The organism is Leucobacter alluvii (assembly GCF_039530485.1).
Taxonomy (GTDB): Bacteria; Actinomycetota; Actinomycetes; order Actinomycetales; family Microbacteriaceae; genus Leucobacter; species Leucobacter alluvii.
In genome coordinates this window covers 54,702-110,875 of the sequence record NZ_BAAAOP010000007.1, presented here as the reverse complement: position 1 = coordinate 110,875, position 56,174 = coordinate 54,702, and the positions used below count along the sequence as shown (strand labels likewise).

Genomic DNA, 56,174 nt, shown 5'->3' with positions numbered 1-56,174 from the left:
ACAATGCCGGCGAGCGCGCTCCAAAGGGCCCAGACCCAGCGGCGGTTCTTCGACTTGGTCGTTGGTGCGGTCGATTTCGCCATCGTCGTCGCCTCTCGATCGGCAGATCATTTTTGCCCTGCACAGTGTGTTCGTCGCCGAGCACGCAACGGATGGAATTTCCGCCGCGCACGTTGTTCCAAGAACGCACCGACCAGGCGAGAGGGGACGCTGCGCGGTACACCCTCGCCGTGACGGCACGTTCTCAGCGTCGGATGTCGCTCGGACTCCAGATGCTGCTCACGAGCCGATACCCGCGCGTACCCAACGACGTCGACCATCTGATGCCCTCTTCGTGAGCATCCCAGACCACTTTTTCGATGCCTTGGACGCCGCCATCGCGGAGTAGTCCCTGAAGCGAGAATCCCCCCGACCGGAACTCGGTCGGGGGGATTCACTGGTGGCGGAGGGTAGGGGATTTGAACCCCTGACTGGGGGTTACCCAGTGCTTGTTTTCAAGACAAGTTCCTTCGGCCGCTCGGACAACCCTCCGCGAACGAGCTTAGCAAACGGGGCGCGGCCCGAATGACGGCGAAGCGCGCCGCGAGCTACCGGATCACGGGGAAGCGATCGCGCAGCGCGGTGAGCAGACCGACCTCGTCGATCGTGCCGGTGACGCGACTGGCGACTGCCCGCACATCGTCGACGGCCTGGCCCATGGCGACCGCGTCACCGCGCTTCGCCGCCCACTGCAGCATCTCGATGTCGTTGCGCCCGTCACCCGCCGCGAAGACGCGCGATCCGTCGATCCCCAGGTGCGAGGCGACGACCTCGAGCGCGCTCGCCTTGGTGACCCCGTGGGGGGCGATGTCGAGCCACGACGTGCTGCCGACCGCGTACGACACGTGTGTCAGCCCGAGCGTGTTCACCACGTCGAGGAACTCCTCGAGCCGATGGTCGGGCGAGACGACGACGACGCGCGACGCCTGCACGCCGAGCAGCTGCTCGAACGGCACCCGCCGCTGTCGCGACGGCAGCGTGCCCGTGGGGATGTCGTCGGTGTACAGGAATCCGCCGTCTGCGAGTTCCACCGCGAAACGCGCCGTCACGAGCTGCGTGCGGATCTTCCGCAGGGCATCGCTCGGGTCGAAGGCTTCGACGAACTCGCGTCGGTACGCCCGGTGGGCGAGCGGGTCGCGACGCAGCGTCACCGCGCCGTTCGCCGAGACCACCCACTCGGGGCGGATCCCGAGCCGCTCCACGATGGGCAGCGTCGCGTCGACCGAGCGCCCGGTCGCGATGACGACCTCATGCCCTATCTCATGGAGGGCGAGGATCGCGTCGGCCAGGTCGGGGTCGATGTGGCCGCCGGCGGAATCGTCCCCAGCGCCCGCGCCGAACCCGTGGTTGAGCACGGTCCCGTCGATGTCGAGCGCGATGAGGTGCCGTTCATCGGCGGAGATGCGAGGCGCGGCACTCATCGGCTCACACCCCCGCGATCGGTGTGAGCACGTCGAGTCCGCCGAGGTACGGGCGGAGCGCCTCCGGCACGATGACGCTGCCGTCGGCCTGCTGGTGCGTTTCGAGGATCGCGACGATCCATCGCGTGGTGGCGAGCGTGCCGTTCAGCGTCGCCACCGCAGCGGTCTTGCCGCTTTCCGTGCGGTAGCGGGTCGACAGCCGGCGCGACTGGTACGTGGTGCAGTTGCTCGTCGAGGTGAGCTCCCGGTACGCGTCTTGCGTCGGCACCCAGGCCTCGATGTCGAACTTGCGCGCAGCGCTCGAGCCGAGATCACCTGCGGCGACGTCGATCACGCGGTAGTGCAGGCCGAGTGCCTGGAGGATCTCCTCCTGCCAGCCCACGAGCCGATCATGCTCAGCTTCCGCCTCTGCGGGGTCGGCGTAGACGAACATCTCCAGCTTGTTGAACTGATGCACGCGCAGGATCCCGCGCGTATCCTTGCCGTGCGAACCGGCCTCACTGCGGTAGCACGTCGACCACCCGGCGTAGCGGATCGGGCTGGCAGAGACGTCGATGATCTCGTCGGAGTGGTAGCCGGCCAGTGCAACCTCGCTGGTGCCGGTGAGGTACAGATCCTGCGCGGGAAGGTGGTACACCTCGTCCGCGTGCTCCCCCAGGAATCCGGTGCCCTGCATGATCTCGGGCTTGACCAGCGTCGGGGTGATGAGCGGCGTGAATCCGTGCTGCAGGGCGCGATCGAGGGCCATGTTCATGAGCGCCAGTTCGAGCCGTGCGCCGACGCCGCGCAAGAAGTAGAAGCGCGCGCCCGACACCTTGGCGCCGCGCTCCATGTCGATCGCCCCGAGCATCTCGCCCAGTTCGAGGTGGTCGCGCGGTGCGAAGTCGAAGGTCGGCTGCTCGCCCACCTCGCGCAGCGTGACGAAGTTCTCCTCGCCGCCCGCCGGCACGCCGTCGATGACCAGGTTCTCGATGCGCAGCGAGATCGCGTCGAATTCGGCTTCCGCCGCCTTCGCGCGGGCGTCGGCCGCCTTGACCGAAGCGGCGAGCTGCTGGGCCTGCTGAATCAGTGCTGGCTTCTCGTCTTTCGAGGCCGCCTTCACGCGCTTGCCGAACTCGTTCTGCTCGGCGCGCAGCGTCTCGAACTCTCCGAGCGCGGCTCGGCGACTCGCGTCGGCGGCGAGCGCCTCATCTACCACCGCCTCGTCGTTTCCTCGAGCGCGCTGCGAGCGCTTCACGGCTTCGGGATCGTTGCGGAGGAGGACTGGATCGATCACGCGCTCCAGCTTACCCGCGCCCAGCATCAGAACTGCTGCCCGCCGTTACGCTGGACGCATGCCAGATACCCGCTCGCACCACCTTCCGTGGGCGGCGGTCGTGTATCAGCCGTTCAAGACCGACCTCTCGGCACTGCGAGCGGCCGTCGCGCAGCAGGAGCAGGCCTCCGGGTGGGGTGCAGCCCGGTGGTACGAGACCAGCGCGGAGGATGCGGGCGTCTCGGCGGCTCGCCGCGCGGTCGACGACGGCGCGAATGTCGTGCTCGCGAGCGGCGGCGACGGAACGATTCGGGCAGTGGCCGAGGCGCTCAGGGGCAGCGGGGTTCCGGTCGCCGTCGTCCCGCAGGGCACGGGCAACCTGCTCGCGAGGAATCTCGGCGCCCCGCTGAATCGCCTCGACGATGTCGTGCGTGCCGCGTTCACCGGGCGCAACCGACCGATCGACCTCGGCATCGTGCGCATCGTGCGAGAGGACGAGTCGGAGAGCGAGCACGTCTTCCTGGTGCTCGCCGGGATGGGCCTCGACGCGCGGGCCATCTCGGCGACGAAGTCAACGTTGAAGAAGCGGCTCGGGTGGCTGGCCTACGTCGACGCCGGCGTGCGCACCATGATCTCCGACCGACCGCTGCAGATCCACTACTCCATCGACCGTTCGCCGGTGCGGCCGTTGTCGGTCTACACGGTGATGATCGGCAACTGCGGGTTGATGCCGGGAGGCGTGCTGCTGATCCCCGACGCCCAGCTCGACGACGGCAAGCTCGACGTCGTCGCCCTCCACCCGCTCGGCGCGTTCTCGTGGTTGCGCATCTGGCGCAAGATCGGATGGGAGAACGGGGTGCTGCGCCGCTCGCGCACGGGGCGGAAGATCATCGATCTCGTGCGCGACACGCGGAGCGTCTCGTACATGCGCGCCGAACGCTATGCGCTCGCGGTGGCGGAGCCGGAGCCCGTGCAGCTCGACGGCGACGATTTCGGGTTCGCGCTCACCGTGAGCGGAGAGGTGGACCCGGGATCGCTCATCGTGCGCGTGCTTCCCGAGTGGCAGGCGCGCGCGTAGGCGTCACGCCTCGCCGTCGCGCGTGCCCTCGATCACTCCGCGCAGCCAATCCCGCGCATCCCGGAACGTGTCGTCGTCGTGCAGGTCGCGGATGGTCGCCGCTACCCGGTCGGCGCGCGGGTACGAACCCAAGAACGAGACCTTCGGGCTGAAGCGCTTCACGCCGAGCAGCGCGTCGGCGACGCGCTCATCCTTGACGTGCCCTTCAGCGTCGATCACGAAGCGGTACCGGCCCATGCGATCCCCGATCGGACGCGATGCGAGCAGCGTGAGGTTCACGCCGCGCGCTGCGAACTGCTCGAGCAGATCGAGCAGAGCGCCCGGCCGATCCTCCGGCAGTTCCACCATGAGCGACGTCTTGTCGGCTCCGGTGGGCTCCCCCACCGGCACGCTGCGGCTCACGAGTACGAAGCGCGTCACCGCGTCGGGGTTCTCGGCGATGCCCTCCGCGAGCACCTCGACGTCGTAGTGCGCCTCGATGCCGGGCGGCGCGATCGCGGCGTCGACGCCCTTCGTCGGGTCGAAGAGGTCGGCGGCGGCCTGCACGTTCGACGTCGCCACCAGGTGGCGATGCGTGGGCGCCGCTCCGTCGAGCCATGCGCGGCACTGCCCGTACGCGACCGGGTGCCCGGCGACGACGCTGACATCGGAGAGCGCGGTTCCCGGCCTCGCCACGAGCACGAAGCGCACCGGCACGAGGTATTCGCCGATGATGCGGAGGCCGGGGATCGTGGCGAGCGCATCCTGCGCGACGGTGACTCCGCCGTCGATCGAGTTCTCGATGGCGATCATCGCCGCGTCGCTGGCGCCCGTGACGACATCGTTCAGCGCCTCGCCGAGGTTGTCGACCGGGTTCCAGACCTGCCCCTCGGCCTCCGGCACCTGCCGCAGCGCCGCCTCGGTGAACGTTCCAGCCGGCCCCAGGTAGGAGTACCGGCGGGGGGCTGCTGAGGCGTGCGACATGCCTCTTAGCGTACCGGCGTCAGTCGGAGAGCACGCGCCCGACCAGCGCCTGCGCGGCTGCCTGCACCTCCGCGAGATGCTCGGCGCCGCGGAAGGACTCCGCGTAGATCTTCATGACGTCCTCGGTGCCGGAGGGTCGGGCGGCGAACCACGCGTGCTCCGTCTGCACTTTGAGCCCCCCGATCGGCGCACCGTTGCCGGGAGCCTCGGTGAGGATCGCCGTGATGCGATCCCCCGCGAGCTCGGTGTCGGTGACGTCGTCGGGCGATAGCGCACCGAGCCGGGCCTTCTGCTCGGGAGTCGCCGCCGCGTCGACGCGCGCGTATGCCGGTTCGCCGAACTGCGCAGTGAGTTCTCGGTAGCGCTCTGACGGGGACTGCCCCGTCACCGCCTGGATCTCGGCGGCGAGCAGTGCGAGCAGGATGCCGTCTTTGTCGGTGCTCCACGCGCTGCCGTCGAAGCAGAGGAATGAGGCGCCAGCACTCTCCTCGCCGCCGAAGACGACGCTCCCGTCGGCGAGCCCCGGCACGAACCATTTGAAGCCGACCGGAACCTCGAGCAGGTCGCGGCCCTGGGCGGCGACGACGCGATCGATGATGCCGGAGGAGACGAGCGTCTTGCCGATGCCCGCCTCGGCAGACCAGCCGGGGCGGTGCCCGAGCAGGTAGTCGATGGCGACGGCGAGGTAGTGGTTGGGGTTCATCAAGCCGTCGCTCGTGACGATGCCGTGACGGTCGGCATCCGCATCGTTGCCCGCGATGATGGCGAACGGGCCGCGGTGCTCGTCGACCGTCGACATGACGTGGGCCGACGACGGATCCATGCGGATCTTGCCGTCCCAGTCGAGATGCATGAAGCCCCACTGCTGGTCGACGCCCGGGCCGAGCACGGTGAGCTCGATGCCGAGTCGATCGCGGATCGCCGCCCAGTAGGCCACGCTCGCCCCGCCCAGCGGGTGCACGGCGAGCGGCACCTTCGCGGCGCGGATCGCGTCGAGGTCGATCGCCTCGCCGAGGGTGTCGACGTAGGCGTTCACGAAGTCGTACCGCTCGACGGCGGCGACCGCTCCCGCGTCCGCGCGCGCGATGTCGGCGCCGGCCTCGAGCAACTCGTTCGCCCGAGCTGCGATCCAACCGGTCGCGTCGCTGTCCGCCGGGCCGCCGTGGGGCGGGTTGTACTTGAACCCGCCGTCGCTCGGCGGGTTGTGGCTGGGGGTGACCACGATGCCGTCGGCTCGGCCGGCGTCATCGGCGTCGCGACCGCGGTTGTGGCGCAGGATCGCATGGCTCAGCGCTGGTGTCGGCACGAAGGCCGCGTCGCCGTCGCCCGCGGCGGCGATCACGCGCACGCCGGCCGCGAGCAGCACCTCGATGGCGGTGCGCTGGGCGGGCGCCGAGAGCGCGTGGGTGTCTGCGCCGATGAACAGCGGGCCGTCGATGCCCTGCGCGGCTCGGTACTCCGCGATCGCCGCGCTGATCGCAGCGATGTGCGCCTCGTTGAAGGAGGCGGCGAGCGCCGAGCCGCGGTGACCGGACGTGCCGAACACGACGCGCTGCGCCGGGTTCGCGGGATCAGGGACGATCTCCGTGTACGCCGCGAGCAGCGCGTCGACGTCGATCAGGTCTTCGGGGCGGGCGGGCGTGCCGGCTCGTTCGTGCATGCTTCCAGTGTGCCAGGCGCCCGGCTGGCGCGGGGCGGGCTTGACGCGCGCCCCGCTAAGTCTCGTGCCGCGTTCGAACGCCCGGCGATCCGCACAGGCCCTTCTCCCTCGCCCCACCCCTATCCACCAAGAGATCGGCGAAACAAAGTCGGTGCAAACGTCTCTCATGAACGGACTTTCTGTCGCATCTCTGGGCATCGGGGAGGGCGGACCGGGAGCGGGAGCGGGAGTGCGCCGCGAAACTGCCTGTTCACACGTGCGAGATACGCTGTGGGCATGACTCAGAACGAACCGCACCCTCGCCGCGCTGAGATCGAATGCTGGCTCACCGATATGGACGGCGTGCTGGTGCACGAGAACCGCGCCGTTCCCGGCGCCGCCGACCTCATCAAGCACTGGCGCGAGAACGAGATCCCCTACCTCGTGCTCACGAACAACTCCATCTTCACCGCACGCGACCTCAGTGCCCGTCTCGCCGCCTCGGGAATCTCGGTGCCCGAGGACCGCATCTGGACGAGCGCGCTCGCCACGGCCGCCTTCTTGAAGCAGCAACAGCCCGGCGGCTCGGCGTTCGTGATCGGCGAGGCCGGGATCCTCACCGCGCTGCACGATGCGGGCTACGTCATGACCGAATCGAACCCCGACTTCGTGGTGGTCGGCGAGACCCGCAATTACTCGTTCGAGGCGATCACGAAGGCGATCCGGCTCATCATCAAGGGCGCTCGCTTCATCTCGACCAATCCCGACGCGACCGGGCCGAGCCACGAAGGGCCCCTTCCCGCAACGGGAGCGATCAACGCGCTCATCACGAAGGCGACGGGCAAGCACCCCTACATCATCGGCAAGCCGAACCCGATGATGTTCCGCTCGGCTCTCAACCAGATCGGCGCCCACTCGCACAACACCGGCATGATCGGCGACCGCATGGACACCGACGTGGTGGCCGGCATCGAGGCGGGCCTGCACACGGTGCTCGTGATGACCGGCATCTCGGACCGCGCAGAGATCGAGCGCTTCCCGTTCCGCCCCGACGAGGTGCTCGGCTCGGTCGCCGACCTGCTGTAGACGCTGTTACCCCTTCCTCTCCCCCCTGTGCGAGCGGGGTCACTCTTCGTGCGTGTCGGCGGTGCAACACGCACGAAGAGTGACCCCGCTGCCACGCGCGCGCCGAGGCGGGTCACTTGCGGAGGGTGTTGCTGTCGCGCACCGCTGCGACACCCTCCGAGAGTGACCCCGCTCGCAGCGGCGGCGGGGCGGAGCGCGCCGGGGCGCTACTTCTTCTTGCGGAGCTTGCGCACCAGCATCTGGATGAGGATGAAGACGAGGTAGATCGAGAAGGCCACATTGCCCCAGAAGGGGTCGATCAGCACGGCGAAGAAATTGCCGACCGGTACGAAGACGCACGCGCCGAGCCCCACGATCGCCGCAGCGCGCAGGTCGACGTTCTGCCTGCGGAAGTTGCCGATGGTGCCCGAGATCGATCCGGGAATCATCATGAAGAGCGAGGTGCCCTTCGCGATGAGGTCGCTCGAGCTGAAGAAGAACATGAGCACGGGCACGACGACGACGCCGCCGCCGACGCCGAGCAGGCCCGACAGCACACCCGTGATGAAGCCGGTCACGATGAGCATGATCACCGTCAACACGGAGATCTCGATCTCGTCACCGCGCTGCGGCACGACGAACCAGAGACTCACGATCACGATCGCGAGGAAGCCCATGAACCCCCACTGGATCGCCCCGACCGGCAGTTTCGCGAGCAGCGCGGCGCCCAGCTGCGCCCCGGCAACGATGCCGACGGCGAGGCAGGCGCCGGCGATCCAGTCGACGTGGCCCTGCAGCCCGTAGGTCGTCGCACCGACGATCGCGGTGGGCAGGATCGCCGCTACCGACGTTCCGGCCGAGAGCTTCTGGGGCATGCTCAACCAGAGCGCGAGTGCGGGCACGATGATGGTGCCGCCGCCGATTCCGAAGAGCCCGGACAGAATGCCGCCGGCGATGCCGACGAGGAGGAGCGGGAGAAATCCGGGGCGAACAATCTGGTTCATGTGCTGCTTTCTCGCTGAAGCTGGTGCTGAGAGTTCGTGTGGGACGCGCGCGTTCGGGTGCATGCCGGCTGGTCGTTTCAGACGACGATCGCGGAGCCGTCGGATCGCGGATCGCTCGCGGCGTCGACGCCGTCGGCCCCGTGGACACCCTCCTGCGCGAGTCGGATCAGGTTCGAGTGGCCGAGATCCTCGTCGACGGGAGGCACGCCCTTCAGCGGGAATCCGGCCTCCGCGAGCGCTTCGTGCACCGCGGCGGGCACGTCCTCTTCGATGGTAACGCGCACGACCCCGTCGGCGCCGGGTTCGTCGACGATCCAGCGCGGCGCGTGCGTCGCCTCCTCCGGGGTCGCACCGGCGAGGGACCGCACCAGCAGCTGCGTGTGGATCTGCGGTTGCGCCGACCCGCCCATCGTCGCGGGCACCCATGCGAGTTCGTCACCTCGGAGCACGAGCACGGGCATGAGCGTGTGCCGCGGCCGCTTGCCGGGGCCGAACGCGTTCGGGTGCGCGGGGTCGAGCGAGAACGACGTCCCGCGATTCTGGAAGAGAATGCCCGTCTCCGGCTCGAGCACGGCAGCGCCGAATCCGAAGTACACGGAGTTGATGAGGGAGATGGCCCAGCCGTCGGCGCTCACGGCGCTGAGCCCGACCGTGTCGCCGCTCGGTTTGGCCTCCCGCACGGGCGGGTGCGCGGGGGCCTCCGCGTCGATCAGGTCGCTCCCCGTCGCGCCGCCGAAGCGCGGGTCGGCGAGGGACGCCGCTCGCACGGCGTTGCTCGCGCGGAACGAGCGGGCGAGTTCGCCGGCACCGCGCCCGAGCGGATCCTCGATGCCCGCCTCGATGTCTCGGAGCGCGCGCAGGAGCATGAAGCCTGAGGTGTTGGGCGGGCCCGTGAGCACGCGGTGCGCTCGGAACGACCCTTCGAGCGGCTCGCCCCACTCCGCGGAGTACGCGGCGGTGTCGGCGAGGGTGATGCGTGAACCGAGCTTCTGCAGGCCGGCGACCCACCGCTCGGCGAGCTCGCCCTCGTAGAACGCGGCGGATCCGCCGGCTGCGAGCGCCCGCAACGATGCGGCGAGCGCCGGTTGCACGAACGGGGCGCCTTCGACGAGCGGCAGCCCCTGATCGAAGAACACTCCGCGGCACCCCTCGTCGAGCTCCAGCACCTCGCGGTTCTCGACGATCGCGGCGGCGACCGATCGGGCGGTGGGCACGCCCGCCTCGGCGTGCCGGGTCGCCGCTTCGAGGTGCTGCTCCCATCGACGTGTGGCGCCGTACTCGTGCAGGGCGTTCCAGCCGCAGATGCCGCCGGGCACCGTGACGGTGTCGATGCCGCGCACCGGCAGCAGGTCGCCGTAGCGCTCCCGCAGCACGTCGATCGACTGGCCGGCCGGAGCGGTGCCCGTCGCGTTCAAGAACCGCACCTCGCCCTCGGGGTTGCGCACGAGCGCCACGAGATCTCCCCCGAGTGCGACGTTGTTCGGGTAGACCACGCAGAGGGTGGCTGCTGCCGCGATCGCCGCGTCGATGGCGTTGCCACCGGCCCGCAGCACCGCGGCACCGGCTTCCGTCGCCAGGTGGTGTGAGGTCGAGATGGCGCCGCGAGCGGCAGATGCGGTCGTCATACGGGGAGTTCCTCCTGGGTCGTCGCGGCATGCGCGATCTGGTTGCTGATGTCGAGCACGTGAGCGCGCGCTTCGTCTTCGGCGAGCGCTGCGTCGCCGGCGGCGATCGCTTCGAAGATGCGTCGGTGGGCGATGCTCGAAGCCTGGCGTCGTGCCCGCGTCTGATAGCGGCTCGCCCGACTCGGCGCGATGCGCTGCGCGATCTGCTCGTTGATGAGTTCGAGGAGCGGGTTGTGGGCGTACTGCGCGATGGCCTGGTGGAATGCGCGGTCGAGCTCGGCGTAGCGCTCTTTCGTGACGTCGACTTCCATGGCCTCCACGAGTTCGCGCAGCTGCGCGATGTCGCGGTCGGTCGCGCGTGTGGCGGTGATGCGGGCGATCGGCGGTTCGACGATGGCGCGCAGCTCCATGATGTCGTGCAGTTCCGGGCGCAGCGCGGCGAGCCCTCCGAGCGCCCCATCCGCGACGTCGGCGCGTTCGCCGGGTCCGAGGACGATCGTGCCCCGACCCGGGCGGCGGTCGATGAGGCCGCGGTTCTCGAGTTCACGCAGCGCTTCGCGGATCGAGACGCGCGAGACGCCGAAGTGATCGGCGAGTTCGCGCTCGGGTGGAAGGCGTTCCCCCGGAGCGAGTTTGCCGTCGAGGATGAGTCGCTCGATGTCGACCGAGAGCCGATCCGGCAGCGACAGCGTCGTCGCCCGACCGATGTCGTTCCAGTCCACGTGTGCCTCCATCGTGCTCGCGGGATGCGGTCTGCATCCTCGTGATGCTATCCGACCCCGCGATGGGGCCGGTTGTGTTTCAGTTGCATTTCGGCTCGGCCTGCCCGTTGACGTGGGAGCCGAACCCGGGGTATGTTCCATTCAGTTCATCGGTTGGTCTGACCAACTGCTGATCGAGCATACACCCGAACGAATCGGAGTATGCAATGTTTCTCCCGGCACCAGCCGGGGTCCACCGAACGGAGAAATCATCGTGGCTTTCCCCCCATCCGCGCGGCGCATCGCTCCCGCGCTGGCACTCACCGCGGCCGCCGGCCTCATGCTGTCGCTCGCCGCGTGCACCGTGACCTCGAACGACGCCGGCGACGCAGGCGGCTCCGGCGACACGAGCTCCGCGGAAGCGACCCTCGCACCCCCGACCATCATCAAGGAGGGCACGCTCACCGTCTGCACCGGCGATAGCGCACCCAACATCTTCTACGACGAGAACAACGAGCTGCAGGGCGTCGAGATCGACATCGCGAACGCGCTCGCCGACAAGCTCGGCGTGAGCACCACGCTCGGCGAGTACTCGTTCGCCGGCCTCATCCCCGCGTTGCAGGCGAAGCAGTGCGACGTCATCATGGGCTCGCTCTACATCAAGCCGGAGCGCGAGGAGATTGCGAACTTCGTTCCCTACCTCTACTCGGGCACGGCCGTCGCGGTGAGCAAGGACAACCCGAAGGACGTCACCGGGTTCGACGACTCGCTCTGCGGCACCAAGGTCGTCGGCATCACGGGCGCGACGGGCGCCGCATCCGCCCAGGAGAAGTCTGACGAGTGCGTCGCCGACGGCAAGGAGCCGATCGCGATCACCCTCGTCGACGAGGCGACCGGCGCGCTGCAGCAGGTGCTCGCCGATCAGGCCGACGCCTTCATCGACACCACCGAGATCATGAGCTACTACGAGCAGCAGTCCGACGGCGACCTCGTCGCGGTCGGCGAGCCCTTCGGCAAGATCCGCATCGGCGCGGCCACGCTCAAAGACAACACCGAGCTGAACGACGCGCTCGACGAGGCCTTCGCGGCCATGATCGACGACGGCACCTACACCGACATCCTCGCCGAGTGGGGCGTCGAGAGCAACGACATCACCCAGCCCGAGTAACCCGATGTCTGCGGCGGCCCAGCCGGCCGCCGCAGACATCGGCAACAGGAAAGACACTTCATGAAATTCGACTGGGACTACTTCTGGCAGAGCCTCTTCACGCCGAGCGAGAGCTTCCTCAACGGACTCGCGCTCACCATCGTGATCTCGATCGCCGCGATGGCGCTCGCACTGGTGCTGGGCCTGCTCATCGCGCTCATGGGCCGAAGCCGCTTCGTGCCGCTGCGCATCTTCGCGAGCCTTTACATCTGGATCGTGCGCGGCACCCCGCTGCTCGTCCAACTCGTCATCATCTACACCGGTTTCGCCGCGGCGAACCTGTTCAGATTCGAAGATCTGAACCTGACCATGCAGCTCCAGGACGTCACAGTCGGCTTCCTCATCAAGGGAGCCGTGCAAGCGGCGATCGTCGCACTCATGCTCAATGAGAGCGCGTACATCTCGGAGATCGTGCGCGGCGGGCTCGAGTCGATCGAGAAGGGTCAGACCGAAGCGGCGCTGTCGCTCGGCATGACTCCCCTCGCCTCGATGCGGTGGATCATCGTGCCCCAGGCGATCCGCGTGATGGTGCCGCCGCTCGGCAACTCCTTCAACGGCCTGATGAAGAGCACATCGATCCTCTCCATCATCGGCGTCGCCGAGATGTTCCAGGTGGGCAGCTCGATGAGCGCTGCAACGTTCAAGGTCTTCGAGATCTACATCGTCGTCGCGCTGTACTACCTGCTCCTCACGACGGTGTGGACGGTCATCCAGACCATGATCGAGAACTGGTTGAACGCGAAGGCCGGCCTGCCGAAGGCGGAGTCGATCTGGAAGCGCCTGTTCGGCTTCCGCAGCAAGCGCGATCGCGTCGCACCGAAGAGCCCGATCGCCGACCTGGAAGGAGTCGCGGCATGAACGCGCTCAGCGAGTACACCGCCCCCGTCTCCGTATCGGACGGGCCGATCGTTCGCACCGTCGACATCAACAAGTGGTTCGGCGACCGGCACATTCTGACGGATGTGTCGCTCGAGATCGAACGCGGCGAAGTGGTTGTGCTCGTCGGGCCGTCCGGCGCCGGCAAGACGACCTTCCTGCGCACCCTCAACCGGCTCGAACCGATCGACAGCGGCGAGATCTACGTCGACGGGCAGCGCATCGGCGAGCGCGTGAACGAGAACGGCAAGGTCACCGAGATCTCGGCGAAGGCCTTAGCCGCGCAGCGCGCCGACATCGGCTTCGTCTTCCAGCACTTCAACCTGTTTCCGCACATGACGGTGCTCGAGAACATCTGGCATTCGCCGCTGCGGGTGAAGGGCGAGAAGAAGGCCGAAGCGATCGCCTACGCACGGGAACTGCTCGACCGCGTCGGGCTCTCCGACAAGGCTGACGTGCGGCCGCGCTCCCTCTCGGGCGGGCAGCAGCAGCGCGTCGCGATCGCTCGGGCGCTCGCAATGCGCCCGGCTCTCATGCTGTTCGACGAGCCAACGAGCGCGCTCGACCCCGAGATGGTGGGAGAGGTCTTGCAGGTGATGCAGGATCTCGCGAAGGCGGGCATGACGATGATCATCGTGAGCCACGAGATGGGCTTCACCCGCGAGGTGGCGGATCGCCTCATCGTCATGGATGCGGGAGCCATCATCGAGCAGGGCGACCCCGAGCTGGTCTTCTCGAATCCGAAGCAGGAGCGCACGCGGCAGTTCCTGTCGAAGGTGCTCTGAGCCCGACTGAAGCGGCGACGGGCTCCCNCCGTCGCCGTCCCGGCGCATGCAGCGCACGAGCCGCGCGCTACTGCGGGTCGAGCCCGAGGTCGTCGAGGCCGATCGCGTAGCGGTACTCGAAGCCCGCTGCCTCGATGCGCTCCTTGGCAGGCGCCTGGCGATCCACCACGACCGCGACCGCCGCGATCTCGGCGCCCACCTTCTGCAGCGCCTCGATCGCCTGCAAGGGGGATCCGCCCGTCGTCGACGTGTCCTCAACCACGACCACGCGCTTGCCGGCGAGGTCGGGGCCCTCGACCTGGCGGCCGCGACCGTGATCCTTCGGCTCCTTGCGCACCACGAACGAGTCGTACACCTTGCCCTGCGAGACGCCCTGGTGCATGATCGCCGAAGCGATCGGGTCAGCGCCCATCGTGAGCCCGCCGACCGCGACGACACCGTCGATATCCTCGATGAGGTCGAGCATGACCTGCCCGATGAGCGGCGCCGCACGGTGGTCGAGGCTCAGCTTGCGCAGATCGATGTAGTAGGTCGCCTGCTTGCCGCTGGTGAGCGTGAAGTCGCCGTGGAAGACGGCTTCGCTCGTGATGAGGTCGATGAGCTGTTCGCGCGCGCTGGTCATGAAGCCGATTCTACCGGCGGAGTTCCCGCGTCTCGGGGCCGGCTCCGATGCAACGTTCATCGGACGCTCTCGAGGAAGTTGCGCGTGCGCTGCCTCTGCGGCCGATCGATGACATTCTCCGGGAGCCCGGCCTCGACGATCACGCCTCCGTCCATGAAGGCCACCTGGTCGGCAACGCCGCGCGCGAAACCGATTTCATGCGTCACCACGATCATCGTCATGCCGTCCTCAGCGAGTCCACGCATCACATCGAGCACGTCGCCGACGAGCTCGGGATCGAGCGCGCTGGTCGGCTCGTCGAACAGCATGAGTTTGGGGTCCATGGCGAGGGCCCGTGCGATCGCGACGCGCTGCTGCTGCCCGCCGGAGAGCTGAGCCGGATAATGCGCGGCGAAGTCGGCGAGGCCCACCCGATCGAGCAGCTCCCGAGCACGTTCCCTCGCCTGTGATCTGGAACGCCCGGCGACCCCGATCGGCGCTTCGCAGACGTTCTCGAGAGCCGTCAGATGCGGAAACAGGTTGAATCGCTGGAACACCATTCCGATATTGCGCCGTTGCCTGGCGATCTGCCGCGGGCTCATCTCATGCGTCTTCGCACCCGACTGTCGGTAGCCGATGAGGTCGCCGTCCACGAGGATTCGTCCGCCATCGATGGTCTCGAGGTGGTTCACGCAGCGCAGCAGCGTCGATTTGCCCGAGCCCGACGGGCCGAGCAGCACGGTCACAGTGCCAGCCGGCACCGCAAGCGACACGTCACGGAGCACCTGGTGCGCGCCGAAGCTTTTACGCACGCGCCGAATCTCGACGAGCGCCTCCCCCGTTTCATGCCCCTGACCATCTTCCAGGGTCTTGAGCGGCATCTTGTTCACGGTCATTTCTCGACCACCTCCACCGTTGTCGTCTTCGGAGCTGGCTCCGGCCCGGGCCTGCGGGCGTCGATCATTGCCCGCACGCGCTGGAACGGGGTCATGGGCAGCGCGCGCGTGGCGCCTCGGCCGAAGCGACGTTCCAGATAGTACTGAGGGATCGACAGCACGCTCGTCATGAAGAGGTACCACGCACTGACGACGATGAGTAGTTCGACCTGCTTCAGGTTGGACGAGGAGATCACCGAGGCCTGCGTGTACAGTTCCATGACCGCGATCACCGACAGCAGCGACGTGTTCTTCAGCATCGAGATGAGTTCGTTCCCCATCGGAGGAATGATGACGCGCATCGCCTGCGGCAGAAGCACTCGGCGGAACGTGTAGAGCGGTGCCATACCGAGGGAGTAGGCGGCCTCGCGCTGCCCCTCGTCGACCGACATCATTCCCGCGCGCACGATCTCCGAAGAGTAGGCCGCCTGGTTGAGCGTCAGCGCGAGCAGACCGGCGATGAAGGGCGTGACCAGTGAGTTGGTGTCAACCGACCAGAACACGACATCGGTGAACGGGACACCCAGGGTGATCCGGTCGAACAGCAGGCCGAGGTACCCCCAGAGCACGATCTGCACCAAGACGGGAGTTCCGCGAAATGCCCATACATACAGCCACGCGACACTCGAGAGGACGGGGTTGGTGGCGAGACGCATCGCGGCGACCACGATAGCGAGCACCGTCGACACCGCCATCGAGATCACGGTGATGACGATCGTGAGCCACACGCCCTCGAGAATCCGCTGGTCGAAGAGAAATTCTCCGACCGTGCCGAAGTCGAGGTTCGGGTTCGTCGCGATTACCGAGACGAACGCCACGAGTAAGACGAGCACGACGGCCGCGCTGATCCAGCGCCACGGCCGGCGGAGCGGGACCGCCTCCACGTCGTCCTCGGTCGAGAGCACCGGCAGGGTGGCTCCTTCGAGGGTCACGCCGGGTGCGGTCATGAGGCATCAGCTCCCTGGTTCACCTCTGCGGACTTCACGGCGTATGCGTCGATGCTGTTGCGCTCGAGCACTTCCTTGTATGTTCCTTCGTCGATGAGCGCTTGCAGCGCCTGCTGCACGGCTTCGATGAGCTCCGTATCGTCCTTCAGCACGCCGATGCCGCTGTAGACCGGATTGAACCCGGCGGGGTTCTCGGCATCGCGCACGATCTCGAACGCCTCGCCATCATCGGTGGTCGCGACGACGTACTCCGCGACGACCGCGTCAGCCGTGTAGGCCTGGCTCTTTCCAGCGCGAAGTGCGGTTTGCGCGTCGAGATCGCTCGGCAGTTCCATGACGTCGACGCCGCAGTCCATCGCGCGGAGCAACTCCCCCTGCACCGTTGCTTTCTGCACCGACACCGTCTTGCCGCAGAGATCGCGTTGCGTGGTGATGCCCTCGGGGTTGCCTTTCTTCACGGCGATGGCGAAACCTCCGTGCGTGTAGTCGACGAAACTCAGCGTCTCCTGCCGCTCCGGGGTGTCATTCATGCCGCTCATGATGATGTCGTTCTTGTTCGCCTGCAGCGACGGGATCACGGAGTCGAAGGCCTGCTTGTTGAGCGAGACGTCGATGCCGAGTTTCTGACCGAGCAGACGTCCGAGTTCCGGGTCGAAGCCGATCTCCCGGTTGTTTTCGTCGTACATCGCCATCGGCGGGAACGGGATGTCGACGGCGATATTGATGACCCCGCTCTCCACGATGTCTGCGGGCAGCAGCTCGGTGAGGGCGGGATCCGCCGTCGTGCTGACCTCATCGCCCGTCGGCAGATTCGAGGACGCCGCTTCCGCCCCCTCATCGACGGAGTCGGATCCCGAACACCCGGTGAGGGCGAGGGCCGCAGCGGCTACGGTAGCGAGCAGGGCAAGGGGCAACTTCGTCATGAGCAGTTCCTTCATCATTGAGAGGTGTCGTGAGTACATCGGTTCGGCTGACGCCGAGGATCCCCCGCTACAGCGCAGCCGGGGTGTGGAGTGCGAGCAGGTCGTCATAGGTCTCGCGGCGAGCGACCAGACGCGCCTCGCCCTCGCGCACGAAGACGATCGCGGGTTTGAGCGCCCCGTTGTAGTTGTTGGACATCGTGTAGGCGTATGCTCCGGTGGTCGCCATGGCGACCAGGTCGCCGACCCGTGCTGCGGGGAAGTCGACGCCATCGATGAGCAGATCTCCTGATTCGCACTGGCGCCCGACCAGCTGCACGCGTTCTGTCCAGGGTTCCTCCAGTCGATCGGCGAGCACCGCTTCGTATCGCTGATGCGTGAGCGCGACATCGAGCTGGTCGGCCATCCCTCCGTCGACGGCGACGAATACGTCTCCTGTGCGTTTGACCGAGACGACGCGGTACAGCGTAATGCCAGCACGCGCGACGACTGAGCGCCCCGGCTCGATCATGAGGCGCGCCGACTCGTGCAGGTGTTCGCGCGCGGCGGCGACAATGGCCTCGAGGTACGCATCAACGCTGGGCGCATCCTCGTCATAGGTGTACTTCACGCCCAGTCCGCCACCGACATCGTAGGTATCGAAGGCTCCAGCGGAGGAGATCTTCTCGACCGCTTCGGCGAATTGCCGTGTGTTCAGAATCTGCGACCCGATGTGCAGGTGCACGCCTTCGAACATCATGAACGGATGCACGCGCATGCGCTCGATCGCTGCGGTCGCCTGATCCATGGGCAGACCGAACTTCGAGCGCTCGCCGCCCGTGGCCTGGGACGCGTGCGTCTCGGCTTCGACACCCGGAATGACCCGCAGCAGGAGCTTCTGCGGGCGAGTGAGCAGGCGCTCCAGCCGGTCGAGTTCGTCGTCGTTGTCGACGATGATCGTCCCGATCCCCGCATCGAGAGCCATCCGCAACTCGTCGTCGGTCTTCGCGTTGCCGTGGAAGTGCAGTCGTTCGGGTGCCACCCCCGCGGCGAGCGCAAGCTGCAGCTCCCCGCCGCCGGCGACGTCGACGGACATTCCCTCTTCCTGCGCAACGCGGTACATGCCGACCGCCGGGAGCGATTTCGACGCGAAGAGCACCTCTGAATTGGGCCATCGACTTCGCAACCCGTCCACGAATCGGCGTATCTGCCGGCGGAGCCCCGTCTCGTCGATGACGTGGAGCGGGGTGCCGTAGCGGTCCGCCAACGTGGTCACCGGGACACCCCCGATCTCGAGCACTCCTTCGACCGAGGCGGAGGCTTCCTCCGGAAGCACCTCCCACAGCTCACCCAGGCGAGTGCGCTCTGGCGTTGGTTGGGTCGCTTGCATAGGTGCCTCCATCTGCGTCGTTGCGATCCCACCCTATGCGGCATAGCCTCGGTAAAATTTGTCGTTTTCGCATATGTTGAGGGGGTGATCTCACCTATTTCTCCAACCATCCTGAGCGACGGCATCCCCATCGCGGAGTTGCTCGCTTCGTTCGAACCCGGGATCGCCACGCTGCTCGGTGCCACCCGCTCGAACCGAGTCGTGCGCGGCGCAGAGTTCTACGATGCACGCGACGCGATTCCTGATGAGGCGGACCTGCTCCTCCTCGTCCCGTCACCCGAAGAGCTATCGGTGCTTCAGATCGAAGGATTGGCCCGCCTCGCAGCGCGTCACGCGGCCGCCGGTGTCGTCGTGAAGTGCCGCGACGACGACGTTCCCGCGCTCGAGCAGCTTGCAGAACGCACCGCCCTCCCCTGCATCCGCATCGCTGACCAATTGAGCTGGCGGCTGTTCGACTCATTGCTGGCTCAGGCCCTCGGTGAGCGGCGACACCGGGACGACGCGCACCGTGATCGCGGCCTTGAACCCTTGTTCGCCCTCGCCAATGAGCTGGCAGAGCATTTCGGCGGGTCGGTCGCGATCGAAGATCTCGGTCGCCGGATCATCGCCTACTCGTCAGTGCCGGGACAGCTCATCGATCGCCTTCGCACCCAGGGAATCCTCACGCGCGAAGTCCCTGATTCTCCGTTCAACGACGACCAGTACCGCACGGTACTGCGTTCAGACGCTCCCATCAAGTATCCGCGGCTCGGCGACGAGGAGCCTCGCGTCGCCTTCGCGGTCCGCGCGGGCGCTCTCCCGCTCGGCACGATCTGGGCGATCGATTCGAGCGGCCACACCGAGCTCACCGACGAGCAGGACGCGAGAATTCGTGCTGCAGCATCAGTCGCTGCTGCGCACTTGCTCGGTGACATACACACCCGACGAACGACTCATATTCCGCGTGAAGCACGACTCCGCACGCTGCTCGACGGCAGCGATGTCACCGGATCCGAACTCGCGGAGCTCGGGCATCCGGAGGAGCGCGGGAGCGAACTCATCGTTTTTTCGCCCTCGGATGACGCACGTCAGACGACTCTCGCGCAGTTGCGTTCGACCGTCCAGCGTCATCTTGCGCTGCACCGTCCGGAATCGGTCACTGTGGTGCGCGGCAACCGCATCCATGCGCTGGTCGTGCACCAGCCTCTTCTGCCGGTGATGGGTCTGGTCGATCCCTTGCTTCCCGTCATCGACCGGCTCGTGGGTCCGGGTACCCTCGTCGCCCTCCCCGGGACCGCGCATCGCTCAGGCGACGTCGCCGCGCTCCGACAGCTCGCAGACCGACTGCTCGACACAGCTGAACGCTACGACGGACGCATCTCCGAACGCATCGTCACAGTCGGCGCCGTGCAAACGCTGCTCGTCCTCGAGCGCGTCGAAAGCATGTTCTCGACCGAGCCTGAACTGCTCGCACCCGCGCTCGTTGCTCTGGAGACGCACGAAACCCTGCTCGCCGAGACCCTCGAAGCCTGGTGCGCGAATCTCGGCAACGTGGCCCGCACCGCCCGCGCGCTCTCCGTGCACGAGAACACGGTGCGGTACCGTATGCGTCAGATCGAAGAACAGCACGGCGTCCACCTCGCGACACCCGACCTGCTCCTCACCACGTGGCTCCAGCTTCGCGCACGGCGGTTAGCCGGAAAGAAGAACCCCAGATGAAGAATCAATTCTCGAAGAGCACGCCGCTCACGGAACGGTCATGGCAGACAGAAAAGCAAAGCGGTGCCGTCGCACTCGAGCGGCTCGCGGGACTCTTCGAAGCCGCACCGCTCGCGGTGCTCACGGGCGCCGGCATCAGCACGGACTCGGGCATTCCCGATTATCGCGGTGCGGGTGCTCCCCCGCGCACGCCGATGAGCATCTCGCAGTTCATGGAGGACCCGGCCTACCGCCGCCGCTTCTGGGCCGGCGCGAGAGTCGGCGCGCTGCGAGCTGCGGGTGTCGCGCCCAATGCCGGTCACCTCGCTCTGGCGCGCTTCGAAGCCGCCGGGCTGACGAACGGCGTCATCACGCAGAACGTCGACAACCTGCATCGACGGGCAGGATCCCGAAGCGTCGTCGAGCTGCACGGCAACGGGAGCGTGATCAGGTGCGTTGAACACGACCATCGCTTCACCCGCGATCAGGTGCTCGGCTGGTTCGATGAGCTCAACCCGGGATTCGCCGCGCGCAATGCCGCGGCCGAGATCGCACCGGATGGTGATGCGATCGTGAGCGGCACCGACTCCGTCGAAACCCCGACGTGCCCGGAGTGCGGGTCGATCCTCCGCCCCGACGTCGTCTACTTCGGCGAGCTCGTACCGAAACCCGTGTTCGAGACCGCCGAGTCACTGGTCGCCTCCGCAGGCGGCCTCGTGCTCATCGGAACCTCGCTCGCGGTGAACACCGGCATCCGTCTCGTGCATCGCGCGCAGCTGCGGGGCATCCCGATCGCCGTCATCAACCGCGGGCCGACCGCGATCGATGCGCGCGAGTCGGTCTCGGTGCGCATCGACGCCGGGGCGGCCGAGACCCTCGAGCAGCTCGAGCAGATCCTGCGCTGACGACGCGCCGCCCGCGCCTCAGCTACTCGCCGCGGGAGATGCGCGTCATCTCATCTCGGGGCACGACCTTGACGCGCGCGCGACCGTGCGGCTCTCCGAGGCCGAGTTCGTGCGCGTCGAGGCGGTGCCAGCCCTCGATCGTCGTGTACGGCACGCCTCGCGCTTCGAGGAGCGCGGGAATGACCTGCGGCTCGGACTCCTCCGGAGTCCAGAGGTTGTCGCGATCCTCGAGCAGGCACTCGAGCGTTTCCATCGCGTCGGACTTGGTGTGCCCGATGAGGCCGACCGGGCCGCGCTTGATCCAACCGGTGGCGTAGACGCCGGGAATCTGCTGCCCTTCGAGGTCGAGTACGCGCCCCTGCGTGTTCGGGATCACGCCCTTCGCATCGTCGAACGGAATCTCGTCGAGTGGGGAGCCGAAGTACCCGACCGCGCGGTAGATGGACTGGATCGGCACGATCTCGAACTCGCCGGTGTCGACGATGCCGCCCTGCCCGTCGGGAGCTGTGCGCTCGACTTTCAGCCCCGCGACGCGGCCGTCCTCGACCACGACCTCAACGGGCTTCGACCAGAAGTGCAGGTGCAGGCGACGCGAAGCGGGCGCCACTTCGCCTGCCTCGCGTGCGCGCTGCTCGTCACGCCACTTGTCCATGATGCGAGTCATCACGATGACCTGTTTGTTCTTCATGAGCGTCTCGTCGGCGAACGCGTCGTCGTGCGAGAAGTCGCGCTCGTCGATCACCATGTCGACGTCGCGCACCTCGCCGAGCTCGCGCAGCTCGAGGGGCGTGAACTTCACGTACTTCGGGCCGCGCCGGCCGAAGAGGTGCAGTTCTTCGATGGGGTTCGCTTCGAGGCCCTCGTGCACGTTCTGCGGAATCTCGGTGGGAAGCAGATCTTCGGCGTGCTTGATGAGCATGCGGGAGACGTCGAGCGCGACGTTGCCGTTGCCGATGACGCCCACCGACTTCGCTTCGAGCGGCCAGGTGCGAGGAACGTCGGGGTGGCCGTCGAACCAGCTCACGAAATCGGCGGCCCCGTACGAGCCCGCCGCATCGATGCCGGGAATATCGAGCGCCGCGTCGCGGATCGCGCCGGTCGAGAAGATCACCGCGTGGTAGTGCCGTTTGAGGTCTTCGAGCTTCAGATCCTGCCCGTAGCGGACGTTGCCGAAGTAGCGAATCGAGTCCTCGCCGGTCTCCCCTGAGCTCGCACGATCGAGCACGTCGCGCAATGCGGTGATGATCCCCTTGATGCGCGGGTGGTCGGGTGAGACTCCGTAGCGAACTAGCCCGTACGGCGCGGGAAGCTGCTCGAAGAGGTCGATCTCGACCGCGAAATCGCGCTCCGCCTTCAGCAGCAGGTCAGCAGCGTAGATACCCGCAGGTCCCGCTCCTACGATCGCCAGTCGCATCTTGCTCATCGCTCGGTTCTTCCTTCCATTCCCCTGACGGTATTCTCCGCGGGGAGTCGAGAATTGAGGTGTTCGTAGGGCGCCTCAGCGCGCCGATGTCAGCCTTCGCGGTTGACGATCGAGTCGGCCATGCGCTCGAGCGCGCGCTTCACCGAGGACTTCGGCAGCGCATCGAGCGCGCGAACGGCATCTGCGGCCCAGCGGTGCGCGGTGGCCTCGGTCTCACGGGTGACGGCGTGCGTCTGCAGTGCCTGCACCTCGGGATCGAGCAACGCCGGATCCGCGCCGCCCCGAATCTCGGCGACGCCCGCCTCGATGCGTGCGAGCAGCGCCGCATCTTCAGCATTGCCGGCCGCCGCGCTGTCTTGCAGCAGCAGATACGGCAGCGTGACGACGCCGGCGCGCAGGTCGGTGCCGGCGCGCTTGCCCGTCTGCTCCTTCTTCGGCGACAGGTCGATGACGTCGTCGATGAGCTGGAAGGCGACGCCGATGCGCTCGCCGTACTCCGTGACCGGATCTGCGAACTCCGCCGGAGCCTCGCCGAACATCACGCCCATGCGCGCGGCCGTCGAGATGAGCGCGCCGGTCTTGTCTGCGAGCACTTGGATGTAGTGCCCCTTCGGATCATCGCCCTCCTGCGGGCCGACCGTTTCGTGCAGCTGCCCCAGGCAGAGCCGCTCGAAGGTGCGGGCCTGCAGCAGGATCGCCTCCTCGCCCATTCCGGAGACGAGCGATGATGCGCGCGCGAAGAGCAGATCTCCGGCGAGGATCGCGACCGAGTTCGACCACACCGTCTGCGCCGCGTCGACACCGCGACGGAGCTTCGCATCGTCCATGACGTCATCGTGGTAGAGCGACGCGAGATGGGTCATCTCGACGGCCTCCGCCGCGCGACGAACCAGCTCGTTCGGTCCGGAGCCGAGCTCGCTCGTCAGCAGCGTGAGCATGGGGCGGATCCGCTTGCCTCCGGCACCCATCAGGTATCGCGCCGGTGCGTCGGCGACCGGTGAGGCGAAGCGAAGGTGCTCGAGAAGTTCGGATTCGACGAGCTCGAGCTGCTGCTGGATCTCCTTGGCGTGACGACGGTCGGCCGCCCCGCGGAACAGGCGCATCGGCAGCGCCTGGGTTGCCGTGTCTTCGGCGATGGGACGACTCACGGGGTGTCTCCAGGTCGAGGGGCGGTCTCGCCTGCGGCTTCTGTCGAGGCTTGCGGCTGCGGAGCAGCGGGCTTCGGCGCGGCCGGTTTCGGCGCAGTCGGCTTCTTCGCGGCCGAAGGCTTCGCGGCCGCAGGCTTCGCGGCCGCAGGCTTCTTGGCGGCGGTCGGCTTCGCGGCAGCGGATTTCGCAGCAGCGGGCTTCGCGGCAGCGCCTGGCTTCGCAGCAGCGGCCGCCTTCGCGGCAGCAGGCTTCGCTGCAGCGGGCTTCTTCGCGGCAGCGGGCTTGGCAGCAGCCGGCTTCTTCGCGGCAGCCGGCTTGGCAGCAGCGGGCCGCTTCGGCGCTTCACGCGGAACGAAGCCGCGATGCAGCGCGACGATGCCGAACGTGAGGTTGCGGTAGGCGACGCGTTCGAACCCCGCCTCGCGCATCCACGCAGCGAGTTCGCCCTGGTCGGGCCACGCTTCGATCGATTCGTTCAGATAGCGGTAGGCGGCGGCGGCATCGCGATTGATGGCCCCGGCGATGCGGGGCAGCACGTGCCGACCGTAGAAGGCGTACGGCCCCCGCACGACGGCGGCGGGCGGCGTCGAGAACTCGGCGATGACCACTCGCCCGCCGGGCTTCACCACACGACGCATCTCACGCAGTGCCGCCTTCGGGTCGTTCACGTTGCGCAGCCCATACGAAATGGTGGCTGCATCGAATTCGTCGTCTGCGAACGGCAACTGCGTCGCGTCGGCCCATTGGAACTCGATGAGGTCGTTGCCGGCATGCCGTCTGCGCCCCTCGGCGAGCATCCCCTCGGAGAAGTCCGCGGCGACGACGTGCGCCCCGTGCGCGGCGATGGCAGCCGACGATGTTCCGGTGCCGGCCGCGAGGTCGAGCACCCGCATCCCCTTGCGCGGTGCGATCGCTTTGGTCGTCGCCACGCGCCACAACCGGTCGTTGCCGACCGTGAGCACGTCGTTGATCAGGTCGTATCGCGGCGAGACCTCATCGAACATTGCGGAGACGTCTGCTGCGTGCTTGGTCGCGGTATCGGGGCGGGTCACCCCTCCATCGTATCCCGAACGGCTATGCAACTCCTGGAGCAGTGCTGGCGGCAGCGCTCGGGCCAGTGCGCCCAGGAGGGAGGAGTAGATTGGCACTGTGACGAGCACTCCCCCGGCGCCCCGCCTGCGCGCGACGACCCGGCCTCTGGAGCACGCCCCCGATCTCATCTCGCTCGCCGACCCGAACGCCCCGATGATCTGGTCGCGAGGGGATCGCGGCTGCGTGGGGGTCGGCGAGGTGCTGCGCCTGTCGTTCTCCGGACCGCACCGGTTCACCGATGCTGCTGCCGCATGGCGCCGGATCGCTGAGACGGCGATCGTCGACGACTCCGTCCGCATGCCCGGCTCGGGCCTCATCGCGCTGGGAACGTTCGCGTTCGCCGACGCGAGCTCTGCCGAGAGCGTGCTCATCGTGCCGCGTCTGCTGGTCGCCCGTCACCGCGGGCAGGCCTGGATCACGGAGATCGCCGCCGTCGATGCTGATCCTGCACCGCTCGCCGTACCCGATGCTCCGGCGAGCCGCGCGTGGGAGGGCGTCCGCTTCCGCGATCGCGCGCTCGCCACCGGTGGAGACTCGGTGGCGTCATACCTCGCGGGCGTGCGCGAAGCGGGAGCTCGCATCGAGCGCGGCGAGTTCGAGAAGATCGTCATCGCCCGCCAGCTGGAGGGAGCGCTGCCCGGGGCCTCGGACCTGCGGGTGCCCCTCACCCGCCTCGCCGAGCACTACCTCGATTGCTGGACCTTCGCCGTCGACGGACTCATCGGCGCGAGCCCAGAGACGCTGATCAGGTCGACGAGCGGCGCCGTCTCGGCGCGCGTGCTCGCGGGGACCAGGGGCCGCCACTCCGAGGACGCCGCGCGAGACGCCCGCGCCAGGGACGAACTCCTGACGAGCGCGAAAGAGCAGCACGAGCACGCATTCGCAGTGCAGAGCGTCGTCACCGCACTGTCCCCCCACGTGCGCGACCTGCGCACCAGCGAGGAGCCCTTTCCGCTGCAACTGCCGAACGTCTGGCATCTCGCGACCGACCTCGGAGCGGCGCTCGGCGAGCAGAGCTCGTCGATCGAGCTCGTCGGCGCGCTGCACCCGACCGCCGCAGTCGCGGGCACTCCGACTGCGACCGCTGTCGCAGCGATCGCCGAACTGGAGCCGTTCGACCGCGGTCGCTACTCGGGCGCGGTCGGCTGGATCGACGCCGATGGCGATGGAGAATGGGTCATCGCGCTCCGCTGCGCGCAACTCGGAGCGCCCGATGCGCAGACCGGAGCGCGGGCCGTGGTGGCGAGTGCCGGCGGAGGCATCGTCGCCGGGTCCGATCCCGACCACGAGCTCGGGGAAACCGTGTCGAAGTTCCGCCCCATCACGGAGGCGTTCGCGCGCTGACGGCGTCCGGCACTGCCGTCTCCAACCTGTGGTGAGCAGGCCGGCGGGGACGGGCAGGCCCGGGATCCGCTACGCGGGCCAGCGCATGTCGAGCGAGTCGACCACGCGCTGCCGCTCGGCGGCGACGTCGAACTCCGGCTCCGGCCAATGCGGGCTGAGCTTCGCGAGCTCCGCTGTCACAATGCGCTGCACCGCGACGCGCGCGTACCACTTGGCGTTGGCGGGTACGATGTACCAGGGCGCCGTCTCCGAGTGGGTCCGCTCGATCGCGGTCTGGAACGCCTCCATGTACGCGGGCCAGTGCAACCGCTCATCGACGTCCCCGGGATTGTACTTCCAGTGCTTCTCGGGGTCGTCCAGCCGCGAGATGAGCCGCTCCGCCTGCTCCTCCGGCGAGATGTGCAACATGATCTTCACGATGCGCACGCCCTCAGCCGTGATCCTCGATTCGAATTCGTTGATGGCACCGTATCGCCGCTCGATCTCTTCGGGCGGCGCGAAACCGCGCACCTTCTGGATGAGCACGTCCTCGTAGTGCGAACGATCGAACACCCCGATCACGCCCGGCTCCGGCACCCGACGCTCGACGCGCCAGAGGAAGTCGTGCGCACGCTCCTCAGCGCTCGGCGACTTGAAGGCGGTCAATGCGAGCCCGTAGGGCTCGGTCTGCCCGAAGACGTGGTTGACGATGCCGCCCTTGCCGGCAGCATCCATCGCCTGGAGCACGACGAGCAAGCGATCCTTCGCCCCCAAGCGGCTCTGCGCGAAGAGCTTCTCCTGCAGCACACGCAACTCCTGAGCGGCTCGCTCGAGCTCCTGATATCCCTCGCGCTTGCGCGCATCCGTGCCCGGAGTGGCCGAAGGATCGACCTCGCTCAGCTGGAAGCCGGGCCGCACGCGCAGCAGCTCTCCCACTTCATCGGTCCAGAACGCCTGCGTCATGGTGTCTCCTTCTGTGTTCGTCGCTGTCCACTGTAGGGGCGCACCGACTCGCCGGGTCGCGTCACTCGGCCAGCGGAATCTCCACGATGCTCGGCCCGGTGACCGGCTCGGTGAGCAGCCGCTCGAGCTCACTGCGTGTGGCGACCCGGCGGTAGTCCCACTCATACGCTGCGGCCAGGGAAGCGATATCGACGCGCTGCGGGGTGCGCATCACCCGCGCGAATGCGTCGGCGTCCGCGGTCTCGGCGACCTCCAGACCGTCGAAGATCGTTCCGCCGCCGTCGTTCGCCACGAAGACCTGGATGCGCGGACGGGGCTCCCCCTCGAGCAGCAGGAGCGATCCGGCATCGTGCAGCAGCGCGAGGTCCCCGATGAGCACCCGCGTCGTCCCGGCCGCTCGAGCCGGATCATCGGCGAGCTGGCTCGTCACCGCGATGCCGAGCGCCGTCGCGACGGTGCCGTCGATGCCGGCGAGACCTCGGTTCGCGTGCACGCTCACCCGTCGGGCGGGCGCGAGCGCGTCGAGCACGCGCACCAGGCGCGACGCCGCGATGACCAGCCGATCGTGGGGCCACGTGCCGCGCCACACGCTCTCGACGAGCAGCTCGCGCGAGACCGGCTCGCGCATGATGGCGACCTCCGTGCGGGCGTAGGCGTTGCGCTCCTTGTAGCCCGGCGCGAGCGCTGCCTCGAGGTCGGGCTCGTGCACGGTGGAGCGCTCGCGCTGCAGCGCGCGGTCCGCGACGACCCAGGCCCCGAGCCAGCCTCGCAGGGCGCGGGCATCATACTCGGGTGCGACGCGTGCGGCCGACACCACTCGAGCACCGCGGCTGGGATCGACGTACTCGGCACCGGAACCGTGGTGCGGATCGATCACGACCACGTCGACGTCGTCGCGACGCAGCAGCTGAGGAATCTGACGCGTGAGGGTCGGGTGGCCGAACACGATCGCGCGCTCCGTGAGGCCGCCGATCTGCGGGTCGTCGATCAGCGTGGCGTAGGCGGCGATGGTCTCGCGCCCGAATCGCGCTCCGCTCACCACCTCGGCGAGCAGCGGCAGGCCCGCGGCCTGCGCGAAGGCCTCGGCCTCGGGGCCCGCACCCGCTCCGGCGATCACGACCGCGAGCGCATCCCCAGCGTGCTCGTAGACATCTGCATCGTCCGCGATCGGCCCCGACTCGCCCGGCTCCGGGTGCTGCGCTGCTCGTTCTGCGGCCTCGCGGGCGGCCGCTTCGAAGCCCGCGACGATCATGCGCTCGAAACCTGCGGTCCCGGAGAGCGGGTCCCTGAACGAGAGATTCAGCTGCACCGGCCCGGCGGGCCTTCCGCCGGAAGCACCGAGAGCCGCGGCGAGGCCCCGGGTCACGAGCGTCGCCGGATCGCGCAGGGCATCGCGCACGAGGTCGCCGTCGACGAATTCGGGGGCCGGCACATCGACCGACCAGCGAGCGAATGCGTCGAAGAGGCCCGCCTGGTGCGTCGCCTGGTTGCTGCGGATGCCGCGCAACTCCTCGGGGCGGTCCGCGGTGAGCAGCAGCATCGGCACACGGGCCTCGTGCGCTTCGAGCACCGCCGGCATGAGGTTCGCGACCGCCGTCCCGCTCGTCACGACGATCGGTGCCGGCATGCCCGTTTCACGTGCAACCCCCAACGCGAAGAACCCGGCCGATCTCTCGTCGAGCTTCACGTGGAGCCGCAGCGCATCGGCGTGCTGCGCCGCCGCACCAGCCAGAGCGAGCGCCTGAGAACGCGACCCGGGGCACACCACGAGATCGCGCACGCCGCGACGGACGAGTTCGGCGAGCAGTTCGACTGCGAAGACGGAGGCTGCTGCCGGCTGCGCCGAGCTCACGGCTTGGAGTCGCCGTCGGAACGCGTTCCCGGCTCGTCCGCACTCCGGGGCTTCGGCGATTCCTCCGTCGGTACCGCGTCAGGAACAGCGGGCGGAGCATCGGCATCAGCGTCGGCATCGATCTCGGCTTCGGCATCGGCTTCGTTCACGATCGGCGCTCCCGCTTCCGCGGGGGATGTGCGCGCTGCAGCGGCATCGGAAGTCACCGCATCGCCCGCGCGATCCGGCGTCTCCGCACCATCGCCACCGCGGGCGAGCGTCGGCTCCTCCCCGGGAAACGTCTCGTCGTCGAGTTCGCGCAAGCGGTCTTCGAGATCCCGCATGTGCGCATCGAGGTCGGTGCTCGAAAGACTCGTGCCCGAGAAGCGCGGGTCATCGTCGGGTGCAGGCCGTCGCGTCGCCTGCGCCTGGGCGGACCCCTTGCCGATGAAGAACCAGAGCAGCGCGCCGATCACCGGCAGCACCGCGATGATGACGATCCACACCGGCTTGTTCATTCCGCGCGCACGCGATCCCTCGGTCATCGCCGCGTCGACCAGCGCATACAGCGTCAGTGCTACGGCGATGACGACCCCGATTATCACGAACCGCACCATACCCTTAATCGTACTCGCAAGCGTTCGCGAAACCCTGGGCCTTGCGCGGAGCCTCGCTTCAGGTGCCGCGGGTACACTCGTGCGGGTGAACAACCCGCGCACCGCCTGGATCGTGTACATCGTACTTCGTCTGCTCTTCTTCGCAGTGCCGTTCACCGTGCTCTTCCTCATCGGCCTGCAGCCGTGGATCGCAGCCGTCTTCGCCGCCCTGATCGGGGTCGCCCTCTCGGTCATCTTCCTCGCCCGCCCACGGTCGACGGCCTCCGAGAGCATCTACGACTGGCGCAATCGAGACCGCACACCCGACGACATCGTCGAGGACGAGGCCGTCGAAGCGCGCGAGACGCCGAGCGAGACCGCTCAGCCGGGCCCTTCCGCCGGACCGGACGCGTCCGGCACCGGCACTGGCACCGGCACTGGCACCGCATCGAACTCGCGTTGAACCCGCTTCGGTACGAGATTCGGCGTCGGTGAGCCACGTTCCGCGCGCATGATCTCACCGAAGCCGAATCCCACACCGAGTACCGGCGCGGCGGCGCACTCGGAGCAGCGCTACACCTGGGTCGCCTCCCACCCCGCGTAGAGCTGCGCATACCGTCCGCCGAGCTCCACCAGTTCCGCGGGCGACCCGTCCTCGACGATGCGGCCGCTCTCCATGACGAGCACCCGGTCGGCGATTGCCACGGTTGACAGCCGGTGGGCGATGATGATCGCCGTGCGATCGGCGAGCAGACGCTGCAGCGCGTGCTGCACCAGTCGCTCGCTCGGCAAGTCGAGCGATGCGGTCGCCTCATCGAGGATGAGCACCGTCGGATCGGCGAGGAACGCGCGTGCGAACGAGATCAGCTGGCGCTGCCCGGCCGACACGCGCCCGCCGCGCTTGTTCACGTCCGTCTCGTACCCGTCGGGGAGGGATTCGATGAATCCTTCCGCACCCACGGCGCGTGCCGCCGCCCGAATCTCGGCCGCCGACGCGTCCGGTTTGCCGAGCGCGATGTTCTCGGCGACCGTTCCGCTGAAGAGATACGCCTCCTGAGTCACCATCACGATGGCGCGACGCAGATCGGCGGTATCGAGTTCGCGCAGGTCGACGCCGTCGAGTCGCACCGCCCCGCCAGTCGGATCGTAGAATCGCGCGACGAGCTTCGCGAGCGTCGACTTTCCGGCGCCCGTCGTTCCGACGAGCGCGACCGTCTGGCCGGCCGGGATCTCGAGGTCGCAGTCCGCGAGCACCGTGCGTGCTCCACCGCGGTCGCCCCCGTAGGCGAAATCGACGTGATCGAAGCCGAGCTCGCCGCGCGGGCGCTCGAGGCGCACGGGCGCGGCGGGATCCTGCACCGTCGGTTCCTCCTCGAGCACGCCCGAGACCTTCTCGAGCGCCGCCGTCGCCGACTGATAGGAGTTGAGGAACATCGCGACTTCTTCCAGCGGCCCGAAGAAGTTGCGCACGTAGAGCACGGCGGCGATGAGCACGCCGATCGCGAGCTCGCCGCCCGTCACGCGGAGCGCGCCCCAGAGCAGCACCACCGCGACCGTGACGTTCGCGAGCAGGATGAGCCCGGGATCGAGCACCCCGAAGAGCCGCAGCACGCGCAGGTTCGCGCGACGGTACTCGTCGGAGACGGCGCCGAAGTCGGCATCGCCGCGGCGCTCGCGCCGGAAGGCCTGCACCGCCCGGATCCCCGTCATCGTCTCCACGAACTGCACGATCAGGCGCGCGCTCGCGACGCGCGTCGAACGGAACCCCTTCTGCGACTCCACGACGAACCAGCGCATGAGGATCGCGAGCGGGATCCCCATGAAGAGCAGCACCAGGCCGCTCTTCCAATCCAGCAGGAAGAGCATCACCATCGTGAACGTTCCGATGAGCACCGCGTCGACGAGTTCGTTGAGGCTGCCATCGAGCAGCTCCTGAATCGATTCGAGATCGCTCGTCTGCCTCGAGATGATGCGACCCGATGTATACCCCTCGTGGAATTCGAGGCTCAACCGCTGGGTATGCCGGAAGATGCGCGTGCGCAGCTCGATCATGACCGCCTGCGTCAGGCGTGCGATGAGCACGACGTACCAGCCGACGAGCAGCGAACCGATCGCGCCGGTCACCAGGAAAGCGAGCGCAACCCCGACGGCCGGCACCCAGTCCCCGGCGTCCAGTGCGGCCGGCAGCGCCGTGTCGATTCCATAGGCGATCAGTGTCGGACCCACCGCACGCATCGCGGATGAGATGATCACGACGATGGCCGTCAGTGCGATGAGGCGCCGGAGCGGCCGCAGAATCGAACCGAGCAGACGCAACGAGCGGCGGCGGATCGCTCGACTCTCCTCGCGGGTGTACGAATCGCGATCCTCGCCGTTCGTTCCCTGCACGCTCGCGAGGCTCATGAGCGAACCTCCTCGGTGTCGGTGTCGGTGTCGGTGTCGGCGGTTGCGGTATCGGTCGGATCGGTCTCGGTCCGACCGGTCTCCGCCGTGTCGACGAGGGCGTCCCGCTCGATCCCTGCGATCAGGCTGCGGTACTGGGCGCTCGTGCGCAGGAGTTCGGAATGGGTGCCGACGGCATCGATGCGACCGTCGAGCATGACCGCGACGCGATCGGCCAGCGCCACCGTCGACGGACGATGCGCGACGATGAGCGCGGTCGTGTCGGCGAGCACGCGTCGCAGAGCCGCCTCGACGAGCGCCTCGGTGTCGACATCGAGCGCCGAGAGCGGATCATCGAGCACCAGCACATCGGGGGCCGCCGCCACGACCCGGGCGAGCGCGAGCCGCTGGCGCTGACCGCCGGAGAGGCTGAGCCCCTCCTCCCCCACCTCGGTGTCGAGGCCGCGGGGAAGATCGGCGACGAACCCCGCCTGCGCAACGGCGAGCGCATCCTGCAGCACCCGATCCGCCTCGGCGCTGCCGAGAGCGAGATCATGGCGACCGAGCAGCACGTTCTCGCGCACCGTGGCCGAGAACAGGATCGGCTCTTCGAACGCCACGCCGATCCGGCGACGCAAGTCGTCGAGCGCCAGATCGCGCACGTCGATCCCGTCGAGCGTGATCGCCCCGCCCGTCACGTCGTACAGCCGCGTCGGCAGCGTCGTGAGGGTCGTCTTGCCGCTCCCCGTCGCACCGACGATCGCGAGCGTCTCGCCCGGACGCAGCGCGAGGTCGAGCCCGTCGAGGAGGTCGACCTCTTCGGCACCCGCGTCGGGATACCGGAAATGCACGTCGCGGAATACGAGTTCGCCGCGCGCCTGGGCGATCGTCTGCGGGCGCTCGGGCTCCCGCACGGTCTGCTCGGCGTCGAACACCTCGAACACCCGGTCGGTCGCGGTGCGCGTGTCGATCAAGAAGGCGAACAGGAAGCCGAGCGAGCCCATCGGCCACCGCAGCGCCGCCGCCATCGCGAAGAACGCCACGAGCTCCCCCGTCGAGAGCAGGTCGTGCGCAGCGAGCCAGACGCCCGTGATGAAGCACGCACCCATGGCGAGGATCGGCACGAGCTCGTACCAGAACCAGAGTCCGCCGACCTCCCGCGCCTTGCGCATCTCCGTCTCGCGCAGCGTCTCAGCCCGACGCGTGAACTGCGAGAGCGCATGGCCGCCCCGGCCGAAGGCCTTGAGCACGCGAATGCCGTGCACGCTCTCCTCCACAGCGGTCGCGAGATCACCCGTCTGATCCTGGCTGCGCCGCGACAGCACGCCGTAACGCTGCTCGAAGCGGTAGCCGACGACCCAGATCGGGATGGAACACGCGACGAAGACGACGCCGAGCGCCCAATGCCAGCGGAAGAGCAGCCCCATACCGATCACGATCGTCAGCACGTTGACGAGCAGCAGGATCAACCCGAACGCCAACCACCGGCGGATCGAGCTGATGTCCTGCATCATGCGGCTGAGCAACTGGCCCGACTGCCACCGGTCGTGGAAGGCGACGGGCAAGCGCTGCAGTCGTTCGAAGAAGGACTGACGCACCGCGTACTCGATCGCAGCGGACGGGCCGAGCACGAGACGCCGGCGCATGAACACGAGCAGCGCTTCGAGGACGCCGAGCAGCAGCACGGCCAGGGTCGCCCAGGCGATGAGGATGCGGTCGCCGGACGCGATGGGACCGTCCACCGCCCATTCCAGCACGAGCGGAACGACGAGGCTCGCGAGTGCGGCGCCCAGACCGAGGAACGCGCCGGTGATCAGTTTCGGGAGTGCGGGACGGGCGAACGGGAGCAGACGCGCGAGCGCGCGCGCCGTGGAGACGCGAGCGGGATCGCTCGGTGTGTGCTGAGTCGCAGCGAGGTGGTTCATGATGCCTGACGTGTGCCGGCGCCTGGACGCGGGCGCCCAAGGGCTGACCGCGCGCGGCGCGAGAGGAAATGCTGAGGTGGAAGCGGAGAAGGGGCGGCCCGCGATCGGAGCCGCGTCGACCTACTGCCCTGGCTTCGGAGTGCCCGGGAGTCGCGGCGCCGACGGCTGGGTGATGATTGCCATGGTGCGCTCCTCTCCGGGGTCAGGGTTTCCGAACCTCAGCCTAGCCAGGCTGCGCGCTCGAGCACAAGGATCGCGTCGAACGCTCGGCGATCCTGCGCCGGATCACTCGGCGTCAGAACGCGAAGGCGATTCCGAGCAGCACACCGTAGGCGAGCGCGGCGAGACTCGTGAGCTGCAGGACGAGGATGAGCTCCCGCGCCGTCTTGGCGGTGAGTGTGATGATCGAAGCCGGAATGGCGAGGAGGAGCACGAACCAGACGAGGATCATGCCCGGCTGCGCGAGCGCGTAGAACGCCGGCACCGCGAACGGCAGCAGCACGCAGACGACGTAGAGGATGCGAGACGCGCGGTCGCCGATGCGAACCGCGAGCGTGCGCTTGCCCGCCAGGCGATCCGTCGGAATATCGCGGATGTTGTTCACCACGAGCACGGCCACCGCGAACAGGCCGACGCCGGCGCCCGCGACCCAGGGCTCCTGCACGTCGATGTCCGTCTGCAGCCACACCGTGCCGACCGTCGCGACGATCCCGAAGAAGACGAAGACGACGATCTCCCCCAGCCCCGCGTACCCGTAGGGGCGCTTGCCCCCCGTGTAGAACCAGGCGGCGACGATGGCCACCGCGCCCAGAGCGAGGAACCACCAGCGCTCACTGAGCACCACTGCGACGAGGCCCGCGACCGCGGCGAGCGCGAAGAACGTCAGCGCGACGGCCAGCACCCGCTTCGGGTTGACGAGCCCTGACCCGGTGAGCCGAGCGGGGCCGACTCGAAACTCGTCCGTACCCCGGATACCGTCGGAATAGTCGTTCGCGTAGTTCACCCCGATCTGCAGGAACACGGCGACGGCGAGCGCGAGCAGACTCAGTGTGAGCGAGAACTCCTGCACCATGTGCGCGATGCCGCTGCCCGCAGCCACCGGCGCCACGGCGAGCGGCAGGGTGCGCAACCGTGCTCCACCCACCCAGTTGCGCCAGGTGATCCGCGGCGGCGCCCCCGCTGCGGCCTGCCGCTCAGCAGCGGCCCGAGCCGCGGGATTGCCCGATCGTCGACGGTCGTGTGCCTGGTTCACGTCTGATCCTTCTCTCCGTGCGCATCGCCCTGCGCATCTCCGTGCGCTTCGCCGTGCGCATCGCCCTGCGCACGCATGTCGTGCACGTGGGCGGCATCGCCGCGCCGCACCTCGCTGAAACTCGAGCGCAGTCGCCCCATCCATTCGCCGATCGCGGCGTAGTCGGGCTTCCCGCCAGGAAGCCGCGGAATCGCGTCCACCTCCGTCACCCATTCGGGCACGGCCGCAGGGCCGAGCGACGCGCGCAGCACCTCCTGCACGCGCTCGAAAGCGGCGCGTTCGTCGGGGGCGCTCTCCACGGCGGCGCCCGTGCCTGCGCCCGGGACCACATCGACGACGAGCGACACCCGCTCCCCCCACTCGGGATGCGGGGCGCCGAGTGCCACGGCGTGCTCCCACCCTGACTGCTCGCGCACCACGCGCTCGACCTCGTCGAGGGACACGTTGACGCCGCCCGAAATGATGACGCGATCGAGACGGCCGGTGACCGTCAGCATGCCGCCGAGCAGCTCACCCGAGTCGCCCGTGCGATACCAGCGCACCGGCACCCCGTCACGCCCCGCCTCGGTGATGAAGGCGCGATCCGTGAGCTCCTGGTCTCCGACGTAACCCAGCGCGAGGGCGCTGCCGGCGAGCTGCACCTCGCCGGCGCGAATGCGCACACGGGTGTCGCCGATCTCGACGCCGTCGTACACGCACCCGCCCGCCGTCTCCGACATCCCGTAGCTGCGCGTCAAGGCGATGCCCAGCGCGTGCGCACGGCTGCGGAGCGACACGCTCACGGACTGCCCTCCGACGAGCACCGCATCGAAACGGCGCAGCACATCGGCCGCCGAGCGATCCTGCTCGACGTGATCGATCAGTCGCGCGAGCTGCACCGGCACCAGCGAGACGTAGCGACGATCGGCGTCGAGGGTCTCCGCCTGCTCGAGAAAGGCGGCTGGCTCGAAGCGGCCGTCGAAGAAGACGGGCTGCGTACCGGCGAGATCGCTGCGCACCAGCATCTGCAGGCCCGAGATGAGGTGCGTCGGCAGCGCCACCAGCCACTGCCCGTGCCCGCCGAACCGCTCGGCCGTCGCCTCGGCGCTCGCGCGCAGGGCGTCGGCGGAGAGCGCGACCGCCTTCGGAGTGCCCGACGACCCTGACGTGCGCACGACGACAGCTGTACCCTCGGGCAGATCCTGCTGCTGCAATGCGACGATCGCGTCGGGGTCGGTACCGGGAGCGACCGGCACGACCGGCGCCCCGCCTCGCAACGCATCGGCGAGACCGGCGGTCAGCCAAGCACGATCTTCGGTCGGGATCGCACGGAGTCTGTGGGGCGCAGTCACCCGACCAGGGTACTCCGCGCAGCCCTGCTGTGCGCATCGCCGGCGAGCGGGCGCGGCGCACCGGGAGGCGGGCGGGTCGTGTGGCCGCCGCCGCCCCCGTGCCAGCCCACGCCACCCGCGCCACCCACGCCACCCACGCCACCCACATGCGAGCGGGGTCACTGTTCGTGCGTGTCGCGGGCCTGACACGCACGAACAGTGACCCCGCTCCGGTGGAGACAGTGAGCGCAGCGGTGCAGCAGCACCCGTCGCGGTGCCGCCAGCTCGAGGCGGGTCACTTTGAGAGTGTGTCTGGGCCCACCGAGGTGCGACACGCTCTGAAAGCGACCCGGCTCGGGTGAGCGCCGCGGAGCAGCAGCGGTGCCGCCGCGGAGCAGCAGCGGTGCCGCCGCGCTCAGTAGTGGTAGGGGAAGGGGCTCCAGTCGGGCTCGCGCTTCTCGAGGAACGAATCGCGGCCCTCGACCGCCTCATCGGTGCCGTAGGCGAGGCGGGTGGTCTCCCCCGCGAAGAGCTGCTGCCCGACGATGCCGTCGTCGACGGCGTTCATCGCGTACTTGAGCATCCGGATCGCGGTCGGCGATTTACCGAGGATCGTGCGCGCCCAGGCGATGCCGGTGCGTTCGAGCTCCGCGTGCGTCACGACCTCGTTAACGGCGCCGATCTCTCGAGCGCGCTCGGCGGAGTACTCCTCGGCGAGGAAGAAGATCTCGCGTGCGAACTTCTGGCCGACCTGCTTCGCGAAGTAGGCGCTGCCGTAACCGGCGTCGAACGAGCCGACGTCTGCGTCGGTCTGCTTGAACTTGGCGTGCTCCCGGCTCGCGATGGTGAGGTCGCAGACCACGTTGAGCGAGTGGCCGCCGCCGGCCGCCCAGCCCGGGACGAGTGCGATGACGACCTTCGGCATGAACCGGATCAGCCGCTGCACCTCGAGAATGTGCAGCCGCCCGGCGCGCGCCGCGGCCTCCGGCCCCACCTCGGTCTCGTCATCCGAGTACTTGTACCCATCGCGGCCACGAATGCGCTGGTCGCCGCCCGAGCAGAACGCCCAGCCGCCGTCTTTGGGGCTCGGCCCGTTTCCGGTGAGCAGCACGACCCCGACCTTCGGGTTCACTCGCGCACGCTCCAGCGCGTCGGCGAGCTCGTCCACGGTGCGCGGGCGGAAGGCGTTGCGCACCTCGGGCCGGTCGAACGCCACGCGCGCGATGCGGCCGTCGAGGCTGAGGTGGGAGGTGATGTCGGAGTAGTGCTGAGCCCCGGGGGCGATCTCCCACTCGGCGGGGTCGAAGAGCTCGGATACCTGCTGCGTCATGCCCCTAGCCTAGGGCGCGGGCCCCTCGAGCAGGTGAGTCGTCCGCGCTCCCCGTGATGAGCCGGTCAGGCACGTACTGCGTGCGCCTCGCCCACGGGAAGTACACGGCGAACGTCACCGCGATCGCGATGAGCCAGGACAGGTCGGCGCCCCCGAGGGCTCGGGCGACCGGGCCGACGTACACGGCCTGGCTCATGAAGGGCAGCTGTGCCAGAACGCCGATGCCGTAACTCGCGATCGCGACCCAGTTGAACGCCCGATACGGGCCGCTCGGGTCATAGAGCGCCGGGATGTCGACGCGTTCCTTCGAAATGAGGTAGTAGTCGACGAGGTTGATCACGCTCCACGGGATGAAGACGGTGAGCAGCGCAAGCACGAAGTTCTTGAACACAGTGAGGAAACCCACTTCATTCGCGATCAGCGCTACAACGGTGGCGAAGACGGTGAATCCGACGATGATACTCGTGCGAACCGCTTGGGAGACGCTCCGATGGTTCGTCCATCCGGTGATGATGGTGAGAATGCACATGAATCCGCCGTAGGCGTTCAAAGAGTTGACCGAGAGCTTGTTCACGACGATGACGGCATAGATGAAGATCGCCACGAGGCCGCCCCCGGCGATCTCGCCGAGGCTGCCCACCTGGCTGGATAGGAACGCGTCGGTTCCGAGGGCGCCGACGATGAGCACCCCGAGGGTCATCGCGATCTGGGCACCGATCACGGACCCGAGGAACGTACTCCAGAACGTGGCGCGTACGGACGTTCGCTGGGGCAGGTAGCGCGAGTAGTCGGCGACGTAGGGCGCGAACGTCATCTGCCAACCGGCGGCGAGCGCGATCGCGAGAATGAACGACGCCCAGGTGAAGTCGACCTGTCCGAAAGCCGATTGCACGTCATACCCGGCGAAGAGGCGGATGGCGATGTAGCCGAATCCGATGAGCCCGATGACCGAGGCGATGCGACCGATCATGTGGATGAGTCGGTAGCCGACGACGGCGACGCAGGTCGTCATGAGCCCGAACAGCACCATGCCCCACACCGGAGCGTTCCAGCCGAAGATCAGGTTGAGCGCTTGGCCGCAGAGCACAACGCTCGTCATCTGGAAGCCGAGGTACATGAGGATCGTGAGCACCAGCGGCAGGGCCGCGCCTTTGACGCCGAACTGCACTCGGCTGGAGATCATCTGGGGAAGCCCCAGGCGCGGGCCCTGCGCCGAGTGCAACGCCATGGTGATTCCGCCGATCACGTTTCCGATGAACAGACCGATGATGGCTGCCATCGCTTCCGCGCCGAATGTGATGGCGATTGCCCCGTCGACTACGGCGGTGATCTGCAGGTTCACGCCGAACCAGAGCGAAAACTGGTTGCTCACCCGGCCGTGCCGTTCCGCTTCGGGTACGCGCTCGATCGTGCGGATCTCGCGAGTCATCAAGCTCTCCGAACTGGGAGTGTCGGTCCTCATCGTCCGTCCTCGTTTCGTTGATCGTTGGGCAGCGCGTCTTCGCACTTCCGGCAGGTTAGGGCGCGATCAACGACGAGTTCGTGACTCTTCGTCATCACCTGTCCGGGATCTCAGATCTCTGCGTGGAGACAGACGTTCACTACGGGAGCGCGTCAACCTGACTTGATGGCTCGGAGGACGGACACCGCCAGGGCGTGACAGGATCGAGGCATGACCGACACCCGCAGCGCCGCGCCCGCCGCCCCTCCGCTGGCCGAAGTGCTCGCGGCCGCGCACGTCGTCTCGATTCCGACGCGTACGCGGTTCCGCGGCATCGCCGTGCGCGAGGCGATGATCTTCGATGCTCCGCTGGGCGCGAGCGAGTTCTCGCCGTTTCTCGAGTACGACGACGCAGAGGCCGCTCCGTGGCTCGCGGCGGCCCTCGACTTCGGATGGGCGCCGCAGCCGGAGGCGCTCCGTGAACGGATCGAGGTGAACGCCACGGTGCCGGCGGTGGGCGCGCACGAGGTACCCGCCGTGCTTGCCCGCTTCCCCGGCTGCACGACCGCGAAGGTGAAGGTCGCCGAACGCGGGCAGTCGCTCGCCGATGACGTCGCCCGGGTACGAGCGGTGCGCGAAGCGCTCGGGCCGGCGGGGCTCGTACGCGTGGATGCGAACGGCGGTTGGAGTGCGGACGACGCTGTCGACGCCCTTGCGGCACTCGCAGACTTCGACCTCGATTACGCTGAGCAGCCGAGCGCGAGCGTCGACGAGCTCGTCGAGGTGCGTTCGAGGCTGCGCGCGTCGGGCGTTTCAGTGCGCATCGCTGCCGACGAGAGTGTGCGGAAGGCCGAGGATCCGCTCGCGGTCGCCCGAGCCGGAGCCGCCGATCTGCTGATCGTCAAGGCCCAGCCTCTCGGCGGTGTGCGCCGCGCGCGGTCGCTCGTGATCGAGGCCGGGTTGCCCGTCGTGGTGTCGAGCGCTCTCGACACGTCGGCCGGCATCGCGATGGGACTGCATCTGGCTGCCGCCCTCCCCGAGGGGATGCTCGCGGGCGCGTGCGGTCTGGGCACCGTCGCGCTGCTCGACGGCGATGTGACGGCGTCGCCCCTGGTGCCGCTCGACGGTGCGATCGAGGTGCGGCGGCCCGACCTCGACCCCGCGTTGCTCGAGCGCTACCGAGCGGCTCCGGATCGCGAGGAGTGGTGGCGGCAGCGCGCGTCTCGCACGTACACGCTGCTGCGATCCTGATTCGACGACCATCGCCCCGCGCCGCCCCTGCTCAGCTCACGCAAAGCGGGGCGGGCGTAGCTCCCGCCTCAGACGAGCTTCGCCGCGCGGCGCGCGCCCTCGCCCAGCGCCTCGAGCTTGGCCCAGGCGATCTGCGGGTGCACGCGGCCGCCGAGGCCGCAGTCAGTCGCGGCGATGACGCGATCCGCTCCCACGACGTTGGCGAAGCGCTGGATGCGCTGCGCGACGAGATCGGGGTGCTCGACGAGGTTCGTCGAGTGGCCGACGACGCCCGGGACGAGGATCAGGTCGTCTGGAATGATGCTCTTGTTCTCCTCCCACGCGGCCCACTCGTGCTCGTGGCGCGCGTTCGCCGCCTCGAAGGAGATCTGACCGACGTTCGCTCCGAGCACGGTCTTGAGGATGTGCTTCAGCTCGATGTCGGTGGTGTGCGGGCCGTGCCACGATCCCCAGCACAGATGCAGGCGCACCTGCTCCTTCGGCAGCCCCTTGACGGCCTCATTGATCGCGTCGATGCGGATCTGCGTGAACGCGAGGTAGTCCTCGACCGAGGGCTCCGGATTGATCTGATCCCAGTTCTCGGCGAGTGAGGGGTCGTCGAGCTGCACGATCAGCCCGGCGTCGGTGATCGCCCGGTACTCCTCGCTCAGCGCCGCGATCCAGGCGTCGATGTGCTCCTGCTCAGAGGCGTAGAAGTCGTTCTGAATGCGCGCGGCCGATCCCGGTGCGATCGCCGTGATGAACCCCTGCTCGCCCGGCTGCAGCGCCGCTCGCAGGTTGCGGGTGTCGGTCGCGACGAGCTCCTGCCCGGTGTAGGTGATCGCGTCGGTCGTGGTGGGGAACGGCGTCGCGTTCGTGCCCACGTTGATCTCGGCCTGGTAGGCCTCTGAGAAGCGCACCCAGTCGCGGCGATCCGGGAACGACGTCAGCTGGATGTTTCCGGGCGTCGAACGCACCGGTTCCTGGGTGAAGATGTTGCGCTCGGTGATCGTGAGGCCCGAGGTGCGCTGGAACGAGTACGTCCACCATGCGCCGTAGTCGACGGCGTTCGACATCGCCTTGCCGAACTCACCGTCGCCGGGCTGCGTGATGCCGAGGTCTCGCTGGCGCGCGACGACGTCGCGCACAGCCTCGGTCACGAGCGCGTCGAACTCCGGCGTCGACTGCAGCGTCAGGCCGTCATCGGCAAAGGTGCGTGCGGCGTTCGCCTCGATGAGCGCCTGCGTGCGGGGCAGGCTGCCTGCGGTGGTGGTTTCGATCTGCGTCATACCTCGAAACTATCCGGCAGGACCCCTCATACGGCAATCGCGTGACGCCGCATGACGGCGGATCAGCCGGCCGGGTGGTCGTCCGGTCGGGGTCGCCGATCCTGCGCACCGCTCAGCCCTTGAGCCCCGGGAAGTCCTCCTCGCGCCATTCGCTCGCAATGCGTTCGCCCGCCGCATGGGCAGCCTCCTCGCGCTGGCGCAGCTCGATGCGACGGATCTTGCCAGAGGTGGTCTTCGGCAGCTCGAAGAACTCGACGCGCCGTACCCGCATGTAGGGCGGCAGTGCGCCGCGTGCGTGGGAGAGGATCTCGCGTGCGGCTGCCTCGTCGGCGGTGACACCGGCTGCGAGCGAGACGTACGCCTTGGTCACGTTCAGTCGCGTGCCGTCCGGCGCTCCGACCACGGCGGCTTCGGCGACGAAGGCGTGCTCGATGAGTGCGCTCTCCACTTCGAAGGGCGACACCTTGAAATCGCTGGACTTGAAGATGTCGTCGGTGCGGCCGACGAAGGTGAGCACGCCGTGCTCGTCGCGTTCGGCCACATCGCCGGTGTGGAAGAGGCCGCCTCGGGTCGCGCGCGCCGTCGCTTCCGGATCGCCGTAGTATCCCGGCATCAGGTTGACGGGGCGCTCGGGGTCCAGGCTCAGACAGATCTCGCCCTCTTGCGCCTCCTCGCCGGTCGCCGGATCGATGAGCACTGCCGAGACTCCGGGGAGCGGCCGCCCCATCGCGCCGGGCACGATCGGATCTCCGGGAAGGTTGCCGATGAGCGCCGTTGTCTCGGTCTGACCGTACCCGTCACGGATCTCGAGCCCCCACCACTCGCGGATGCGCGCGATGACCTCGGGGTTCAGCGGCTCGCCTGCCGAGACGATCTCGCGCAGCGCGCGCGGCTTCCTCGACAGTTTGCTCTGGATGAGCATGCGCCACACGGTCGGCGGAGCGCAGAAGGTGTTGACCCCCGCGCGGTCGAGCTCGGAGACGAGGAATTCCGCGTCGAAGCGGGCGTAATTCGCGACGAAGATGGTCGCGCCGACGTGCCAGGGGCCGAAGAAGCTCGACCATGCATGCTTCGCCCAGCCCGGGGCGCTGATGACCAGGTGGGTGTCGCCGGGGCGCACCCCGAGCCAGGACAGCGTCGTGAGATGCCCGAGGGGATAGCTCGTGTGGGAGTGCACCACGATCTTCGGCAGGCTCGTCGTGCCGGAGGTGAAGTACAAGAGCGCCGGGTCATCGCTCGTCGTCGTCTTCGCGATCGGAGCGAGTGATGCCGCGGACGACTCCTCGTACCGCGCCCAGTCGTAGAGCCGCGCACGGTGATCGGCGGGTGCCGCATCGAATCCCACCCCGATGCCACGGTAGTCGCCGGGGACCTCGCCGAATTTCATCGCGTCCTCGGCGGCAGCGAACACCCATCGCACCGTGCCGCGCTCGACGCGATCCACGAGCTCGTGCGGCCCGAGCACGACCGAGGTGGGCAGGAGCACGACGCCGAGCTTCATTGCGGCGAGCATGATCTCCCACAGCTCGACCCGGTTGCCGAGCATGAGCATCGCGACGTCGCCGGGCTTGGCGCCGATGCGGCGCAGCCAGTTCGCGACTTGATCGGAGCGCTGCTTCAGCTGCGCGAACGTCCGCTTCAGCTCGCTTCCGTCGGCTTCGGCGATCCACAGGGCGGTGGTGTCGTTGCCCTCGGCGATCACGTCGAAGATGTCGTGCGCCCAGTTGAAATCCGGTCCGACGTCGGGCCACTCGAATTCGGTGCGTTGGCGCTGCGGCTCTCCTGCGAGCGCGAGCAGCTGATCCCGTGCGGCGAGGAATGAGGCCGTGGCGTCGATTTCGGTCATGCTCCCTATTGTCCCTTCTTCCGAGTGCCGGATCCCGTTCGCCGCGCCACCATCGCGCCCTGGGCGATGACCGCGGTGAGCATCACCGCGCCGAGCGCGATGGCTCCGCCGCCCCTGACGTCGCTGCCCGCCATCGGCAGCACGACCCAGCAGAACGTGATGCACTGCGCGAGCGCCAGGATGGGAAGAGTGAGCCAGGCGGTCGTCCGCAGACTGGCGCTTGCAGGGCGCCGCACGCGCGTCGCGAAGACGATCACGCCGGCCGAGGCCACGACGACGATGCCCAGGATCCCGAAGACCGCGACGAACGGCAGGTTGAGGTCGCGCTCGGAGCGTTCGAGGGCCCCGTCGTCGACGCCGCCGAACGTATCCGGGTGAAACCGCAGGAGCGCCCCGAGATCGTCGTCGAGGTCGAGTGCGTACTGGTCGAGTGTGCGGTTGAGGTCCGCGTCGACCGTCCATTCGCCAGCTGGTGTGCCCGCGGCGAGGTCCTCGGCGACGCGCGACTCGACGGTGTCCGCGTCGATCTCGACGACGAGGGCCCCGTCGTCGCGCACCCGCTCGGATCCGATGCGCAGCTCTGAGTGCGTGCGATCCTCGAAGTCGGCCTCGTCGGAGTAGTGGCTCTGCTGCGTCACCCAGGGCTTGGCAGCGTTGCCGTCTTCGAGCGGCGAGCGGTCTTCATCCGAATCGGTGGTGATCCAACCGGCGTCGGTGAGGTTCCCGACGAGATCGGGGTGCACTGCGAGCTGGATTCGGAGCGGCCGAACGGGGAGCTTCGCCCCGGAGTAGTCGCCCGGCTCCGCGGAGTACTCGTCTTCCCAGAACGACAACCACGCCGCCCAGCGCACCTCCTGGACAGCGTCGTCCCCGGCGTCGGCGTCGGCGTCGACCGCAGCGTGGTCGAGCGAGTAGGCGATCTCGATCTCGTGCTCCCCAGAACGCACGTCGGGAAAACGGGTGAGCATCGCGAGGCTGCTCGTCTCCGATTGCGGCAGTTCGGTGTAGGGCGCGGCCTCCCCGTCGATCGTGACCGATTCGAGTTCGAAGCCGAGCGACTGCCCGAGGCGTTCCGTCGGCCATTCCTTCGCGAACTGCGGCACTTTCGAAGCCGAGTCGTCGAAGACCACGTCAAGCCGCTCGACGACGTCGAGGCGCGCTCCGCCGTCGTCGCCGCGTCGCAACTCTGCTTCGATGTCGAACCCGGAGACCTCGGTGTACAGCGTGCCGGGGAGGTCGTTCGACCAGGTGACGAAGTCGATATCGGTGCGGTACGGCGCCGGCTGCGTGGATACGGTGACGATCGAGCCCGCGAGCACCACGATCGATGCGAACAGTGCGAGAAGCGCGGGCGCACCCACGAAATGCTCGGTGCGCCATCCGCGTGAGATTGCGCGATCGCCGGTCTCTGCTGCCGCGTGCTCCGCGATCTTTCGACCGGCGCGGCGGGGGCGCTCGAACAGCAGGGCGTAGGGCAGCAGCGGGTCGTCGAGCGGTCCGCGGTCGAGCAGCCGGGTAGCCCGCGCCCACACGTCGATGCCTTTCAGCTGCTGCATCGCGAGTGCGCCGGCTCGCGTGAGGGGGCGGGGGCGGGAGACTGCGATGTTCGACATGATCGCCAGCACGGTCGAGACGAGCACGAACGCGGCCGGCCACCAGACGACCGCGAGGATCACCTGGTGCGAGAGCTGTCGCAGCACCCCCCACTGCAGCAGCATGATGGCGATGGGGGCGACGGTGAAGAAATCGCGCACGTAGCTGTCGGGCACCCATCGAAGCCCGGCCCGAACGGCGGCTCGGCTCGATCCCCACGACCGCGTGCGCCGCAGCACCGTCGGAGTGTTTCCGAGGCTGCCCGCCCGACGGCCCGCCCGGGCGAGACGCCGGAGCCATTCCGCTCGTCGAGACGACCGCGGCCGGGGAGGGTGCTCGAGCGCGGTGAGGAGCTCGACCTGCCGTCTCTGCCCCATGAGCTCCGCGGCGAGCATGGGCGAGAGCCGCTCCGGCGGCTCGTTTCTCGGGAGATACCAGGGGTCGCCGGCGCTGTCGGCCCACACCACGCGCCGAGCGGCGAACGCGAAGAGCGTGAGCACGACGAGCACGGCCATCGGGAGCAGCGGCCCGTACGTCTGCACCCAGAAGAGCGTCGTCGTCTGCGGTTGCGTGAACGTGCCGGGTGCGAACTGGGCGCTGACCGAGAGATCCGCGTTCGGCGGCAGCGCGTCAGCGTTCGAGAAGGCGTACCGCACCCCGGCGGCGTCCTCCCCCTCGGGGGTCAACCACTCGGTGCCGCTGATGAGCAACCAGCCGATGTAGGCCCGCGGGGCCCGCACCAGAGCCTCGTCGATCTCGCGGGCCAGCGTCACGGATACGTCGATGCCTTTCGTCGCCTGCGGCCACGTCGGGGCGAAGAGCGGCCAGTCGAAACGATCGACGCGTTCCGCGGTCGCCTCGTCGACATCCGTCGTGACGAGGTCGTGCAGCTCGTATGTGAGCGCGATCTCCCGTGTACCGGAAAGCGCTTCGCCGTCGCTGCGGGTGAGCCGCACCTCCGTGGTGGTCGGCTCGTGTTGCACGTCGATCTCGGCTTCGGCGCCGTCGATCGTCGCACTCGTCAATGAGAAGCGCACGTCGTGTCCGTGGTACTCGGTCAGAACGGTGCGCGCCACGCTCGATTCGGGGCCGTTGCGGAATTCGGCGTCGAAGCGCTCGCTCACCTGCGCGACGAAGCCTCCTGCTGCGTCGCGGTCGATGATGTAGTCCACCTCGGCGTCTCGCGCGACCCAGTCGACGTCGTCGATCTCGGCTGATGCGATGACGTCATCGAAGTCGAGCGGCTCATTGATGATGGGGCCGACCAGCAGGAAGACTCCGACGAGGGCTACGAGAACCCAGAAGAACCGGATCGCGTTCCGCAGCGCGGTGTCGCCGCGAGCGCGCAGGCGCGACTCGACGAGCTGCAGCACGTTCGCGAGCCACCGGAACACGGGCGTGTGCTCGGGGAGCGGATCAGGGATCCTCCCGGACGTGAGCAGCTCGGGGTCGCTTCCCGCGAGATCGAAGAAGTCGGGGGCGGGCAGCCGCTGCCCGCTGCGCTTCGATGACCGACTCATACTGCAAGCATCAGGCGAACCGCGGACATCGCGGCGTCAGCTCCGGAAGACCGTGTGCAGCGAGGCATCGGCGACGGTCTCGCGCCCGCCGAGGCCATCGATCTCGAAGAGCACCGACGTGCCTGCGGCGACGTAGCCGAGCCGCTCGACGAGTTCGTGGGCGGCCGCGAGCGTCCCGCCGGTGGCGAGAACGTCGTCGATCAACAGCACGCGGGTGCCCGGCGCGAAATCGTCGTGCGCTTCGACCTCTGCGGTGCCGTACTCCAGCTTGTAGCCGACGCTCGCCGCAGGACGGGGGAGCTTGCCCGCCTTTCGAATCGGCATGAGGCCGGTGCCGCTGGCGTACGCCGCGGCACTCGCGAGCAGAAACCCGCGCGCTTCGAGGCCCGCTACGACGTCGAACGAACCGTTGAACGGTTCGATGAGGGCGTCGACCGTCGCGCGCAGCGCGCCAGCATCGCCGAGCAGCGGCGTGATGTCGCGGAAGAGGATGCCGGGCGACGGATAGTTGGCGATCTCGCGGATCAGTGCTTCCGCGCGGGCGAGTTCTGGGCTCAGTGACACGGGTTCCAGGGTACCGCTCGCTCGCGACACGCGCGGCGCCATTGTGCGAAGGGGGCGTGATTTTCGTTTTTCGATCGTCTCGTGTAGTCTCTTTCGAGTTGGGAAACCAACGGGCGCCCCTAGCTCAGCTGGATAGAGCATCTGACTACGGATCAGAAGGTCAGGGGTTCGAATCCCTTGGGGCGCACCAGTTCACGCAGAACCCCCGTCGCGAAAGCGGCGGGGGTTCTGTCGTTTCGAGGCGGAGCACCGATTTCAGCTGGATCCCGCGTACCGCCTCGTGACGTTCCTGACGATCACCGTACCGGCCGCAGGAGCCGTCGCTGCGATCGCTCGAGCCGTTACCTGATTCGAACTCGCCGCGCCTGCCGTTCATAGCCGAGCACGCCTGCCGCGCAAGCCGCTGCGGCCGCGACGCCGAACGCTCCCGAGTACCCCAGCTGCGCGACGAGGGCACCGACGACGGCCGCCCCCGCCGCCTGGCCGATCATGAACACGACGAAGAGCACGGCGGTGCCCGTAGCAGCGCGCGAACCATCGATCTGCGTAGTCCACTCGATCAGGGCGCCGGTCGCGGTCACGTATCCCCAACCGAACACGGCGCACACCGCTCCCGCAAGCGGAGGAGAGCCGGAGGACATTCCGAGAGCGGCTGTGGAGACTGCGGCCGGGATCGTGGCGACTGCCCAGAGGCTGCGCGGCCGCAGCCTCCGCACGAGCGGCGCCGTGAGGATCACTGCCGTCCCGCCGACACCGAGCAGCACCCATGCGAGCAATGAGACACCTGCAGAGGCGCCGGCATCGATGAGCGCAGTTCGCCCGTAGTTCCAGACCGCTGCAGCTCCGAAGCCGAAGGCGGCAGCGGCCAGGAGTGCTGCGCGATGAGACGCCCACCAGGCCGCGGGCGGCAACCGGAGCGCGGACCGCGCTTCCACGGCTTCCGACGCTTGCTCCCGACCGAACCAGAGCACCGCGATCGTCGCGAGCGCCGTCACTCCGCCGGCGATCACCCAGGCGAGCCGCCAGTCGGGCGCGAGCGACCACGCGATGCAGCCCGCTGCGATGAGGCCGGGGCCGGTCCCCGCGTTGACGACCGATTGCATCGTCGCCCGGTCGCCGGGGGACGCGGCCCGATGAATGATGCGCACGAGCCCGGGAGACGCGCACCCTGCACCGGCCGAACTCACGATCGCGCACGCGCTGAAGATTCCGACGTCGTGCGTCAACGCGATGCCGATCGATCCGCCGCCCGCGGTGAGACCGGCCGCGAGCACCAGCGCGCGCGGAAAGCGGTCCCCGACGAGGAACCCGGCGCAGGCGGCGAGCCCGTAGGCCACGGATGCCCCAGCCGAGATCAACCCGAGGGTCGCGATGCCGAGGCCGAACTCACGGCTCATCTCGGGGAGGTGGAGGCCGAACGCGAGTCTGACGAGGCCGTAGGTCGCGGCGATCACCGCGGTGCCCGCGACGACGAGTGCCCCCACCTGCGGCGTGGCTCGCCGTGAACGAGTTCGCTGCTGCGCCGACATGCGCACCCCCAAAATGATAACGTGCGTTTCACTTATCGCTAGCCTAGAGTATTCCCATGGGGCTCAGGTCGAGTACGGAAGCGCGAATTCTCGACGCCGCCGAAGATCTGTTCTTCTCGCAGGGGATCATCTCGACCCCGATCGACGCCATCACGGCGCGCGCCGGAGTATCCCCCGCGACGCTGTATCGCGGATACGCCAGCAAAGACGCACTCCTCGCCGCCGTGCTCGAGCGACGCCAGAACGCCTGGATCGAATTCTGGGATGAGGCGATCGCGAGAGCTTCGACCGATGAGCAGCGTCTGCTCGCGATCTTCGACGCGCTCGAAGCGTTTCGCGAGCAGCCCCGCGGCTCGCGCTGGTGCGCGTTTCTCGGAGCATCGGCCGAATACGCGTCGGCTCCTCCCGAAGTGGCTGCGGCGATCCGCGCAGACACCGACGCCATGCGATATCGCTTGACGCGACTCGCCGAACCGGTGTCGGCGCAGGACGCGCCCGCACTGGCGGAGCAACTGCTCCTCATCGTCAGCGGCGATCTCGCCATGCGCTTGCGCGCGCCCGATCACACAACGGGCACTGCTCGCGCGATCGCCGCATCGCTGATCGCTCAGCGCGCCTGAGAGCTATGCGAGCACGGCCACGCCGAGCGCCGCGAGCACGCCGAACACGACGCCCCAGATGATGATCGAGATGATCTGCCAGAAGATGACCTGGTTCTTCGGAGCCCCGAACGAGACCATCGCCGCCGACGTGATCTGACTCGGCAGGAACACCTGGCCGAGCAGGCTGACCCCGGGCACCCCGTAGCGCTCGAACCGCTGCTTGAGCTTCTCGCGTCGCGGCGTCAGCGGCTTCGCGTCCTTGCCTTTCGTCGCGCTGGCACGGACCCCGTGCGCGGTGAGCACGAAGACGAGCATCGAGATCGCGTTTCCGACGACCGCTGCTGCAACCGCGATCACCGGATGAATACCGACGATGACCCCGATCGCGGAACCGAAGTAGGACTCGACGAACGGAATCGCCGCGATGACCAGTATGCCGAGCCACTGCAGCGGCTCCGGGAGCGAGGCGGCGAATTCCTGGAGAGTGGTGATCATGGGGACCTTTCACGTCGGGAGAGGATCAGCCCCGCCTTCGGTCGTGAGGGCGCTGCTGATGAGGTACGTCCATCGTTTCCCACTCGTTGTCGGTGCCGTAGTGCCTCCGTGTCATCTGTCGGCATGCACATCCGCACCACTTCGGCATGACATGTGTCACGCGACGGCGCACGCCGGGCCCGATCGCCCGAGATGCTCGTAGTCTGGTCAACGCTATGATTTCAGCTGACATGCACCGGGCTCCTGGCGCCGGTGTGACCGCGACGTGGAACTACACGCTCGGCTCCATCGTGTTCTTGTTCGTCGTCATCGACGCGATCATCGCGTTCGACTACCTCGCCGACTTCGCGGCGACGCGCGATCCTCTCGTGCTCGCGCTCCTGATCACGAGCGTCCTCGCCGCGGCCGCTCGGATCCGCTACTGCTGGTTTCTCCGCGATGATGCGCCCGACACGCGACCGCACCGCGGGTGGACCGTCGCACTCTTCGCACCCCCCGCGATCTCGTGGGCCCTCGCCTTCGCCTCTCCCGAGTTGGCGGTCTACGCCGCGGCGCAGCTCTGGTTCTCCGGCGTCCTGTTCGCGGCCGTGCTCTCGGGCGGGCGCCGATGGGGGGCCACCGGCCTGGCGCTGGCTCTGGCCGCGATCCCGCTCCTCGTTCACATCAGCCGGGGATCGGCGAGCCTGCAGCACTCATTGGATATCTCGAGCGGATTCGTGCTCCTCTACGGCGCTCTGCTCCCCTTCATGCTGTTCACCAGCCTGTGGATGTGGCGGATCATCCGGCGGCTGGACGAGGCCCGGTCTCTCGCGGCGACGCTCGCCGTCACCCGAGAACGACTGCGCTTCGCCGCAGACCTCCACGACATTCAAGGTCACCATCTGCAAGTCATCGCGTTGCAGGCCGAACTCGCCGAACGCACGCTCGGCCGCGACGCAGCTCGCACCGCCGAGCAGCTCACCGAGATCCGCCTCACCGCCAAGCACGCCATGGAGGAGACGCGAGCGCTCGTCGCCGGACTCCGGGACGTCGACCTCCCGGACGAACTCGAGAACGCTCGCGACGTGCTGACCCTCTCGGGAGCGGAATGCACGCTGGACATCGCGAGGAGCCCGGAGGACCCAGCCGCTCAGCGCGCGCTGGCCTTCGCGGTGCGCGAGGCCACGACCAACATCCTCCGGCACAGCGTCGCCGCCCGCGCGACCATCGCACTCGCGCCTCAGCGAGACGGATTCGTGCTCGCGATCACCAACGACGGCGTGGAAACCACGCATGATGCGAATGCTGGCTCCGGGCTCGCTGGGCTGCGAGACCGCATCACAGCCGTCGGCGGCACGCTGACCGCGTCGCACGACGAAGCGGGGCGTTTCGAACTCACGGTATGGGTCCCGGGCGGAGGAGCGCGATGACGGAACCGATCCGGCTGCTCATCGCCGACGACGAGCAGCTCATCAGAAGCGCACTCGAAGCGCTTCTCGAACTCGAACCGGATATCGAGGTCGTCACGGGCGCCGACGACGGCGCAACAGCCGCTGCGCTCGCGATCGAGCTGCGACCCGACGTGTGCCTGCTCGACCTCGAGATGCCCGGCACCGATGGCATCGAGGCTGCAACGCTCATCGCGGCAGGTGCTCCCAGTACGCGCATCATCATCGTCACGCGACACGCGAGGCCGGGCGTGCTCCGGCGCGCACTCGCCGCGAAGATCGTCGGATTCGTGCCGAAGTCGACGCCCGCCGGTGAACTTGCACAGGTCATTCGCGACGTGGCTGCAGGCAAGCGCTACATCGATCCGGAGATCGCGGCCGCCGCGCTCTCGGCCGAGCACTGCCCGCTCACGGATCGCGAACTCGACGTGCTGCGCGCCACCCGCGCCCACTCGAACGTGCGCGACATCGCCGAAGCGCTGTTCCTCTCACCCGGCACGGTGCGCAACTACCTCTCCGCGGCGATGACGAAACTCGGAATGGGAAACCGCCAAGAGGCGGCTGAACACGCCTGGCAACAGGGGTGGATCTGACTCCTACGCACAGTTCGAGGCCGCAGTGCCAGGGGCTTGCACGTCGCCACGCATTCTTCGACGATGGAAGCACTGCGCGGCGGACTCGTTCGCCGCAATGTGCGAACAGGAAGGAGCACTCATGACCGATCGCGCCGATGACGAACAGGTGAATGAGCAGGTACCGGGATCCGAGGAGTCGCAGGACATCACGGAGAACGCGGAGAATGCGGAGTCACGCGAGGATATCGCGGAGCACCCCGGTTCGACCGAGGTGTCGCACGAGCACGCGGACGCCGTGGCAGACGAATGGGGCGAGGATTCCTTCCCCGGAAGCGACCCGCCCGCGCACTACTGATCCGATGAACGCAGAGGGCCGGCGGATTCCGCCGGCCCTCCGTCGTCCCGGCGAAGCGCTCACGGGCGCCGCGGGCAGGTCGTCCTACTCCAGAGGCGCGCCGCCGCGATCCTCCATGATCGAGTTGCCGCCGTCGACGACGATGACCTGGCCGGTCACGTACGAGGCATCCGCGCGGGCGAGCCAGGCGATGGCACTCGCGACCTCCTCGGGCCGCCCCGATCGTCCGACCGGGGTCGCGTCTCCCATGCGCAGCTCGTGGGGCGTGGATGACCCGGTGTCGATCCACCCGGGCGCCACAGCGTTCACCGTCACCCCCTGCTCGGCGAGGTCGATCGCGGCGGCCCGTGTCAGACCGACGGCGCCGGCTTTCGCCGCGTGATACGCGATGTCGCCCGCGTAGGCCGTCACCGGCCCGGAGAGCGAGGCGACGTTGATGATCCGGCCGGCGCCGCTGCGCACCAGGGGCGGGGTCGCCGCGCGCGTGACGAACAGCATGGTGTCGAGATTGCGGCGGAGCGCCGCGTCCCACTGCGCGTTCGAGATGTCTCGAATGCCCGCCGGCTGCTCCGGATCACTGACCGAGGTCATGCCCGCGTTGTTCACGAGCACATCGAGTCGACCGAAGGCCTCGAGCACCTCGGCGACCGCACGATCCGCCTCCGCCGCATCGGTGAGGTCGGCGATCACGGTCACCACCTCGTGCCCGAGAGCGCGGAGCTCCGCCGCACGCTCCTCGATGCGGTCGGACGTTGCTGCGATCCCGAGCCGGTGACCCGCCTCCGCGAGCGCCCGAGCCGCTGCGAACCCGATTCCGCGGTCGCTCCCCGCGCCCGTGATGAGCGCAACACGAGCCTCCGATGAACGTACGGCTGTCATGGCACCTCCTCGGCCCTCTACCATGGGTAAGCGTACAACCCGTTCTCCTCGCTGGGGCGAGAGGAACCGCATGCCGTGCGCATCCGTCGACCACTTCAGAGAAAGCACTATGGCGCAGTCACCACAGACCGGATCGACGTTCCCCGAGTACGGGAGCTACCGCGAAGCCGGGCGTATCACGACACTGCTGCGCAAGGAGACGGTGGGCGGCATGCTGCTCGTCGTCGCTGCGATCGTCGCGATCATCTGGGCCAACTCGCCGTGGTCGGACGCGTACGTCGCACTGCGCGATTTCGAGTTCGGCTACGAGCCTTGGCATCTGAAGCTGAGCCTCGGCACCTGGGCCGCAGACGGATTGCTCGCCATCTTCTTCTTCCTCGTCGGGCTCGAGCTCAAACGAGAGTTCGTCGCCGGAGATCTGCGGAGCTTCCGCTCCGCAGTCGTACCGATCGTGGCCGCCGCCGGCGGCGTGCTCGTTCCCGCCCTGATCTACACCGCGGTCGCTGCACAGCGACCCGAACTGCATCACGGCTGGGCGATTCCCACCGCCACCGACATCGCGTTCGCGGTGGCGGTGCTCGCGATCATCGGCTCGCACCTGCCGCCGGCGCTCCGCATCTTCCTCCTCACGCTCGCGGTCGTCGACGATCTGCTCGCGATCAGCATCATCGCAGTCTTCTACACCGACCACATCGAGGTCGTTCCCCTCGTTCTCGCCGTCGCGGTGATCCTGGTCTACGGCGTGCTCGCGCAGCGATTCCGGGTGTTCTTCAGTCGCCATGCGTCCGCCGCGTGGTGCATCCTCCTGCCCGTCGGCGCGGTCGCCTGGGCGCTGATGCACGCCTCCGGCATCCACGCGACCATCGCCGGCGTGCTGCTCGGCTTCGCGATCCCCGTGCTGCACCGGAAGGGAGCGCGCGACGACCGCTCCTCCGCCCCGGGACTCGCCGAGGAGTTCGAGCACCGCTTCCGACCGATCTCCGCCGGGTTCGCCGTTCCCGTGTTCGCGTTCTTCGCCGCCGGGGTCTCGCTCGGCGGCGTCGACGGACTCCGTGAGGCGTTCACGCATCCGCTCACCTTCGCCATCATGGCGGCGCTCGTGATCGGCAAGCCGATCGGCATTCTCGCATCGACCTGGTTGACGACGAAGGTGCTGCGCGCCCGGCTCGACCCGGATCTCCGGTGGATCGACATGGTCGGCGTCGGGCTCCTCGCCGGAATCGGGTTCACGGTGTCGCTGCTCATCGCGGAGCTCACCTTCGCGCCGGGCACGGAGGAGCACGACATCGCGAAGGTCGCCATTCTCAGCGCTTCGGTGGTCGCGGCCGTGCTCGCCTCGCTGCTCCTCGGTTCTCGCAATCGCAGGTACCGGCGCATGGCGCTGCGCGATGCGGTCGACGAGGACGGCGACGGGATCCCCGACGTGTACCAGCGGAACCGCGAGGATCGGGCACCCGAGACGGATGGCCGGGCTGACACCGCGTCAGACCGTTAACCTCCGAGGAAACCGGCGAGCGCCTCGGTGATCTCGGTGCGCGCCTGGTCGTCGGAGATCGTCGGCGTTCCATCTCCGGGCTGCTCGCCGTACGCGCCGAACTGCGCGTGCACGGCCCCTGCGATCGCCTCGAAGCGGGTGCCATCCGGAAGGTCCGCGACCGACGCCTCGATCTTCTCCGGCGTCGCGAGCCCGTCATTCGTCGCCGAGAGCGACAGCACGTCGATGTCATCGCGACCGGCGAGGGCATCGTCTGCGCAGTACGACGCGAACAGCACGAGAGCTGTGACGTCCTCCGGCTCGGATTCCGCGAACATGCAGGCCTTGACGCCGCCCATGCTGTGGCCGCCGACCGCCCACGTCTCGATCTCCGGGGCGAGACTCGTGAAATCGCTCAACGGGCGCGTCTCGAACAGGGGCAGGTTCAAGAACGATTTCACGATGACCACCGTCTGGCCTGCAGCCACCGTCTCACGGAAGGTCGCCTGGTACGCCTCGGGTTCGACTTTCGCCCCGGCGAAGAAGACGAGGCCGCTCGTCTCGGCACCCTGCGACGGGCTCATCACGATCGCCCCGTCTCGCTCGGTCACCGTGACGCGCTCGTCCTGCGCCACCGATTCGAGCGGGCCTCGCTCCGCTGGATACGTGAGGTTGGCCCAGACCACGAAGGCGACGACGGCGAGCACGAGCAGCGCACCGATCGCCGCTCCGCCGATACCGACGATGCGGCGCGCTCGACCCGTTCGCCCGGGCATCAGAGGGTGGCCTCGTCCCACCCCTGCTGGGGCGTGCGGCACGTCTCCCGGTACACGAACTGCGATGGCGGGCGGCGCTCACGACTCGACCAGTCGATCTTCGGCCGTCGCTGGTCCTGCGGCACGTAGCCGAGCCGATACAGCGCCATCAGTTCGAGGTGATCGGGAACGTCGAGCAGTTTCGTCAACCGCTCCCACTGCTCCGGCGCCTCCATCGGGAACGAGATGAACTGGATGCCCATGCCGAGCTCGACGGTCGTCAGCCAGATGTTCTCGACGGCGGCCCCCATGCTGAACTGGCAGTAGAAGTCTGCAAGCGGGTGAGCCCCGCGCTCCGCCCGATCGAGCATCACGCCGAAGATCAGCGGGGATCCCGCGACCAGCTTGCGATTCTCCTCGCCGAGCGTCTGCGGCACCCTGAGCATCCGCATCATCGCGAGCCCCGAGGCCGTGAACACCGCGCGCGTGAACGGGCGCAGAGGTGCGGGCAGCTTGTCGAAGTACATGCCGGAGCGATGCTCAGCCATCTCCTCCGCGCTGAATCGGAAGTGCCGCTTGTAGCGGGTGAAGAACGATCCCTCGCCCATGACCGCGGTCATCGACTCTCCGCTCACCCGCGCGATCGTCTCGATGGTGTCGCGATCCTCGATCACCACGAAGCGCCAGGGCTGACTGTTGAACTGCGACGGCGCGGAGGCGGCGGCCGCGATCAGCAGACGCTGATGCTCCTCTGAGACCGGATCCGGGAGGAACGGTCCGTTCGTCGTTCTCCGATTGAACAGCACATCGCGAAACTCCATGCTCGCCTTCCTCTCACTCCTTCCTGGACCCTACACGCGGTGCAGTGTCAGAAGACGGCGACCGCCCAGAGCAACAGCGCAATCGCGAAGCACGGTGCGGCCACCAATCCGATGAGGATGTGCGTACTGGGATGGCGGCGCACCGGTCTCCCCACGAAGGGCAGCGTCAGGAGTGGCACCAGCGCGACGATG

At 68.2% G+C, this 56,174-nt stretch carries 50 protein-coding genes and 2 tRNA genes (2 of these 52 cut by a window edge); 16 read left to right on the top strand and 36 right to left on the bottom strand.

All coding sequences use genetic code 11. The features are described 5' to 3' along the window. From ABFX18_RS10030 to serS, 4 genes are all read right to left on the bottom strand, one after another. Positions 1-83: the 5' portion of a molybdopterin-dependent oxidoreductase gene (locus tag ABFX18_RS10030; protein ID WP_346058229.1), read on the bottom strand. 1,534 nt of this gene lie to the left of the window's left edge; 83 of the gene's 1,617 nt are visible here — the first part of the coding sequence; it begins with the start codon at positions 81-83; its stop codon lies off the left edge, out of view. Positions 84-440: 357 nt separating this feature from the next. After that, positions 441-531: transfer RNA gene (locus ABFX18_RS10025), tRNA-Ser, on the bottom strand. Between the two features lie 56 nt (positions 532-587). Then, positions 588-1,460 carry an HAD family hydrolase gene (locus ABFX18_RS10020; RefSeq protein WP_346058228.1) on the bottom strand — a complete coding sequence of 291 codons (873 nt, stop codon included), beginning with the start codon at positions 1,458-1,460 and terminating at the stop codon, positions 588-590. A gap of 4 nt (positions 1,461-1,464) precedes the next feature. Then, positions 1,465-2,736 carry a serine--tRNA ligase gene (gene serS, locus ABFX18_RS10015; RefSeq protein WP_211649235.1) on the bottom strand — a complete coding sequence of 424 codons (1,272 nt, stop codon included), beginning with the start codon at positions 2,734-2,736 and terminating at the stop codon, positions 1,465-1,467. 58 nt (positions 2,737-2,794) lie between these two features. On the opposite strand from serS, the gene ABFX18_RS10010 reads away from it, so the two are divergent. Continuing rightward, the gene (locus ABFX18_RS10010; RefSeq protein ID WP_346058227.1) at positions 2,795-3,793 is read left to right on the top strand and encodes a diacylglycerol/lipid kinase family protein; all 999 of its coding nucleotides are present in this window, start codon (positions 2,795-2,797) and stop codon (positions 3,791-3,793) included. Positions 3,794-3,796: 3 nt separating this feature from the next. On the opposite strand, the gene pheA is transcribed toward ABFX18_RS10010, so the two are convergent. Beyond that, complete coding sequence (gene pheA, locus ABFX18_RS10005; RefSeq protein WP_090152428.1) at positions 3,797-4,756, bottom strand: prephenate dehydratase; 960 nt, start codon at positions 4,754-4,756, stop codon at positions 3,797-3,799. 19 nt (positions 4,757-4,775) lie between these two features. Continuing rightward, complete coding sequence (pgm, locus tag ABFX18_RS10000; RefSeq protein WP_346058226.1) at positions 4,776-6,416, bottom strand: phosphoglucomutase (alpha-D-glucose-1,6-bisphosphate-dependent); 1,641 nt, start codon at positions 6,414-6,416, stop codon at positions 4,776-4,778. 276 nt (positions 6,417-6,692) lie between these two features. Here pgm and ABFX18_RS09995 point away from each other — a divergent pair, with 276 nt between their 5' ends. Next, a complete protein-coding gene (locus ABFX18_RS09995; protein ID WP_336661845.1) occupies positions 6,693-7,481 on the top strand; it encodes an HAD-IIA family hydrolase in 789 nt (262 codons plus the stop codon). Positions 7,482-7,687: 206 nt separating this feature from the next. Here the strand turns inward: ABFX18_RS09995 and ABFX18_RS09990 are convergent, their stop codons facing one another. The 3 genes from ABFX18_RS09990 to ABFX18_RS09980 form a co-directional block, all read right to left on the bottom strand. Next, positions 7,688-8,464, bottom strand: coding sequence for a sulfite exporter TauE/SafE family protein (locus ABFX18_RS09990; protein WP_346058225.1), 777 nt, complete (start codon positions 8,462-8,464; stop codon positions 7,688-7,690). A gap of 77 nt (positions 8,465-8,541) precedes the next feature. Further along, complete coding sequence (locus tag ABFX18_RS09985; protein WP_346058224.1) at positions 8,542-10,089, bottom strand: gamma-glutamyltransferase family protein; 1,548 nt, start codon at positions 10,087-10,089, stop codon at positions 8,542-8,544. After that, entirely contained in the window at positions 10,086-10,811 is a 726-nt protein-coding gene (locus ABFX18_RS09980) for a FadR/GntR family transcriptional regulator (protein ID WP_336661849.1), read from the bottom strand. The genes ABFX18_RS09985 and ABFX18_RS09980 overlap by 4 nt, the downstream gene beginning before the upstream one ends. A 253-nt stretch (positions 10,812-11,064) precedes the next feature. Between ABFX18_RS09980 and ABFX18_RS09975 the strand changes: the two genes are divergently transcribed. Genes ABFX18_RS09975 through ABFX18_RS09965 form a run of 3 tightly spaced genes read left to right on the top strand, consistent with a single transcriptional unit; the run spans position 11,065 to position 13,658 of the window. Next, positions 11,065-11,958, top strand: a complete 894-nt coding sequence (locus ABFX18_RS09975) for an ABC transporter substrate-binding protein (RefSeq protein WP_176698411.1) — start codon at positions 11,065-11,067, stop codon at positions 11,956-11,958. A 60-nt stretch (positions 11,959-12,018) separates the two neighbouring features. Beyond that, a complete protein-coding gene (locus tag ABFX18_RS09970; RefSeq protein ID WP_090152548.1) occupies positions 12,019-12,855 on the top strand; it encodes an amino acid ABC transporter permease in 837 nt (278 codons plus the stop codon). Continuing rightward, on the top strand, positions 12,852-13,658 hold the full coding sequence (locus ABFX18_RS09965) for an amino acid ABC transporter ATP-binding protein (RefSeq protein ID WP_346058223.1): 807 nt from the start codon (positions 12,852-12,854) through the stop codon (positions 13,656-13,658). The genes ABFX18_RS09970 and ABFX18_RS09965 overlap by 4 nt, the downstream gene beginning before the upstream one ends. A gap of 67 nt (positions 13,659-13,725) precedes the next feature. Here ABFX18_RS09965 and pyrE read toward each other — a convergent pair whose 3' ends face one another. From pyrE to lysA, 5 genes are all read right to left on the bottom strand, one after another. After that, complete coding sequence (pyrE, locus tag ABFX18_RS09960) at positions 13,726-14,280, bottom strand: orotate phosphoribosyltransferase (RefSeq protein ID WP_346058222.1); 555 nt, start codon at positions 14,278-14,280, stop codon at positions 13,726-13,728. A 56-nt stretch (positions 14,281-14,336) separates the two neighbouring features. Then, entirely contained in the window at positions 14,337-15,155 is an 819-nt protein-coding gene (locus ABFX18_RS09955; RefSeq protein WP_346058221.1) for an amino acid ABC transporter ATP-binding protein, read from the bottom strand. Continuing rightward, positions 15,152-16,141: an amino acid ABC transporter permease gene (locus ABFX18_RS09950; RefSeq protein WP_346058220.1), complete on the bottom strand. Its 990-nt coding sequence runs from the start codon at positions 16,139-16,141 to the stop codon at positions 15,152-15,154. The genes ABFX18_RS09955 and ABFX18_RS09950 overlap by 4 nt, the downstream gene beginning before the upstream one ends. Then, the gene (locus tag ABFX18_RS09945) at positions 16,138-17,064 is read right to left on the bottom strand and encodes an ABC transporter substrate-binding protein (RefSeq protein ID WP_346058219.1); all 927 of its coding nucleotides are present in this window, start codon (positions 17,062-17,064) and stop codon (positions 16,138-16,140) included. The genes ABFX18_RS09950 and ABFX18_RS09945 overlap by 4 nt, the downstream gene beginning before the upstream one ends. A 67-nt stretch (positions 17,065-17,131) precedes the next feature. Next, positions 17,132-18,430 (bottom strand): diaminopimelate decarboxylase, encoded by a 1,299-nt coding sequence (lysA, locus tag ABFX18_RS09940; RefSeq protein ID WP_346058218.1) that lies wholly within the window; start codon positions 18,428-18,430, stop codon positions 17,132-17,134. A gap of 84 nt (positions 18,431-18,514) precedes the next feature. Between lysA and ABFX18_RS09935 the strand changes: the two genes are divergently transcribed. Continuing rightward, positions 18,515-20,128: a PucR family transcriptional regulator gene (locus tag ABFX18_RS09935; protein ID WP_346058217.1), complete on the top strand. Its 1,614-nt coding sequence runs from the start codon at positions 18,515-18,517 to the stop codon at positions 20,126-20,128. After that, positions 20,125-21,012: a Sir2 family NAD-dependent protein deacetylase gene (locus ABFX18_RS09930; protein ID WP_346058216.1), complete on the top strand. Its 888-nt coding sequence runs from the start codon at positions 20,125-20,127 to the stop codon at positions 21,010-21,012. Before ABFX18_RS09935 ends, ABFX18_RS09930 begins: the two co-directional genes overlap by 4 nt. A 22-nt stretch (positions 21,013-21,034) precedes the next feature. Here the strand turns inward: ABFX18_RS09930 and ABFX18_RS09925 are convergent, their stop codons facing one another. The 3 genes from ABFX18_RS09925 to ABFX18_RS09915 all read right to left on the bottom strand — a co-directional run bounded on the left by ABFX18_RS09925 (position 21,035) and on the right by ABFX18_RS09915 (position 24,635). Then, the gene (locus ABFX18_RS09925) at positions 21,035-22,435 is read right to left on the bottom strand and encodes an FAD-dependent oxidoreductase (protein WP_336661853.1); all 1,401 of its coding nucleotides are present in this window, start codon (positions 22,433-22,435) and stop codon (positions 21,035-21,037) included. Between the two features lie 89 nt (positions 22,436-22,524). After that, positions 22,525-23,538, bottom strand: coding sequence for a polyprenyl synthetase family protein (locus ABFX18_RS09920; RefSeq protein ID WP_176698417.1), 1,014 nt, complete (start codon positions 23,536-23,538; stop codon positions 22,525-22,527). A gap of 41 nt (positions 23,539-23,579) precedes the next feature. Continuing rightward, the gene (locus ABFX18_RS09915) at positions 23,580-24,635 is read right to left on the bottom strand and encodes a class I SAM-dependent methyltransferase (protein ID WP_346058215.1); all 1,056 of its coding nucleotides are present in this window, start codon (positions 24,633-24,635) and stop codon (positions 23,580-23,582) included. Between the two features lie 97 nt (positions 24,636-24,732). On the opposite strand from ABFX18_RS09915, the gene ABFX18_RS09910 reads away from it, so the two are divergent. Next, on the top strand, positions 24,733-26,019 hold the full coding sequence (locus tag ABFX18_RS09910) for an isochorismate synthase (protein ID WP_346058214.1): 1,287 nt from the start codon (positions 24,733-24,735) through the stop codon (positions 26,017-26,019). Between the two features lie 69 nt (positions 26,020-26,088). On the opposite strand, the gene ABFX18_RS09905 is transcribed toward ABFX18_RS09910, so the two are convergent. From ABFX18_RS09905 to ABFX18_RS09895, 3 genes are all read right to left on the bottom strand, one after another. Then, positions 26,089-26,961, bottom strand: coding sequence for a PPK2 family polyphosphate kinase (locus tag ABFX18_RS09905; RefSeq protein WP_346058213.1), 873 nt, complete (start codon positions 26,959-26,961; stop codon positions 26,089-26,091). Between the two features lie 61 nt (positions 26,962-27,022). After that, positions 27,023-28,813 (bottom strand): 2-succinyl-5-enolpyruvyl-6-hydroxy-3-cyclohexene-1-carboxylic-acid synthase, encoded by a 1,791-nt coding sequence (menD, locus tag ABFX18_RS09900; protein WP_346058212.1) that lies wholly within the window; start codon positions 28,811-28,813, stop codon positions 27,023-27,025. Further along, a complete protein-coding gene (locus ABFX18_RS09895) occupies positions 28,810-29,409 on the bottom strand; it encodes a PLDc N-terminal domain-containing protein (protein ID WP_346058211.1) in 600 nt (199 codons plus the stop codon). The genes menD and ABFX18_RS09895 overlap by 4 nt, the downstream gene beginning before the upstream one ends. A gap of 85 nt (positions 29,410-29,494) precedes the next feature. On the opposite strand from ABFX18_RS09895, the gene ABFX18_RS09890 reads away from it, so the two are divergent. Beyond that, positions 29,495-29,851 (top strand): DUF4229 domain-containing protein, encoded by a 357-nt coding sequence (locus ABFX18_RS09890; RefSeq protein ID WP_346058210.1) that lies wholly within the window; start codon positions 29,495-29,497, stop codon positions 29,849-29,851. 110 nt (positions 29,852-29,961) lie between these two features. On the opposite strand, the gene ABFX18_RS09885 is transcribed toward ABFX18_RS09890, so the two are convergent. The 6 genes from ABFX18_RS09885 to ABFX18_RS09860 form a co-directional block, all read right to left on the bottom strand. Continuing rightward, positions 29,962-31,791: an ABC transporter ATP-binding protein gene (locus tag ABFX18_RS09885; RefSeq protein WP_346058209.1), complete on the bottom strand. Its 1,830-nt coding sequence runs from the start codon at positions 31,789-31,791 to the stop codon at positions 29,962-29,964. After that, positions 31,788-33,695, bottom strand: a complete 1,908-nt coding sequence (locus ABFX18_RS09880; protein WP_346058208.1) for an ABC transporter ATP-binding protein — start codon at positions 33,693-33,695, stop codon at positions 31,788-31,790. Before ABFX18_RS09880 ends, ABFX18_RS09885 begins: the two co-directional genes overlap by 4 nt. A 295-nt stretch (positions 33,696-33,990) precedes the next feature. Then, positions 33,991-34,947, bottom strand: coding sequence for a 1,4-dihydroxy-2-naphthoate polyprenyltransferase (locus ABFX18_RS09875; protein WP_200332126.1), 957 nt, complete (start codon positions 34,945-34,947; stop codon positions 33,991-33,993). Beyond that, a complete protein-coding gene (locus tag ABFX18_RS09870; protein WP_346058207.1) occupies positions 34,944-36,278 on the bottom strand; it encodes an AMP-binding protein in 1,335 nt (444 codons plus the stop codon). Before ABFX18_RS09870 ends, ABFX18_RS09875 begins: the two co-directional genes overlap by 4 nt. Positions 36,279-36,672: 394 nt before the next feature. After that, a complete protein-coding gene (locus ABFX18_RS09865; RefSeq protein ID WP_090152593.1) occupies positions 36,673-37,587 on the bottom strand; it encodes a 1,4-dihydroxy-2-naphthoyl-CoA synthase in 915 nt (304 codons plus the stop codon). A 4-nt stretch (positions 37,588-37,591) separates the two neighbouring features. Further along, entirely contained in the window at positions 37,592-39,016 is a 1,425-nt protein-coding gene (locus ABFX18_RS09860; RefSeq protein WP_346058206.1) for a purine-cytosine permease family protein, read from the bottom strand. Positions 39,017-39,259: 243 nt separating this feature from the next. On the opposite strand from ABFX18_RS09860, the gene ABFX18_RS09855 reads away from it, so the two are divergent. Beyond that, positions 39,260-40,279, top strand: coding sequence for an o-succinylbenzoate synthase (locus ABFX18_RS09855; RefSeq protein ID WP_346058205.1), 1,020 nt, complete (start codon positions 39,260-39,262; stop codon positions 40,277-40,279). Positions 40,280-40,347: 68 nt separating this feature from the next. Here the strand turns inward: ABFX18_RS09855 and ABFX18_RS09850 are convergent, their stop codons facing one another. From ABFX18_RS09850 to ABFX18_RS09835, 4 genes are all read right to left on the bottom strand, one after another. Then, positions 40,348-41,547, bottom strand: a complete 1,200-nt coding sequence (locus ABFX18_RS09850; protein ID WP_346058204.1) for a cobalamin-independent methionine synthase II family protein — start codon at positions 41,545-41,547, stop codon at positions 40,348-40,350. Between the two features lie 112 nt (positions 41,548-41,659). Beyond that, positions 41,660-43,393: an AMP-binding protein gene (locus tag ABFX18_RS09845; protein WP_346058203.1), complete on the bottom strand. Its 1,734-nt coding sequence runs from the start codon at positions 43,391-43,393 to the stop codon at positions 41,660-41,662. A 5-nt stretch (positions 43,394-43,398) separates the two neighbouring features. After that, entirely contained in the window at positions 43,399-46,506 is a 3,108-nt protein-coding gene (locus ABFX18_RS09840) for a hypothetical protein (protein WP_346058202.1), read from the bottom strand. A gap of 36 nt (positions 46,507-46,542) precedes the next feature. Next, on the bottom strand, positions 46,543-47,070 hold the full coding sequence (locus ABFX18_RS09835; protein WP_176698412.1) for an adenine phosphoribosyltransferase: 528 nt from the start codon (positions 47,068-47,070) through the stop codon (positions 46,543-46,545). 113 nt (positions 47,071-47,183) lie between these two features. Between ABFX18_RS09835 and ABFX18_RS09830 the strand changes: the two genes are divergently transcribed. Further along, positions 47,184-47,260 (top strand) — tRNA-Arg (locus ABFX18_RS09830). 151 nt (positions 47,261-47,411) lie between these two features. Here ABFX18_RS09830 and ABFX18_RS09825 read toward each other — a convergent pair. Beyond that, a complete protein-coding gene (locus ABFX18_RS09825) occupies positions 47,412-48,599 on the bottom strand; it encodes an MFS transporter (protein WP_346058201.1) in 1,188 nt (395 codons plus the stop codon). A 56-nt stretch (positions 48,600-48,655) separates the two neighbouring features. Here ABFX18_RS09825 and ABFX18_RS09820 point away from each other — a divergent pair, with 56 nt between their 5' ends. Then, positions 48,656-49,219, top strand: coding sequence for a TetR/AcrR family transcriptional regulator (locus ABFX18_RS09820; RefSeq protein WP_346058200.1), 564 nt, complete (start codon positions 48,656-48,658; stop codon positions 49,217-49,219). Between the two features lie 3 nt (positions 49,220-49,222). On the opposite strand, the gene ABFX18_RS09815 is transcribed toward ABFX18_RS09820, so the two are convergent. After that, positions 49,223-49,696 carry a small multi-drug export protein gene (locus tag ABFX18_RS09815; RefSeq protein ID WP_346058199.1) on the bottom strand — a complete coding sequence of 158 codons (474 nt, stop codon included), beginning with the start codon at positions 49,694-49,696 and terminating at the stop codon, positions 49,223-49,225. 215 nt (positions 49,697-49,911) lie between these two features. Between ABFX18_RS09815 and ABFX18_RS09810 the strand changes: the two genes are divergently transcribed. From ABFX18_RS09810 to ABFX18_RS09800, 3 genes are all read left to right on the top strand, one after another. Next, on the top strand, positions 49,912-51,105 hold the full coding sequence (locus tag ABFX18_RS09810) for a sensor histidine kinase (protein WP_346058198.1): 1,194 nt from the start codon (positions 49,912-49,914) through the stop codon (positions 51,103-51,105). Next, positions 51,102-51,716 (top strand): response regulator transcription factor, encoded by a 615-nt coding sequence (locus ABFX18_RS09805; RefSeq protein ID WP_346058197.1) that lies wholly within the window; start codon positions 51,102-51,104, stop codon positions 51,714-51,716. The genes ABFX18_RS09810 and ABFX18_RS09805 overlap by 4 nt, the downstream gene beginning before the upstream one ends. A 121-nt stretch (positions 51,717-51,837) precedes the next feature. Continuing rightward, positions 51,838-52,053 (top strand): hypothetical protein, encoded by a 216-nt coding sequence (locus ABFX18_RS09800; RefSeq protein ID WP_346058196.1) that lies wholly within the window; start codon positions 51,838-51,840, stop codon positions 52,051-52,053. An 84-nt stretch (positions 52,054-52,137) separates the two neighbouring features. On the opposite strand, the gene ABFX18_RS09795 is transcribed toward ABFX18_RS09800, so the two are convergent. Beyond that, entirely contained in the window at positions 52,138-52,932 is a 795-nt protein-coding gene (locus ABFX18_RS09795; RefSeq protein WP_346058195.1) for an SDR family NAD(P)-dependent oxidoreductase, read from the bottom strand. Between the two features lie 109 nt (positions 52,933-53,041). Between ABFX18_RS09795 and nhaA the strand changes: the two genes are divergently transcribed. Then, complete coding sequence (gene nhaA / locus ABFX18_RS09790; protein WP_346058194.1) at positions 53,042-54,427, top strand: Na+/H+ antiporter NhaA; 1,386 nt, start codon at positions 53,042-53,044, stop codon at positions 54,425-54,427. Here nhaA and ABFX18_RS09785 read toward each other — a convergent pair. The 3 genes in view from ABFX18_RS09785 to ABFX18_RS09775 are tightly spaced (at most 47 nt apart) and all read right to left on the bottom strand, a layout consistent with a single transcriptional unit that may run on beyond the window. After that, a complete protein-coding gene (locus tag ABFX18_RS09785; protein ID WP_346058193.1) occupies positions 54,424-55,182 on the bottom strand; it encodes an alpha/beta hydrolase in 759 nt (252 codons plus the stop codon). The two genes, nhaA and ABFX18_RS09785, sit on opposite strands and share 4 nt — an antisense overlap. Next, positions 55,182-55,982, bottom strand: coding sequence for a nitroreductase family protein (locus ABFX18_RS09780; protein ID WP_346058192.1), 801 nt, complete (start codon positions 55,980-55,982; stop codon positions 55,182-55,184). Before ABFX18_RS09780 ends, ABFX18_RS09785 begins: the two co-directional genes overlap by 1 nt. A gap of 47 nt (positions 55,983-56,029) precedes the next feature. Next, positions 56,030-56,174, bottom strand: partial view of a hypothetical protein gene (locus ABFX18_RS09775; protein ID WP_346058191.1) — the final stretch only. The gene runs 194 nt beyond the window's last position; 145 of the gene's 339 nt are visible here — the last part of the coding sequence; its start codon lies beyond the right edge, outside the window; it ends in the stop codon at positions 56,030-56,032.

Excerpts from the sequence above, each read along its gene's own strand:
- ABFX18_RS10020 (WP_346058228.1), bottom strand. The coding sequence starts at position 1,460 with ATGAGTGCCGCGCCTCGCATCTCCGCCGATGAACGGCACCTCATCGCG.
- ABFX18_RS10010 (WP_346058227.1), top strand. The coding sequence starts at position 2,795 with ATGCCAGATACCCGCTCGCACCACCTTCCGTGGGCGGCGGTCGTGTAT.
- pheA (WP_090152428.1), bottom strand. The coding sequence starts at position 4,756 with ATGTCGCACGCCTCAGCAGCCCCCCGCCGGTACTCCTACCTGGGGCCG.
- pgm (WP_346058226.1), bottom strand. The coding sequence starts at position 6,416 with ATGCACGAACGAGCCGGCACGCCCGCCCGCCCCGAAGACCTGATCGAC.
- ABFX18_RS09995 (WP_336661845.1), top strand. The coding sequence starts at position 6,693 with ATGACTCAGAACGAACCGCACCCTCGCCGCGCTGAGATCGAATGCTGG.
- ABFX18_RS09990 (WP_346058225.1), bottom strand. The coding sequence starts at position 8,464 with ATGAACCAGATTGTTCGCCCCGGATTTCTCCCGCTCCTCCTCGTCGGC.
- ABFX18_RS09985 (WP_346058224.1), bottom strand. The coding sequence starts at position 10,089 with ATGACGACCGCATCTGCCGCTCGCGGCGCCATCTCGACCTCACACCAC.
- ABFX18_RS09970 (WP_090152548.1), top strand. The coding sequence starts at position 12,019 with ATGAAATTCGACTGGGACTACTTCTGGCAGAGCCTCTTCACGCCGAGC.
- ABFX18_RS09965 (WP_346058223.1), top strand. The coding sequence starts at position 12,852 with ATGAACGCGCTCAGCGAGTACACCGCCCCCGTCTCCGTATCGGACGGG.
- pyrE (WP_346058222.1), bottom strand. The coding sequence starts at position 14,280 with ATGACCAGCGCGCGCGAACAGCTCATCGACCTCATCACGAGCGAAGCC.
- ABFX18_RS09955 (WP_346058221.1), bottom strand. The coding sequence starts at position 15,155 with ATGACCGTGAACAAGATGCCGCTCAAGACCCTGGAAGATGGTCAGGGG.
- ABFX18_RS09950 (WP_346058220.1), bottom strand. The coding sequence starts at position 16,141 with ATGACCGCACCCGGCGTGACCCTCGAAGGAGCCACCCTGCCGGTGCTC.
- ABFX18_RS09945 (WP_346058219.1), bottom strand. The coding sequence starts at position 17,064 with ATGACGAAGTTGCCCCTTGCCCTGCTCGCTACCGTAGCCGCTGCGGCC.
- lysA (WP_346058218.1), bottom strand. The coding sequence starts at position 18,430 with ATGCAAGCGACCCAACCAACGCCAGAGCGCACTCGCCTGGGTGAGCTG.
- ABFX18_RS09930 (WP_346058216.1), top strand. The coding sequence starts at position 20,125 with ATGAAGAATCAATTCTCGAAGAGCACGCCGCTCACGGAACGGTCATGG.
- ABFX18_RS09925 (WP_336661853.1), bottom strand. The coding sequence starts at position 22,435 with ATGAGCAAGATGCGACTGGCGATCGTAGGAGCGGGACCTGCGGGTATC.
- ABFX18_RS09920 (WP_176698417.1), bottom strand. The coding sequence starts at position 23,538 with ATGCGCCTGTTCCGCGGGGCGGCCGACCGTCGTCACGCCAAGGAGATC.
- ABFX18_RS09905 (WP_346058213.1), bottom strand. The coding sequence starts at position 26,961 with ATGACGCAGGCGTTCTGGACCGATGAAGTGGGAGAGCTGCTGCGCGTG.
- ABFX18_RS09895 (WP_346058211.1), bottom strand. The coding sequence starts at position 29,409 with ATGGTGCGGTTCGTGATAATCGGGGTCGTCATCGCCGTAGCACTGACG.
- ABFX18_RS09885 (WP_346058209.1), bottom strand. The coding sequence starts at position 31,791 with ATGAGCCTCGCGAGCGTGCAGGGAACGAACGGCGAGGATCGCGATTCG.
- ABFX18_RS09880 (WP_346058208.1), bottom strand. The coding sequence starts at position 33,695 with ATGAACCACCTCGCTGCGACTCAGCACACACCGAGCGATCCCGCTCGC.
- ABFX18_RS09865 (WP_090152593.1), bottom strand. The coding sequence starts at position 37,587 with ATGACGCAGCAGGTATCCGAGCTCTTCGACCCCGCCGAGTGGGAGATC.
- ABFX18_RS09860 (WP_346058206.1), bottom strand. The coding sequence starts at position 39,016 with ATGACTCGCGAGATCCGCACGATCGAGCGCGTACCCGAAGCGGAACGG.
- ABFX18_RS09855 (WP_346058205.1), top strand. The coding sequence starts at position 39,260 with ATGACCGACACCCGCAGCGCCGCGCCCGCCGCCCCTCCGCTGGCCGAA.
- ABFX18_RS09850 (WP_346058204.1), bottom strand. The coding sequence starts at position 41,547 with ATGACGCAGATCGAAACCACCACCGCAGGCAGCCTGCCCCGCACGCAG.
- ABFX18_RS09845 (WP_346058203.1), bottom strand. The coding sequence starts at position 43,393 with ATGACCGAAATCGACGCCACGGCCTCATTCCTCGCCGCACGGGATCAG.
- ABFX18_RS09840 (WP_346058202.1), bottom strand. The coding sequence starts at position 46,506 with ATGAGTCGGTCATCGAAGCGCAGCGGGCAGCGGCTGCCCGCCCCCGAC.
- ABFX18_RS09825 (WP_346058201.1), bottom strand. The coding sequence starts at position 48,599 with ATGTCGGCGCAGCAGCGAACTCGTTCACGGCGAGCCACGCCGCAGGTG.
- ABFX18_RS09820 (WP_346058200.1), top strand. The coding sequence starts at position 48,656 with ATGGGGCTCAGGTCGAGTACGGAAGCGCGAATTCTCGACGCCGCCGAA.
- ABFX18_RS09815 (WP_346058199.1), bottom strand. The coding sequence starts at position 49,696 with ATGATCACCACTCTCCAGGAATTCGCCGCCTCGCTCCCGGAGCCGCTG.
- ABFX18_RS09810 (WP_346058198.1), top strand. The coding sequence starts at position 49,912 with ATGATTTCAGCTGACATGCACCGGGCTCCTGGCGCCGGTGTGACCGCG.
- ABFX18_RS09805 (WP_346058197.1), top strand. The coding sequence starts at position 51,102 with ATGACGGAACCGATCCGGCTGCTCATCGCCGACGACGAGCAGCTCATC.
- ABFX18_RS09800 (WP_346058196.1), top strand. The coding sequence starts at position 51,838 with ATGACCGATCGCGCCGATGACGAACAGGTGAATGAGCAGGTACCGGGA.
- ABFX18_RS09795 (WP_346058195.1), bottom strand. The coding sequence starts at position 52,932 with ATGACAGCCGTACGTTCATCGGAGGCTCGTGTTGCGCTCATCACGGGC.
- nhaA (WP_346058194.1), top strand. The coding sequence starts at position 53,042 with ATGGCGCAGTCACCACAGACCGGATCGACGTTCCCCGAGTACGGGAGC.
- ABFX18_RS09785 (WP_346058193.1), bottom strand. The coding sequence starts at position 55,182 with ATGCCCGGGCGAACGGGTCGAGCGCGCCGCATCGTCGGTATCGGCGGA.
- ABFX18_RS09780 (WP_346058192.1), bottom strand. The coding sequence starts at position 55,982 with ATGGAGTTTCGCGATGTGCTGTTCAATCGGAGAACGACGAACGGACCG.